This window comes from Stenotrophomonas mexicanensis (genome assembly GCF_032911605.1).
GTDB lineage: Bacteria > Pseudomonadota > Gammaproteobacteria > Xanthomonadales > Xanthomonadaceae > Stenotrophomonas > Stenotrophomonas maltophilia_A.
Genome location: NZ_JAWJTG010000004.1, coordinates 1 through 57,200, shown reverse-complemented (window position 1 = coordinate 57,200; position 57,200 = coordinate 1). Strand labels below are relative to the sequence as shown.

Genomic DNA, 57,200 nt, shown 5'->3' with positions numbered 1-57,200 from the left:
CAAGGGCCGCAAAGTCCTGAGCGCCTGATTGCCATGCCGCACATCGCGGCAGACGCAATCCCTTCGACAGTGAATACTGCAGACCCGCGCAAGCGATTCCCTCGCTCTGCGCGGGTTCGCACGCGTGCCGAATACTCAACGGTCTTCAACGGCGCCCGCCGTGTGTCCGATCCGCTGATGACCCTGCACTGGCTGCCGGCTGACCGGCCGGCCAGGCTGGGTCTGGCGGTTTCCCGCAAGGTTGATCCGAACGCCGTCGGGCGTAACCGGATCAAGCGCGTCCTGCGCGACATCCTGCGTCAGACACGTACCGATATCCAGCCAGGCGACTTTGTCGTCGTGGCTCGTAGTGCTGCGCGTTCCGCCAGCAACGACGAGATCCGCCAGGCCTTCCTGCGCCTGCTGCGTCGCCTGCGTGCATTGCCCACGCCGGGCGTGGACGGCACAATGCCGCCGCCTGATGGCATCGCAACTCCTTCTTTGACCGAGCCGGCATCGCGTCCCGGCCCCGCCGAGCCTGTCCGCTGATGAACCAGACCCGCGTATTCCTCATTTTTGCCTGGCTGATGGTGGCCGTGCTGCTGTGGATGGAGTGGAGCCGTGAAAAGGCTGCTCCGACCCCGGCACCGACGACCACGTCGGCCCCGGCCGCCGCACAGAGCGTTCCGGGCGCAACCCCGGGCGCCATCCCCAGCGCCCAGGTGCCGGGTGCCCCCGGCCAGGCCGCCGTGCAGGCCCAGGCCAGCGCCACCCCGGCCAGCCAGCGCGTGACCGTCACCACCGACGTGCTGCGCCTGGTGCTCGACGGCGGTCGCGTGCTCGATGCCGAGCTGCTGCAGTTCCCGCAGACCAAGGACGAAGGCAGCCCACCGGTCCGCCTGCTGACCGAAGATCCCGCGCACCCGTACAGCGCGATCAGTGGCTGGGCCAGCGAAGACAAGAACACCCCGGTCCCCGGCGCCGACGGCTTCAAGCTGGTCGGTGACACCAAGGACTTCGTGCTGGCCAAGGGCCAGAACGAGCTGCAGATCCCGTTCGTGTGGACCGCCGACAACGGCGTGACCATCAAGCGCACGCTGACCGTCTCGCGCAACGAGTATGCCGTGCGCTTCAAGGATGAAGTCAGCAACGCCGGCGCCGCGCCGTGGAACGGCTACGTCTACCGCACCCTGGACCGCACCCCGACCATCCTGTCGCGGAGCATGACCAACCCGGATTCCTTCAGCTTCAACGGTGCCACCTGGTACGACAACGACAAGAAGTACCAGCGTCGTGCGTTCAAGGACTACCTGGAAGACGGCACGCTGAACCAGAACATCACCGGCGGCTGGCTGGCGATGCTGCAGCACCACTTCTTCACCGCCTGGATCCCGCAGAAGGACCAGACCGCACACTACGTGCTGTCGCAGGTGGCCGGTCGTGACCTGATCGAAGCGCGTGGCCCGGCCTTCACCGTGGCCCCGGGCCAGTCCACCAGCACCGAAGCCCGCCTGTGGGTCGGCCCGAAGCTGGTCAACCTGATTGCCAAGGAAGACGTGCCGGGCCTGGACCGCGTGGTCGACTACAGCCGCTTCTCGATGATGGCGGTGATCGGCCAGGGCCTGTTCTGGGTGCTGAACCAGGTGCACAAGCTGGTCGGCAACTGGGGCTGGGCGATTGTCGGCCTGGTGGTGCTGCTGAAGCTGGTGCTGTACCCGCTGTCGGCGACCCAGTACAAGAGCGGCGCCAAGATGCGTCGTTTCCAGCCGCGCATCGCGCAGCTGAAGGAACGCTATGGCGATGACCGCCAGAAGTTCCAGACCGCGATGATGGAGCTGTACAAGAAGGAAAAGATCAATCCGATGGGCGGCTGCCTGCCGATCCTCATCCAGATGCCGATCTTCTTCGCCCTGTACTGGGTGCTGGTGGAATCGGTCGAACTGCGCCAGGCGCCCTGGTTCGGCTGGATCCAGGACCTGACAGCACGCGACCCGTACTTCATCCTGCCGGTGATCAACGTGGCGGTGATGTGGTTCACCCAGAAGCTGACCCCGGCACCGGGCATGGACCCGATGCAGCAGAAGATGATGCAGTTCATGCCGCTGGTGTTCGGCGTCATGATGGCCTTCATGCCGTCCGGCCTGGTTCTGTACTGGGTGGTCAACGGCGGCCTGGGCCTGCTGCAGCAGTGGTGGATGACCAAGCGCCACGGCGGCGAGCCGGTCCCGGCCACCACCGCCCCGGTCCCGGTCAAAAAGAAGTAATCCGACCGGCAGGTCGCCGGCTTCGTAGAGTCGACCTTGGTCGACTGCCATTGAGCCCCGACCGACCCGCAGAAGCCCGCCGCAAGGCGGGCTTTTCGCATGCGGCGTTAGAATCGCCGGCACACCGTTCCTCCATCCATCGAGTCCGCCATGCCGCGTGCGTCGTCGTTCCGCCTGTTCCTGCCCTCGCTGTTGTTGACCTTGGTCGTTGCCGGCTGTGGCGACAAGGACGCGAAGGCACCGGTAACCGGCGTGACCCAGCCCAGCGCGCAGGCCGCGGCCGCCGCCGATCCGGCCGCCGCGCCGTTGCTGGCTGCGCTGCAGAAGCAGCTCGACGGTTATCGGCGGATCATCGTGCTGCTGGCCGACGAGGAACAGCAGTCGGCTGCCGACCGCGGCACCTCCACGCGTGTGGGCCAGCAGCTGTTCCACGATGGCCTGGAACAGCGCACGGCCATCGCCGCGCAGTTCGACACGCTGCTGCGCGGCTCCAGTCCGCAGCGCTTCGCCACCCTCGGCACGGTGCTGGATTACATCGAATCCGCACCGGAACTGTTCGACGCCGACCGCCTGGCCTTCCGCGAAGTGTTGCGTGATCTGCATGAGCGGGTCGGCACCGATTCCTCGCTGCCGGCGGTGAAGCTGCACCAGCGCATCGGCGAGGACCTGGAGGCACTCGACGAGATCGAGCGCAACTACAACCAGGAACTGACCCGCATCTTCAGCCGCTTCGAACGCACCCGTGCGATCGAGCTGAAGCGCGAGAAGTGGGACGATTACATCGCCCACCTGCACAAGGACTACAGCCGCGAAGCGATCCTGCGCGACTACGGGGTGATCGAGCCGTACCCGATGTCCATGAAGGACAGCGACCGCGAAATCTTCGGCCGCGACCTGCCGACCAAGACCGTGGTGCTGACCTTCGACGATGGCCCGCACAAGGCCTACACCGATGAAGTGGTGGCCATCCTCAAGCGCTACGACGTGCCGGGCGTGTTCTTCGAAGTGGGCCGAAACCTGGGCAAGGTCGAGGCCGATGGCAAGGTCAGCCTGGGCCCGATGGCGAAGATCAGCCGTAACCTGATGGAGGAGGGCTATGCGGTCGGCAACCACAGCCTGACCCACGCCCAGCTGTCGCGCACCACCGGCGACGCGCTGCGCCAGCAGGTGCTGGATACCGACACGCTGCTGAAGGACGTCGACAGCAAGCGCGCGCCGCTGTTCCGCTTCCCGTATGGCGCGCGCAATGCTGAAGGCCTGCAGCTGCTCAACGAAGCCGGCCTGAAGTCGATCATGTGGAACATCGACTCGATGGACTGGGCCGACCCGGTACCGGAGTCGATCGTGCAGCGCGTGCTCGACCAGGTGAACAAGGAACAGCGCGGCATCATCCTGTTCCACGACATCCACGATCGTGCGGTGAAGGCGCTGCCGCAGATCCTCGACCGGCTGATCGCCGATGGCTACCAGTTCGCCGGCTGGAATGGCCGCGACTTCACCGTCGCCCGTGCGCGAAAGGGCGACGCCGGTGCCGCCACCGTCACCACCGGCTACGAGAAGTCGTGGGCGATCGTGGTCGGCATCGACAACTACGCCAAGTGGCCGAAGCTGGAATACGCCAGCCATGATGCTCAGGCAGTGGCCGATACCTTGACCGGGCAGTTCGGCTTCCCGTCCTCGCAGGTGATCGTGCTGAAGAACGAGCAGGCCACCCGCAACAACATCCTGGCCGCTTTCCACGACCGCCTGGCCGACGACCGCACCGGTAGGAACGATCGCGTGTTCGTGTTCTTCGCCGGTCATGGCGCGACCCGCCAGCTCGCCTCCGGGCGCGACCTCGGCTACATCATTCCGGTCGATTCGGATCCGAAGGAATTTGCCACCGACGCGATCGCGATGACCGACATCCAGAACATCGCCGAGAGCATGCAGGCCAAGCATGTGATGTTCGTGATGGATGCCTGCTACAGCGGCCTGGGCCTGACCCGTGGCGGCCCCTCGTCGTCGTCGTTCCTGCGCGAGAACGCCCGCCGCAGCGCGCGGCAGATGCTGACCGCCGGTGGTGCCGACCAGCAGGTGGCCGATGCCGGCCCCAACGGCCATTCGGTGTTTACCTGGGTGCTGCTGCAGGCGTTGGCCGGCAAGGGCGACCTCAACGGCGATGGCCTGATCACCGGTACCGAACTGGCCGCCTACGTGGCGCCGGCGGTCTCGGCGGTCTCGCACCAGACCCCGGCCTTCGGCAGTCTGCCCGGCTCGCAGGGCGGCGAGTTCGTGTTCCAGGTGCCGGACAGCCAGGAATTCCTCAACGCCGATACGCGCCAGCTGACCGCCGATGCGATCGCGCTGAACAACAAGGTCGATGCCGCCAGCGAGGCCAAGGGCAGCCAGGCACCGGTAACCGTGGCCGACCTGCAGGGTGGCAAGGCCAAGCTGGTGGTGCCCACCGCCGGCCCTGCGTCCGACCGCCAGCGCGCGCAGCAGGCCAATGACCGTGGCCTGCAGCTGTACCGCGAGAAGCAGTACGACGAAGCGGTAGCCCAGTTCACCGAGGCGCTGAAGCTGCGCCCGGACTTCGCCCAGGCCGCCAACAACCTCGGCTTCGTCTACTACCGCCAGCAGCGCTATGCCGAAGCGGCGCGCTGGCTGGAGAACACACTGAAGATCGACCCCTCGCGCGCCGTGGCCTATCTCAACCTGGGCGACGCTTACTTCAACGCGGGCGACAAGGCCAAGGCCAAACAGGCCTACACCACCTACCTGGCGCTGCAGACGCAGGGCAGCGGCGCGGCCCAGGCGCGTGCGCAGCTGGAGAAACTCTGAGCCATGAACGACGCGATCCGCACCGACACCATCGTGGCCATCGCCAGTGCGCCCGGCGCGGGTGGTGTTGGCCTGCTGCGCCTGTCCGGCCCGCGTGCCGCAGCGATTGCCAATGCGCTGGGTGCACCTGCACTGCGTCCGCGCCACGCGCACTACGCGCGCCTGCGTGATGCCGACGGCGAGGTCATCGACGATGGCATCGTGCTGTGGTTCCCGGCACCGAACAGCTTCACCGGCGAAGAGGTGGTGGAACTGCAGGGCCATGGCAGCCCGGTGCTGCTGCAGCAACTGGTCGCGCGCTGCATCGCGCTCGGTGCGCGCCAGGCGCGCCCGGGTGAGTTCAGCGAACGGGCGTTCCTCAACGGCAAGCTCGACCTGGCCCAGGCCGAGGCCATCGCCGACCTGATCGCCGCGGGCGACAATCGTGCCGCGCGCGCTGCACGCCGTTCGCTGGATGGTGTGTTCTCGCGCCGCATCGACGCCGTGGTCGAACAGCTGGTGCTGCTGCGCATCCATGTGGAAGCGGCCATCGACTTCGCCGACGAACCGCTGGATACCCTCGGTGGCGCGCAGGTGCGGCGTGGGCTGGAACAGGCGCGCAGCGACCTGGCCCTGCTGCGGCGGGATGCCGAGCGCGGCCGTCGCCTGCGCGATGGCCTGCATGCGGTGCTGATCGGGCCGCCGAATGCCGGCAAGAGTTCATTGCTCAATGCGCTGGCCGGCAGCGAACGCGCCATCGTCACCGACATCGCCGGCACCACCCGCGACACCCTGCGCGAGACCATCCGCCTGGACGGCCTGGAGCTGACCCTGGTCGACACCGCGGGCCTGCGCGACGGTGGCGACGCCATCGAACGCGAAGGCATGCGCCGCGCGCATGTGGAAATCGAGCGTACGGACCTGGCGCTGATCGTGCTGGATGCGCGCGATCCAGCGGCCGGCGAAGCGGCGCTGGGCGATGCCGTGGCGGCGGTGCCGCACAAGGTCTACATCCACAACAAGTCGGATCTGCTGACGGCGCTGCCGACGCTGGACGATCCGGATCGGGTGTTCGTTTCGGCGGCCACCGGCGCCGGACTCGAAGATCTGCACGCGCGCCTGCGCTCGATTGCGTCGGCCGGGGCAGGCGAGCAGGTGGATGGCGAGTTCTCCGCGCGCACCCGCCACGTCGATGCGATCGAGCGCGCGCAGGAACATGCGCAGCGCGCCGATGGTGAGCTGGCGCATGAGCACCTGGAACTGGCTGCCGAGGAACTGCGGCTGGCGCATGACGCGCTGGGCGAGATCACCGGGCAGATGAGTGCCGATGACCTGCTGGGAAGGATCTTCTCCAGCTTCTGCATCGGCAAGTAAGGTCGGGGCCAGATCCCCGAAGGGATCTCTGACCCCGTCATCGATCAATCGCTCGGCTCATGCTCTGGCAGGCGCCAACCTTCGCTCTGGTAGGTGCCAACCTTGGTTGGCACAGGGCGTCCGGGGTCATGGACGCCGGCTGGCAGAGCGCCGACCAAGGTCGGCGACTACCGGATCCATGGGTTCCCCCACCTGTCACATTGCCGCCGCATACTGACGCCCATCACATACCGCTTGGGGAAGTCGCAGTGAAGTCGTGGGGTTGTGCGTTGCTGTTGTCGCTGGCCGTGGCACCATCGGTGGCCATGAGTGCTGAATCCTCCACCCCGGCCGCGCACAAGGTGTCGGTCTATGGCCACCGCGGGGCAAGCGCACTGCTGCCCGAGCACACCCTGGCGGCCTATGCGCAGGCCATCGCCGATGGCGCCGACTACATCGAACCGGACCTGGTGATGACCAAGGACGGGGTGATGGTGGCCCGCCACGAGAACGAGATCAGTGGCACCACCGATGTCGCCTCGCATCCGGAATTCGCCAGCCGCCGCACCAGCAAGGTCATCGACGGGCAGAAGGTCGATGGCTGGTTCACCGAAGACTTCACCCTGGCCGAGCTGAAGACGCTGTACGCGCGTGAGCGCCTGCCGGAACTGCGCAGCACCGCCTACGATGGCCAGTTCCGCATCGCCAGCCTCGACGAGATCCTTGCGTTCCTGGTGCAGCAGGCCGGCCGCGCCAACCGCGGCATCGGCCTGGTGCCGGAGATCAAGCATCCGACCTACTTCCAGTCGATCGGCCTGCCGATGGAAGACAAGCTGCTGGCCGCGCTGCGCGGCAATGCCTATACCAACGTGGGCCCGGTCACCATCCAGTCGTTCGAGACCGCCAACCTGCGCTACCTGCGCGGCAAGATTGGGCGGGGCAGCAACATCCGCCTGCTGCAGCTGCTGTGGAAAGGCGATACGCAGCCGGCCGACATCGCCAAGGCCGGTGGCAAGCTGACCTACGCGCAGATGATGACGCCGGCCGGACTGAAGGACATTGCCAGCTACGCCGACAGCATCGGCCCGGAGCTGCGCTCGATCATTCCGCTGGACGCCAAGGGTGCACTGGGGACACCGACCACGCTGGTACAGGACGCACATGCAGTGGGCCTGATGGTGATTCCGTATACCTTCCGCCCGGAGAATCATTTCCAGGCCAGCAACCTGCGCAAGGGCGCCGACAACGCGCGCAACGCGGAAGGCTCGATCACCGAGATGCGTGCCTATCTGGCCACCGGCATCGATGCCTTCTTCACCGATGACCCGGCGCTGGGCCGGCAGGCGGTGGATGGGATGGGCGCGGCGGGGAACGCGGCGGACTGACCCGTCAATGACGCCGGGCATGGCCCGGCGCTACCGGATGTGACGGAATGCTCTGGTAGTTGCCAACCTTGGTTGGCATGCAGCAGGAGCGCCGACCAAGGTCGGCCACTATCGGTTCATGAGGTTGCCGGCCAGCGGCCGGCACTACCATCGCTCAGCCGCGCGGCTCGTCCGGCCGGCGGAACGGGATCACCACGTAGTCCTGGCCCTCGCGCGGCTGCCACAGCACCGGCACGCGCTGCGGTGACGGCGGCTCCAGCTCGTCGTCGGCCAGCGGTTCGACGTCTTCTTCTTCGTCTTCCCAGCTGTAGCGCGGGCGCGGCGGCAGCGGGTCGGCGTTGCGGAACAGCAGCGCAGCGATGATGCCGGCGAAGGCGCCGCCCATGTGCGACTGCCAGGACACACCATCGGCGTGCGGCAGGATGGTCATCAGCATGCCGCCGTAGAACAGCATACCGATCAGGCCGGTGGCGATGGCCGCGCGGTCGCGGCGCAGCAGGCCCAGGCTGGCCAGCAGGAACATCAGGCCGTGGGTCACGCCGCTGGCGCCCAGGTGCACGCTGCCCGGATTGCCCAGCATCCACGCACCGATGCCCGAGCCCAGCCACAGCAGGGGCAGGGCGCGCACGGTGGCTTTCGGGTAGACGCTGCCGGCCAGCGTGCCGAGGATCAGGATCGCGATGCTGTTGGCGGCGATGTGCTCGACCGAGGCATGCAGCATCGGGCCGCCGATCAGGCCAAGCAGGCCCTTGGCTTCCAGCGGTGCGACCGCCCACGGTCGCCAGTCGAACGTGCCCTGCAGGGCGAACACGGCCACCAGCACCAGCACGGCGGCCAGGCTGACATTGAACGCCCGCAGGATGCGCGAGCGGTCATTGCGGGGGGCCGGCACGTCGCCAGCGGGCAGGGGCGCGTTGTTGTTCATACCTCAGCAATGGCGGTGGTTGGCGCGAAACCAAGGCCACCGCTGCGGGAGAGTGGAAACGGCCGGCGGGACAATCCCACCGGCCGCGCCATCCAGCGGGTCAGGCTCAGGCCTGGCCTTCGCCTTCCTTCGGCGGGTACTTCAGGCTCAACACCACGGTAGCGGCGATGATCACCGCCACCACGCCCAGCGAGATCGGGGTCGGGATCTTGAACAGGTCGATGATCATCATCTTGATGCCGATGAAGCCCAGCACCAGCGCCAGGCCGTACGGCAGCAGGTGGAAGCGGTCGGCCATGCCGGCCAGCAGGAAGAACATCGCACGCAGGCCCAGCACAGCGAACACGTTGGAGGTGAGCACGATGAACGGGTCGGTGGTGATCGCGAAGATCGCCGGGATGCTGTCCACGGCGAAGATCACGTCGGTGACCGCGATCAGGATCAGCACCGCGAACAGCGGGGTGAACCAGCGCACGCCGTCGCGCTTCACGCTCATCGCGTTGCCGGCGTAATCCGGCAGCAGGCGCAGGTGCTTGCGCATCCAGCGCAGGGCCGGGTTGGCTTCCAGATCGGGCTCCTGCCCGGCGGCGAACCACATCTTCCAGCCGGTGAACAGCAGGAAGGCGCCGAACACGTAGAGCAGCCAATGGAACTGGGTGATCAGCACGCTGCCGGCGAAGATCATGATCGTACGCAGCACGATCGCGCCCAGGATGCCGATGATCAGCACCTTCTGGCGCTGCTCCTCCGGCACCGCGAAGTAGCTCATGATCATCAGGAAGACAAAGATGTTGTCGACCGCCAGCGCCTTCTCGACCAGGTAGCCGGTCAGGAATTCGAGGCCGACCTTGTTGGCCACGACCTGGCCCGCGGTCTCATTCAGGTAGTACCAGAGGCCCGCATTGAACAGCAGGGCCAGCGCGACCCAGCCGATGGACCACCACAGGGCCTCCTTGAAGGTGACCTTGTGCGGCCCACCATGGCGCATCAACACGAGGTCGACCAGCAGGGCGATGACCACCACCGCTGCGAAGCCGCCCCACAACCACACGTTACCGATCGTCTGCATTGGGAATGTCCGTTGGAAAGATGAATGCCAGGCCGGACGGCGAGGATCTGCAACGGAGGATCGGGAGGGGGATCCAGGGACAGAGCTTCGCCAGTACGGCGAAGGTCTCGCTCGCAGTTCCAGTCGGCTGGAACTGCCGTTGCACCGGAGCCTGCGGGCTCGAAATGACGGCGACAACGTCTGGGAGCTACTCCCCTTCTGGCGCCGATTCTGCGGCCTGGCCGGGCTGCCGTCAAATGCCGGGTGGCCGGGGCCCCCGCTCTGGTAGGTGCCAACCTTGGTTGGCACGCCTTGCCCGGGCCGTTCAGCAACGCCCGTCGCGCCAGCTCGACTCTACGAAAGCGCCCCCCGGCTACAATAGGTGGATGAATACCCCCCTTCCGATTGTCCGCCTCAAGAACGCGTGGCGTTCCAGCCACCCGTGGATCTTCCAGAAACTGGTCGAGAAGCCGACCGTCCGGCCCAAGCCCGGTTCCATCGTCGACGTGGTCGGCATCGACGGCGAGTTCATTGGTCGCGGGTTCTACAACGGGCACTCGCGCATTGCCGTGCGCATCCTCGAAACCGATCAGAACGTGCCGGTGGATGCCGGCTGGTTCTCGCGCAAGATCGCCCAGGCCGTGTCGCTGCGCCGTGAGGTGCTGAAGCTCGATGCGGTGTCCGACGCCTGGCGCGTGGTGCACAGCGAAGGCGACGGCCTGTCCGGTCTGGTGGTGGACCGGTACAACGATCTGGTGGTGGTCGAGTTCTTCGCCGCCGGCATGTTCCGCCACCGCGAATGGATCTACGAAGCGCTGCGCGAGCAGTTCCCGGGTTGCCGCTTCCACAGCTTCGCCGACGAGCACGTGCAGAAGCAGGAGAGCTTCGACTTCCACGGCAACACCACCACCGAAGCCTCGGTGATCACCGAGTACGGCATCAAGTTCCGCGCCGATCCGGCCGGTGCCCACAAGACCGGTTTCTTCGCCGACCAGCGTGAGAACCGCGAGTGGCTGAGCCAGCAGGTGGAAGGCAAGAGCGTGCTGGACCTGTGCTGCAACACCGGCGGTTTTGCGGTGTATGCGGCGGCGCGTGGTGCTTCGGAAGTGGTCGGCATCGACATCGATGAAGACGTCATCCAGATCGCCAAGGGCAATTCGCGCCTGAACAACGTGCGCCCGAAGTTCGTCCAGTCCGACATTTTTCCGTGGCTGCGCGATGCCGCCAACCGCGGCGAGCAGTACGACGTGGTGATCCTGGACCCGGCGAAGATGACCCGCGACCGCGACCAGGTCATCACCGCACTGAAGAAGTACCTGGACATGAACAAGCTGGCGCTGGGCGTGGTGAAGCCCGGTGGCCTGTTCGCCACGTTCTCCTGCACCGGCCTGGTGGCCGAGGACCAGTTCCTCGACATGCTGCGTCGTGCGGCGTACTTCTCCGGCCGTACCATCCAGATCCTGAAGGTGGCCGGCGCCGGCCCGGACCATCCGTTCATGGCCCACGTGCAGGAATCGCGTTACCTGAAGGCCGTGTTCTGCCGCGTGGTGGACTGATTTCCAGATGTAGAGTCGAGCGATGCTCGACTCGCGGTGCCTGATCAGTCGAGCACAGTTCGACTCTACAAATCCGCGGTCCGCAGCGCTATGGTCGGGCTCTTCCCATTGCCGGTGAGAGCCCATGCCATCGTTGCGCCACCTGTCCGTCGTGCTTGCCCTGGCGCTGTGCGCGCCGCTGTCGGCTCATGCCATCGAGTTCAGCGCACAGGAGCTGGCGCGCGCCAAGGCCCTGCAGCAGCGCCTGGTCACCCTCGACAGCCACCTGGATACGCCGGCCAATTTCGGCCGAACCGGCTTCGACATCGAGCAGCGTCACGACCGCAACGCGCTTTCGCAGGTCGACTACCCGCGCATGGTCGAAGGTGCGCTGGACGGCGGTTTCTGGGCGATCTACACCGATCAGGGCGACCGCAGCCCCGCCGCGCACCTCGCCGAGCGTGACCATGGCCTGCAGCGGCTGCTGGAGATCCGCGAAATGCTGGCGGCCAACCCCGAGCGCTTCGCGCTGGCATTGACCGCCGATGACGCGGCGCGGATCAAGGCCGCCGGCAAGCGCGTGGTCTACATCAGCATGGAAAACGCCAGCCCACTGGTGGAAGACCCGAGCCTGCTGTCGTTCTACCACCGCGCCGGCCTGCGCCTGCTCAGCACCGTGCACTTCGCCAACAACGAGTTCGCCGATTCGGCCACCGATCCCAAGGGTGCGGAGTGGCAAGGCCTGAGCCCGGCGGGCAAGGATCTGGTGCGGCAGGCAGTGAAGCTGGGCATCGTGATCGACCAGTCGCATGCGTCCGACGCGGTGTTCGACGACCTGCTGGCGATGATGCCGGTGCCGTTCGTGCTCTCGCACAGCTCGGCCAAGGCGGTCTACGACCATCCGCGCAATCTGGATGACGCGCGCCTGCGCAAGCTGGCCAAGGCCGGCGGTGTGATCCAGGTGAACGCCTATGGTGGCTACCTGATCGACACCGCAAAGACGCCCGAGCGCAAGCAGGCCGAGGAAGCGCTGAGCAAGCAGCTGGGTGGCTGGGAAGGCATGGGCATCGAACAGGGCGTTGCCCTGCTGAAGGCCGAGCAGGCGCTGGACCACGAGCACCCGGTGCGCCATGCCAGCCTCGACGACTTCTTCGCCCACTTCGAGCACATCCTCAAGGTGGTCGGCCCCGAGCACGTGGGCATCGGCCTGGACTGGGATGGCGGCGGTGGCCTGAGTGACCTGCCCGATGTCAGCCAGCTGCCAAAGATCACCGCGTGGCTGCTGCGCAAGGGCTATACCGAGAAGCAGATTGCCGGCATCTGGGGCGGCAACCTGCTGCGGGTGATGCGCCAGGCGCAGGACTACGCTGCAAAGCAGGGCGGTTGACCGCCCTGGGGTAGTGCCGGCCGCTGGCCGGCACTGGCCGTATCAACAGGATGCGAGGTGCCGGCCAGCGGCCGGCACTACCGGTGATCCGGTTATTTCGCGATCAGCGCGTGGCGGCGGCTGTACAGGAAGTACAGCACCAGGCCGGCCAGGTTCCACAGCAGGAAGTACAGCTGGGTGCTGTGCGGCAGGCTGAGGAACAGGTAGATGCAGCCCAGCGCGGCCAGCGGACCGACCACGAAGGCCAGCGGGGTACGGAAGGTACGTTCGCGGTTCGGCTCGCGCAGGCGCAGCACCACCAGGCAGATGCCCACGGCGGTGAACGCGGCCAGGGTGCCGGCATTGGCCAGGGCGGCGATCTCATCCAGGCGGGCCACGCCGGCCAGCGCCGACACCACTACCGCGGTGAACAGCGTGGTCGCCACCGGCGTGCCGGTACGTGCGTTGACCTTGGACAGGCCACGCGGCAGCAGGCCATCGCGGCTCATCACGAAGAAGATGCGGCTCTGGCCGTACAGGAAGGCCAGCAGCACCGTCGGCAGCGCGATGATCGCGATCACGCCGATCACCATCGCCGCGGTCGGATGGCCCAGCTGGCGCATGATCAGGGCCAGCGGCTCGGCGCTGTGGCCGAACACCGCGTAGCTCATCGCACCGACCGCGGCCAGCGCCACCAGCACGTAGACGATGGTGCAGCCGATCATCGAACCGATGATGCCGATCGACAGGTCGCGGCCGGGGTTCTTGGTTTCCTCGGCGGCGGTGGAGATCGCATCGAAGCCGTAGAAGGCGAAGAAGATGATCGCTGCCGCCGCCATTACACCGTGTTCGACGCCATCAGGGCCCATCGACTTGGCGAAGCCATACGGCATGAACGGCTGCAGGTTGGCGCTGTCGAAGGCGGGCAGGGCCACGGCCACGAAGATGGCCAGCGCGATCAGCTTGAACACCACCAGGATGGCATTGAGGGTGGCGCTTTCCTTGGTGCCGGCCATCAGCATGCCGGCCACCAGCCAGGTGATGACGATCGCCGGCAGGTTGATCATGCCGCCTTCCACGTGCGGGCCGGCTGCGAGCCACGCTGGCAGGTGCACGTTCCAGCCGAACTGGGTGTGGACCCATTCGAGGAAGCCGACGAAGTAGCCGGACCAGCCCACCGCCACCGTACTCACCACCAGCGAGTACTCCAGGATCAGGCTCCAGCCCACCACCCAGGCAAACACTTCGCCCAGCGCGCTGTAGCTGTAGGTGTAGGCACTGCCGGCGGCCGGCATCATCGTCGACAGCTCGGCGTAGGACAGTGCCGCACAGGCACAGACCGCACCGGCGATGGCGAAGGAGATCAGCACGGCCGGGCCGGCCAGGTTGGCACCGACGCCGATCAGCGTGTAGATGCCGGTACCGACGATGGCACCGATGCCCAGCGCGATCAGGTGCGGCCAGCTGAGCGTCGGGATCAGGCGCCTGCCGGCTTCATGGACGGTGACGGAATCTAGGGACTTGCGCCGGAACAGGGACATGCAGGCCTCGGAAGGGGTGACTAAGAACGACAAGTTCCCGAGTGTGACCGAACGCAGCGCAGCATTACCACTGACGGGGGTCATGCGAGGGTCAGATGCGTCACCGGCGCGGCTGTACTCCGAGCATTCTGCCGGAATCGGCACAAATGCTGGCAGGATTCGAAATGATTCGATTCCTCAAGGCGAGCCGGGAGGCGCTTGAAGCGTGAGAGCAGGGGCCAGATCGATGCTGACCCGCTGCGAATCAACCACTGGCGCCGCACCTTGGGTTCTCAACTGGGCCACCAGTACTTCGAAGCCCTGGGCGCGGCCGAACGCGTGCTCGTCCAGGGTCAACGGCAGCAGCTGCAGGAAGTCGAATCGTCCCGATGGCAGTTGCTGGGGTCCCGGGAAATGCAACGACGGAACGAAGACGGCCGCCTGCAGCATGCTCCCTGCGTGATCCACCGGCCCCCCCAGCTTCAGCCGGTCCCATGGCGCCAACGGATTGCCGGGCATGCGTGAGTGGCACAGCAGCAGGTGGTACGCGGTGAACCAGCGCAAGGTGGTCAGTGCCCAGGTCGCTTCTTCCTGCGTCTCAAGCATCAGTTCGATGCCCAACCCCGAATCGCCATCTTCGTGCCGCCCTTCCCAGGGGTTGGACAGGCCGGAGCTGACATAGATCCAGTGCCTTCGATCACCGTGCGGAGGGCAGGCATTGACGCCGACATGCAGCCAGCGCGGGTCGATCTGGTCCTGCTTGAAGATGTTGCGCAGCAGATCCATGTCGATCGGATAGATCCCCGGCCCGGTATCGCCGAACAACCGCCGGTACAGCGTCTCCTCCCGATATTCCCAGCTGCGCTCCAGCAGGGTGTCGTCGTCCATGGTGCTCACTCGGCCACCTTGCCGGGCCAGCGGCAGCCGTCTTCCTGCCAGGCCTCGACGTCATCGTGGAAGGTGGTGCGACGTCCGTCGCGGCTACGCTCGTAGCTCAGGTCCAGCACCAGCGCGCCCTGCGTGCTCAGCAGGTAGCGGCCGTTGAGGCGCCCGTTGATGCGCTCTTCCCAGACGCTGTCGAACTGGTAGGGGCGGTCTTCGGCCAGCACCGTGGTCTCCATTGAAACCCGGCGCAGCAGCAGGCGTTCGCGCTGCCCGGCATAGCGAACGTCGGCCTGGCCGTCATCCAGCCAACGCCATTCCAGATGGATGCCGTCATTGCGGCCGCCGCTCAGGCAGCGATGATCCTGCGCGGTGGCCGCCGGGGCGCTCGTGTTGGCCAGAAGCAGCAGGGCGCCCATCGCCGTCGGCCAGGGTTTCATCCGTTCAGCCCCAACCGGATGCCGAACCCCACCAGGAACAGGCCTGCCACACGGCGCAGCGCATCGCTGATTCGCGGGTGCTGGATCAGGCGGCGGCGGGCCAGGTTGCCCACGCCGATCAACATCGAGCAGTAGGCGATGCTGACCACCAGGATGATGCCCGCCAGCGCAGCGAAGGTGGCGATGCCCTGGTGTGCCTTCGGATCGATGAACAACGGCAGGAAGGCCATGTAGAACAGGATCGCCTTCGGGTTGAGCAGGCTGACCAGGATCGCCTGCTGGAAGTAGCGCCCCGGCTGCATGCGGATCGGGCCGGCGTCGCCGCCCTCGTGCTTCGGCGTGCGCAGCAGGCTGATGCCGACCCACACCAGGTAGGCCGCACCCAGGTACTGCACCGCGTGGAACACCAGCGGGTTAGCCTTGAGCAGCGCCGCCACGCCCGCCAACGCCAGCCACATCAGGATCTGATCGCCGACCAGCAGGCCGGCCAGCGCGGTATAGCCACCACGCACGCCGCCACGGCCGGTGGCGGTCAGCAGCGTGAAGGTGCCGGGGCCGGGCAGGGCGAGAAACACCAGCACAGCGACCAGAAACGTCCACAGGTCCTGGATGCCCATCCACGGCATGGCGGCGTTCTCTTGTTACGGGGGGCCGCCATTGTCGGCCAGTGCCGCCGTTGGCGACAGGGGGCGGGTGAGGCCAGTGGGCATGCCAGACAGCAGCGGTTGCAGGTGCTGGCGCAGCTGCGCATGCAGTTGCCGTACCGCGGGCGAGAACTGCTTGCGGTGCGGACATACCAGCTGCAGCGGGATGCTGCTGCCAACACCATCGAGCAGCAGCTGCAGGCGCCCGGCCAGCACGTCCTCGCGCAGGTCCAGCCAGGACTTGTAAGTGATGCCTTCGCCGGCCACGGCCCAGCGTCGCACTACATCGGCGTCGTCGCAGACCAGCGGACCGCGCACCGGAATCACGCTGCGACGCCCGTCGACCTCGAATGACCAGCGATCGTAGGCGCGGCCGTTGAGTTGATAGACCAGGCAATCGTGCTCGCGCAGATCCTCCAGGCAGGTGGGCGTGCCGCGCCGCTGCAGGTAGCCGGGCGAGGCGGCCAGCACGCGTCGATTGCCTTCCAGCAGCGGCAGCGCGACGTAGCTGGCGTCGTCGAAGTGGCCGATGCGGATGGCCACGTCGACCGGGTCGCGGAATACATCGGCCACCTCGTCGGACAGGCGCAGGTGCAGGCGCAGCCGCGGGTGCGCGGCGCGGAAGGCGCTCAGCCAGGGCAGCAGCAGGTTGCGGCCGAGGTCCGAGGGCGCCGACAGCTGCAGGGTGCCGTGCAGCTCGGTGTCCTCGCCCTGCACGCGCGCCTGTCCCTCGCGCAGGGTGGCCAGTACCTCCTGCGCATACGGCAGGTACAGCGCACCCTCGCCGGTGAGGCGCAGGCTGCGGGTGGTGCGCACGAACAGGCGCAGGTCCAGCTCGCGTTCCAGCCGCGCCACCGCCGCGGCGACCTGCCCGGGCAGCAGGTCGGCCTCGCGCGCCGCCTGCGAGAAGCTGCCCAGTGCGGCAGTGCGGACGAACAGCTGCAGATCGTCGAAGCGGATCATCTTCATTGCCAGAGTGAAAGTGCTGCCCGATTCTGCGCCTTTCTGCGGGAGCGCGTGCGGCGCAACCTGTCGCCTCCTTCCCCACTGGACCGCTGCCATGCGCGCCATTGCCTACACCCAAGCCGGCCTGCCGATCGATGATGCCCAGGCCCTGATCGACATCGAACTGGAGCTGCCGCTGCCCGGCCCGCGTGACCTGCGCGTGGCGGTACGCGCGGTGGCGGTGAACCCGGTCGACACCAAGGTCCGTCGCGGCGTGGCCACCGATGGCCCGCGCGTGCTGGGCTGGGATGCGGTCGGCATCGTTGACGCGGTGGGCAGCGAGGTGACCCTGTTCCAGCCCGGCGATGCGGTCTACTACGCCGGCGTCATCGATCGCCCGGGCAGCAACGCCGAGTACCAGCTGGTGGACGAACGCAGCGTCGGCCGCAAGCCGGCCAGTCTGGATGACGCCGCCGCCGCCGCGCTGCCACTGACCGCGATCACCGCCTGGGAGCTGCTGTTCGACCGCCTGAGAATTCCCGAGGGCGGCGGCGAAGGCCAGACCCTGCTGGTGATCGGCGCTGCCGGCGGTGTCGGTTCGATCCTGGTGCAGCTGGCGCGGAAGCTGACGAAACTGACGGTGATCGGCACCGCCTCGCGTCCGGATACCCAGGACTGGGCGTACGCAATGGGCGCACACCATGTGATCGACCACAGCCTGCCGCTGGCCGAGGGCCTGGCGCGGCTCGGCATCAGCGAGGTGCAGCACGTGGCCAGCCTGACCCACTCCGACCAGCACTACGCGCAGATCGTGGAACTGCTGGCGCCGCAGGGCCAGCTGGGGCTGATCGATGATCCCGGCCAGGTCGACGTGATGGCGCTCAAGCGCAAGGCGTTGTCACTGCACTGGGAGTCGATGTTCACCCGGCCGCTGTACAAGACCGCCGACATGCAGCGCCAGCATGACCTGTTGAACCGGGTGGCCGAGCTGATCGACACAGGCGTGCTGCAGACCACCCTGGGCGAGCATTTCGGGCGCGTCGACGCGGCCAACCTGCGGCGTGCCCACGCGCTGCTGGAGAGCCACCGCGCCAAGGGCAAGATCGTGCTGGAAGGCTGGTAAGGCCCGGTCTTTCTGTAGAGCCGAGCCCACGCTCGGCTGTTGTTTGCGGATAACCTTCAGCCGAGCATGGGCTCGGCTCTACAGCGCTTCATCTGCGCATGGCGTGGATCTACCGTGTCGACCCAGGTCGACACCTACCAACAGCGGTGGGAGCCACTCCTCACGCCACACCGTTGTCGACGTACTCGGCGAAACCGGGCTGCTGCCGCAGGCGTTCGAACCAGGCATCTACGTGTGCCAGTACCGGCTTGCTGCCCGGCGTGCTGCGCCAGCGTTGGGTCGACAGCCCGAGCACGATGTCGGCCAGAGTGAAGGTATTGCCCGTCACGTAGCCGTTGGTAGTGGCCAGCTGTGCATCAAGGACGCCCATCAGCCGGTTCCACTGCGCCAGGCTGGCCTCGGCACGGGCGTCATCCGGATAGTCCGGATGCTGGCGCACGCGCGCCATGAACACATGGCGCCATGCGCTGTTGAGGTCGCTGGCCTGCCAGTCCATCCACTGCTCCACCCGGGCCCGGGCCTTTGCTGCATGTGGCAGCAGATCCTCGCGACCGGCGCGTGCGGCCAGGTAGCGGCAGATGCTGTTGGATTCCCACAGCACGAAGTCGCCATCACGCAGCACCGGCACCTGCCGGTTGGGGTTCAGCGTGGCCAGCAGGTCCGGCGAGGGGGCCGGTTCGTGGTGCAGGGGCAGATCCAGCCCCGCGCACAGCCACAGCACTTTACGCACATTGATGGAGGTGGGCTTTCCGTAGAGGACGACCATGGTCCTGACGCAGCAGTTGAGACTCGGCCAGCCTACACTTGCCCCATGCAAACCGAATATCTGCTCATTGGCGGCCTTCTATTGGCCGTGCTCATCCTGCAGCTGGTCGCCCTGCTGCGCCGCCCGCCGCATGACCGCCTGGAACAGGCGGTGCGCGAGGAGGCGCGGGCCGGGCGCAGCGAGCTGCGCGAACAGATCGATGGCTTCGCCCGCGCGCTGACCGATCTGTCCACCCGCACCGACCAGCGCCTCGACCTGCTGCGCGAAGCGCTGGGCGAAGATGCCCGCAAGGCGCGCGCCGAAGCGGCCGAGAGCCAGCAGCGCGGCGCGGCGTTGATGGGACAGCGGCTGCAGGAGCTGCGCGGCCAGCTGGAGACCTTCGGCCAGCAGCAGGAAGCCCGCATCCATGCGTTTGGCCAGCAGCTGCAGGAGCTCACCGGGCGTACCGATACTCAGCTCGGCGCGCTGCGGCAGACCCTGGTGGACGATGCACGCAAGGGCCGCGAGGAGGGCGCGCAGTCGCAGCAGCGCCTGACTGAAAGCCTTGGCCTGCGCCTGCAGGAACTGACCCAGCGCAACGAGCAGCGCATCGCCGAGATGCGCACGACGCTGGAAGAGCAGCTGCGCGCGCTGCAGAGCGACAATGCGCAGAAGCTGGAACAGATGCGCGTGACGGTGGATGAGAAGTTGCAGTCCACCCTGGAAACACGCCTTGGCCAGTCCTTCAAACTGGTCTCGGAGCGCCTGGAGCAGGTGCAGCGCGGCCTCGGCGAGATGCAGCAGCTGGCCACCGGCGTGGGTGACCTCAAGCGCGTGCTGACCAACGTCAAGACGCGCGGCAGCTGGGGTGAAGTACAGCTGGAGAACATCCTCGAGCAGACCCTGATCCAGGAGCAGTACGCGCGCGGGGTGAAGGTACGCCCGGATAGTGGCGAAATGGTCGACATCGCCGTGCGCCTGCCGGGTCGCAGCAGCGATGACACGCCGGTGTGGCTGCCGATCGACTCCAAGTTCCCACGCGAAGACTACGAGCGCCTGCTGGACGCACAGGAGCAGGGTGATGCCGAACTGGTACGCGTGCAGGGTGCGCAGCTGGAGCGTGCGGTGAAGGTGCAGGCCAAGTCGATCTGCGAGAAGTACATCGTGCCGCCGCACACCACCGACTTCGCGGTGATGTTCCTGCCTACCGAAGGCCTGTATGCCGAGGTGATCCGGCGCCCCGGCCTGGTCGATCTGCTGCAGCGCGACCACCGCGTGGTGGTCGCCGGGCCGACCACGATCACCGCACTGCTAAACAGCCTGCAGATGGGCTTCCGCACGCTGGCCATCGAGAAGCGGTCCAGCGAGGTGTGGAGCCTGCTGGGTGCGGTGAAGACCGAGTTCGGCAAGTTCGGTGATGTACTGGACAACGTGAAGGCCAAGCTGGACCAGGCCAGCAAGCAGATCGACCAGACCGGGGTGCGCACCCGCGCGATCGCCCGCAAGCTGAGGGATGTCGAGTCGCTGCCGGTTGAGCAGAGCCGCCAGTTGCTGCCGGACGCGCTGCCAGCAGAGGAAGGCAGTGACGGCGACGAGGCCTGAGCCACGCTGACACGCCGCCTGCATCGCCGATGCGTATGCTGGCGGCCTGTCCGCCTCGATCAGGTATCGTCATGCGCCTGCGCCGCTTCACCAGCCTTGCCCTGACCGCGCTGCTTGCCGCCTGCAGCAGCGCACCACCGGCTGCCGATACGACCGCGGCACCTGCCGCAGCCATCAGCCCTGAAGCGGCCGAGGCGTATCGCGAAGCGCGCGACGTCGACTGCCAGGCCGCCGGTGGCAGCCTGCAGCGGCTGGGCCGGCTGCAGCGCGAGCAGTGCGTGATTCCCTATGCCGATGCCGGCAAGGCCTGCAGCCGCAAAAGCGACTGCACGGGCCAGTGCCTGGCCGGTCCCGAGGTGGCCGCTGGCAGCGCCGCTACCGGTACCTGCCAGCGCGATGTGCGCCAGAACTTCGGCTGCCGCCAGCGCATTGATGACGGCAAGGCGCAGGGCACGATCTGCGTGGACTGATCGTAGTGCCGGCCGCTGGCCGGCAACCGCATGAACCCTTGCGAACGGTCGCACGATTGCCGGCCAGCGGCCGGCACTACCGCCATCGCGCGGCGCTATGCTGGTGGGCCATTCCCCGCTGTTGCCGGAGCCCCCGCGTGAGCACCCCGATCCAGGACATTTCCCTCACCACCATCGACGGCCAGCCGTCCTCGCTTGCCGACTACCAGGGCAAGGTACTGCTGCTGGTCAACGTCGCCTCCAAGTGCGGCCTGACCCCGCAGTACGAAGGCCTGCAGGCGCTGTATGCGGAAAAGCACGCGCAGGGTCTGGAAGTACTGGGCTTCCCCGCCAACAACTTCCTCGGCCAGGAGCCGGGCAGCGAGGCGGAGATCCAGCAGTTCTGCCAGCTCACCTACGACGTCAGCTTCCCGATGTTCTCCAAGATCAGCGTGGCCGGTGACGATACCCATCCGCTGTACCAGCAGCTGACCGCCGCCCAGCCGCAGTCGATCGGCGAAGGCCCGCTGCGTGAGCGCCTGGCCAGCAAGGAGATCCCGATCCACGCAGCACCGGCGGTGCTGTGGAACTTCGAGAAGTTCCTGGTTGGCCGCGACGGCAAGGTCATCGCGCGTTTCGCCCCGGACGTGGCTGCCGATGACGCGCGCCTGCGCGAGGCCATCGAGGCAGCGCTGGCAGCCTGAGGAAAGCGTGCCAACCAAGGTTGGCACCTACCGGAAAAGAAAAACCCCGCCGAGGCGGGGTTTTTCATGCGCTGCAGACCGGACTCAGTGCGTCCACTGCGGCATCGGCATCGCATCGACCGGGATCGGCGAATTGGCATCGTCGTGGCCACGGTCGCGCTTGCTGCGCAGATCGTTCTCGATCTGGTAGTTGCGGCGCTGCATCCACGCATCGCGTACCAGCGAGTACTCGTCCACGGCGGTGTCACGCAGGTCGTCGATTGCCAGCAGCTGCGCGCGGGTATCGACCAGCTGCATGCCCTGCAGGCCGATGCGGATCTTGTCCTCTTCGATGCGGCGGATCGGTGACAGCGGAATGTCACCGGCCAGGCCGAACACATCGCGCACGGTGCGAGGGCCGAAGAACGGCAGTTCCACGTAACGCGAACGACGCCAGCCCCAGGCACCCAGGGTCTGCCCGAAGTCCTCATTGCGACGCGGCACCATCGCCTTGCTGGCCGGATCGAACAGGCCGCCGATACCCAGCGTGCTGTTCATCAGGAAGCGGCCGAGGCTGTCCCACGCATCGGCACCGCGGCCCTGCAGCAGCTGGTTGGTGATGGTCACCGGTGCGCGCAGGTTGCTGAAGAAGTTGCTGACGCCGGTGCGGGCGAAGCGCGGCACCACGTGGGTGTAGGCCGTGGCCAGCGGGCGGGCGATGCCACGGTCAACCGCGTTGTTGAACGTGTGCACCTTGCGGTTGAACGGTTCCCACGGATCGTAGGCTGCCGCGCTGCCAGTGTTGCCGGCACCGCCGTAGAGGGCATCGAAGTCGTCGTCACCACCGGGGGCGGTCGCCGCCGCGGCCCTGGCCGCATCGGTGTCGGCGCTGCGGGCCGGTGCGGATGGCGGCGTGGCCGACGCAGGTGCGGCAACCACGGCTGTTGCCGGTGCGGCATCGACCGTAGCGGTATCGGCGGTGGCGGCAGAGGCCTCGGCGATGGTGCTGGCCGGGACCACGGTGCTGGCTGCGGGCGCATCGCTGCGTGCGGGCTTGCCGGCGCAGGCGGTCAGGGCGGTGGCCAGGACGATCAGGGGGAAAGTGCGTACGACGTTCATGTCAGCTCGCAGCAGAAGTAGCGTTGAAATCCAGGTCGGGCGACAGCCGGTAGGCTGCGCTCAGCTCGTTGTAGCCGGCCGGCGCGCCGGAGACTGCCAGCGGGTGACCGCTCTTGCGCGCACGTGCGGCCAGCTCGGCCAGCAGCGCCAGGCCGGCGCTGTCCACGCGTTCGACCTCACCCAGCTCCAGCCGTGACAGCTTTGCCGGCAGGGCCTGCAGCTGCGGCCACAGTGCGATCACCGCGGCACGGTCGAGCACCCCGCGCAGGCGCAGGGTGTCGCCTTCCAGCAGCGCCAGTGCGTTACTTGCCATTGCCCGCGGGCCCGGCCTGCATGCTGCCGCTGTGCAGTTCGTTGGCCACCTGCTTGATGCCCTTCTGGCGCAGCGGGGTGTCGAACTGGTTGCGGAAGGTCTGCACGTAGGAAATGCCTTCGATGTTGACGTCGAAGATCTTCCACTGGCCGTTCACGTTGCGCATCCAGTACTCGACCGGGGTCGGTTCGTTGCCGGCGCGCACCAGTTCGGTGCTCACGCGCACGCCACGATTGCCCGGCAGCGGGCTTTCACCCTTCAGGCGGAAGCTCGGCTTGCCCTGGATGTTGAGCAGGGTGGAGCCGTAGCGCTGCATCAGGCTGTCGGCCATGGCATCGGCGAACAGCTTGATGTCGGCGTCGGAGGCGCCGCGGGCGTGCGGGCCCAGCACCAGGCGCGCGGCGTAGTCGCGGTCGAAGGTGCGGGTCAGCTCGCTGTCGATGTAGCTGCGCAGGCTGGCCGGGTTGCTGGTGAACTCGCTCTTGCGCTGCTGCAGCGTGGACAGGATGCGGCTGCTGGCATCGATCACCACCTTGCCGGCCTGGCTCTGCGTTGCGGCAGCGGCAGGCGCAGCGGCCTGGGCCTGGGCCAGGAACGGGGTGGCCGCCAGCAGCGCCGAGGCGAGCAGGGCCGGGATCAGTTTCATCTTCATGGTTGCGGTTCCGTTGCAGGCGCCTGCGCGCCATCGTTGGGCTTCTGAGCAGCGCCGCCACCGGCACCGCCACTGAACATGTACTTGCCGACCAGCTGGATCAGGTCCACCGCCGGCTGGGTGAAGACGATCTCGTCACCGGCCTTCAGCACGTCCGGATCACCGCCCGGCTGCAGACCGATATAGCTCTCGCCGAGCAAACCGCTGGTGAAGATGCCGGCCGAGGTGTCCGCCGGCAGGTCCTTGACCTTGCTGTCCATGCGCAGGGTGACGATCGATTCGAACTTCACCGGGTCCAGGTCGATCGAAGCGACCTGGCCGACAGTGACCCCGCCGATCTTCACCGGCGCCTGCTTGCGCAGCTGGCCGACCTGGGAGAAGCGTGCCTTCAGGTCGTAGCCTTCGCTGCCCCAGCTCCAGCGCTGGTTGGTCGAGGCCACGGCCAGCACCATCAGCGAGGCCAGGGCCAGCAGCAGGAAGGCGCCGACGGAAAATTCGAGTCTGGGACCGCGGATGGCCATGTGGATTACCTGATCGAGTCGTTGTGGCCGCGCGCGCCTGCGCACCGCCGGTGGAGGGGTTAGGTGAACAACATTGCCGACAGCACGAAGTTGAACATCAGCACCAGCAGTGAAGCGTTGACCACCGCACGGGTGGTCGCCACCGAAGTGCCTTCAATGGTCGGCTCGGCGTGGAAACCCACATAGGCGGCAACCAGCGCGGCAGTGCCGCCGAAGATCGCCGACTTCAGCATTGCCACGCCGAAGTCGTCCCAGAAGTCCACGCTGTTGCGCAGCGCCGACCAGAACACGCCGTTGTCCAGGCCCAGCACGTGCACCGCTTCGAAGTAGCTGGCACTGATTGCAAGCGAACAGAAGATGCCGGTCAGCAGCGGCACGGTCAGCACCGCCGCCCAGAAGCGCGGCGCCACCGCCTTGGCCACCGGGTCGATCGCCATCAGCTCCAGCGCCTTGATCTGGTCGGTGGCACGCATCAGGCCCAGTTCGGCGGCGATCGAGCTGCCAGCGCGGCCAATGAACAGCAGCGCGGTCAGCACCGGTGCCAGTTCGCGGTACAGCGACAGGCCGAGCAGGGTCGACAGTGCGTCGGCCGCACCGAAGGTGGTCAGCGTGCGGTAGCCCTGCAGGGTCAGCACCAGGCCGACGAAGGCACCGCCGACGGCGATGATCGGCAGCGAGCGCGCACCGATCTTGTAGATCTCGCGGGTCAACTCGGCCAGGAAATCACGGGTCGGCAGCGAACCGCGCAGCACGGTCAGCGAGAACAGGCCGGCACGACCCAGCGAGCGGGTGGCTTGAACGAACGGCATCAGGCGACCCTCGCGCGTGGCGCGGCATCGAACGGGATGGGGCCATCGGGCTGGCCGTGCAGGAACTGCCGCAGCAGCGGGTCCTGGCTGGACTGCAGTGCCTCGGGCGTGCCCTGGAACACGATGCCGCCATTGGCGATCGCGATCACCTGGTCGCAGATCGGCAGGGTCTCGTGCACGTGGTGGCTGACGATGATGCTGGTCAGGCCCAGGCTGTGGTTGAGGCGCTGGATCAGGCTCATGATCACCCCCGAGGCGATCGGGTCCAGCCCGGTCAGCGGCTCGTCGTAGATCATCAGTGGTGGGTCCAGTGCCAGCGCGCGGGCCAGCGCCACGCGGCGCGCCATGCCGCCGGACAGCTCACGCGGCCAGGCATCGGCGGCGGCCAGCAGGCCCACCGCATGCAGTTTCATCTGCACCAGCCGGCGCAGTACCGCAGTGGGCAGGCGGGTGTGGGTGCGCAGCGGCAGCGCCACGTTCTCGGCCACGGTGAGGTCGGTCAGCAGGCCATTGCCCTGCAGCAGCACGCCCACGCTCTTGCGCATTTCCAGCAGCGCGCCGCTGTCATGCGGAATCGGCTTGCCGAACAGGGTGACCTCGCCGGCGACCGGGCGCAGTTCGCCGGTCAGCGCCGCCAGCAGGGTCGACTTGCCGCTGCCGGACGGACCCAGAACGGCGGTGATGCTGCCCTTGGGCACCTGCAGCGACACGTCGCGCAGGATCGTGCGTCCGCTCCGGTCGATGCGGACGTTGGATAACTGCACCAGACTGGAGGTGGAAGCCGACATGGGCACCATTAACGTTTTTTAGACATCGAAGGATCGGGCCCGTCGGCTGAACATAAGCAGACTGGACGGTGCAGTATTGTTGCACGACAAGCCTCGGCGGAGGCCGGGACAATCGGCCGGCGTCCCGGAACAATCCGTACCGCTGGCGGCCCAACCATTGAATACTGCCTGCTGTCCTGCACACTGTGCATGATGAGTGACCCAGGCAGCGATTTCCGCCTCTACCATTCCAACTCCCTGGACGTGCTGGCCGCGCTGCTGGCGCGCAATGTGCGGGCGCCCGTTCCTGGCCAGCCGCTGCTGGCACCGGAAGTGGTGCTGATCCCGCAGGTAGCGATGCGGCGTTGGCTGCAAGCGACACTGGCCGCCGAGTTCGGTGTGGCTGCGAACCTCGAATTCCTCACCCCGGGTGAGTTCGTGGCGCGCGCGCTGAAGGCCAACATCAGCGGCGAGCAGGACGACCTGGACGCGGCCGGCCTGCATTGGAAGCTGTACCAGGCCCTGCGCGACCCGGCGTTGCTGGCGCAGCCACCGATGCGCGCGCTGCAGTCCTATCTTGCCGGCGATGACGCATTGAAGCCGTGGGCGCTGGCTGGCGAGCTGGCCTCGGTGTTCGAGAAGTACCAGGCGTGGCGCCGCGACTGGCTGCTGCGTTGGGCGGACGGTGCCGATCCGTCCGATCCGCAGGCGATCCTGTGGCGCACCATCACCCACGGCCACGACTACCGCGCGCGCCGCATCCAGGAATACCTGGACCGTTTCGAAGGGGCCGGCCAACCCTTGCCGAAGGGCTTGCCACCGCGCATGTCTGCGTTCGCGACGCTCAACATCTCGCCCGATGTGCTGCGGGTGATGGCCACCCAGGCACGTGTTGGCGAGCTGCATTTCTATATGCCCACCCCGGTGCAGTCGTACTGGGGCGATCTGCAGACCCTGGCCGAGCGCCTGCGCAGCGGCGCGCCCGATCCCTTCGGCGAAGCAGCCGGCGAAAACCGCCTGCTGGAAGCCTGGGGCGCGGCCGGGCGCGACTTCATGGCGGTGCTGGGCAGTTACGAGGTGGTGCATCCGGCCGGCGAAATCGCCGCCTATTCCGATCCGGAGGACGACACCCGGCCGACCCTGGACGAAGGCGGCCTGTCCGACAGCCTGCTGCATCGCCTGCAGCGTGACCTGTTCCACCGCCGCGCACTGCCCTCGGGTGAGCTGCGTGACGGGCTTCGCAGCGACGACCCCAGCCTGCAGGTACACGCCTGCCATACCCGCCTGCGCGAGTTGCAGGTGCTGCACGACCAGCTGCGCAGCCTGCTGCAGGACCCGCGCTTCGACCCGCCGCTGCAGGCGCGCGAGATCGCGGTGCTGGCGCCGGACATCGATCCCTACGTGCCGTACCTGGAAGCGGTGTTCGGCGGCCGTGGTGGCGAGGAGGAGCACATCCCCTATGCGCTGGCCGACAGCAGCCCGCTGGCCGGTGAACCGCTGGCTGATGTGTTCGTGCACCTGCTGGGCCTGCCGGTCTCGCGCTTTGGCCTGAATGAAGTGCTGGACCTGCTGGCCAGCGCGCCGCTGGCCGAAGCGGCCGGGCTGGAAGCGGTGGACTTCGACCGCCTGCATGGCTGGCTGCAGCAGGCCGGTGCACGCTGGGGCCTGGATGCGAAGCACCGCCACCAGCACCAGGCGCCGGCGGACGACGCCTACACCTGGCAGTTCGCGCTGGATCGCCTGGTGCTCGGCCATGCCACCGGCAGCGAGGCCGACCTGGCCGGTGTCGCACCGTGGATCGAACTGGAAGGCGGCGCGCTGGACGCGCTGGACCGGCTGCTGCGCCTGCTGCGCGTGCTGGCCATCTACCAGCGTCGCCTCGGCGAGCTGCTGACCCCGGCGCAATGGCGACAGCGCCTGCTGTCGTTGCTGGATGCACTGCTGCCCTCCGCGCCGAGTTCACCCAACAGCCAGCGCGCGCTGGAGCGCCTGCGCAAGCTGCTCAACCAGTTCGCCGAGGATGCTGCCAAGGCCGGCTTCGCGGAAGGTGTGCCGCCGGAGGTGGTGCGTGCGCACTTCGCCGGCGCGCTGGGCGAGGCCGATACGCGCGCACCGCTGCTGACCGGTGGCATCAGTTTCGGCCGCATGGTGCCGATGCGCCTGCTGCCGTTCCGGGTGATCTGCGTGCTGGGCCTCAATGATGGCGATTTCCCGCGCCGTGACCCGGCGGCCGGTCTCAACCAGCTCACCGCCGAACTGGACACGCCGCGCCGCCGACCGGGCGACCGCTCCACCCGCGAAGACGACCGTTTCCTGTTCCTGCAGCTGTTCGCCGCCGCGCAGGAGGTGTTCTACCTCAGCTACCTCGGTGCCGATCCGCGCGATGGCAGCGTGCGCGAGCCGTCGGTGCTGGTCAGTGAACTGATCGATGCCGCCGCTGCGTATCACCTCGATCCGTCTGCGACGGTCCGCGACTTCACCGTGCGCCATGCCTTGCAGCCGTTCTCGCCCGCCGCGTTCGGTGACGGCGACCCACGCCGCTTCAGCTATCGCCGCCAGTGGCATCCGGCGGCCGGTCGCCTCACCGGCCAGCGCGGTGGACTGCAGCCCTGGTTCGACGCACCGCTGCCGCCGCCGCTCGATGACGCAGTGGAGGACGAGGTCGCGCTCGATACCCTGCGCCGTTTCCTGTGCGACCCGGCCGGACAGTTCCTCGCACAGTCGCTGGGCCTGCGCCTGGCCGACGATGTCGAGGAGGTCGATGACCTGGAACCGCTGGTGCTGTCATCGCGCGGCCCGGAAAAGCGCAGCGTGCAGGCGGCGGTGGTGCGTGCCACGCTCAGCGGCGATACCGAGCCGTTGTACCCGCGGCTGCGCGCGCGCGGCCTGCTGCCGTCCGGCCCATTGGGCGAGCGCCAGTTCGAGGGGGAGCAGTTGAAGACGCGCCCGTATGCCAGTGCGTTGCTGGGCTGGATGCAAGGCGAACCGCTGGAAAGCCGTCGCTACGAAGTGGACATCGACGGCGTGCGCCTGCATGGCCGCGTGGCCGATCGGCATCCCGAGGGCTTGGTGCGCCTGCGCGCCGGTACCCTCAATGGCAATGCAGTGATCCGCCAGGGCCTGGACTGGCTGCTGGCCAACGCCGCCGGCGATGCGTTGCCGCTGGTGCAGTTCCACGATGGCGGTGACGCCGGTCCCGGCCCGCATGTGCTGCCAGCACTGAGCGCCCCCGCTGCACGCGCCGCGCTGCGTGCGCTGCTGCAATTGCGCCAGCGCGGCCTGCGTGAGCCGCTGCGCTTTGCCCCGTACACCGGCTGGGTGCTGTACAACGCGCCGGCAGAAAAACAGCGCAGCGAAGGCTGGAAGCAGTGGCATGGCAGCGACCGCAGCTGGGGTGAATCCAGCAGCGACGCCTGGCAGCTGCTGCTGCGCGGTGCCGACCCGTTTGCCACCGATGCCAGCTATGCCGAGCTGCTGCGCAACAGCCAGGTGGTCTTCAGCGCGGTGCGCGAAGGCCGCACTCTCGGTACCGAAGCACGCCAGGAGGGCAACGCATGAACACCGCCATCGCAGACAAGGAAACCCAGCGTATGGCGGGCGATCCCTACCTGGCCCTGCCGCTGGACGGCATCCGCCTGATTGAAGCCAGCGCAGGCACCGGCAAGACCTTCACCCTGGCCACGTTGTTCACCCGCTTGGTGGTGGAGCAGGGCCTGCGTATCGGCCAGATCCTGGCAGTGACCTTCACCGATGCCGCCACCCAGGAACTGCGCAAGCGCATCCGCGAGCGCCTGGCGCTGGCCGCGCGCCTGGTCGATCTGGAACCGGCCGAGGGCGAAGCGCCAGACCTGCGGTTGACCCGCGAGGTACTGCAGCGCCATCTACAGGGCGGAACCGAGAGCGCGGTCGCACTGAAACGCCGCCTGCAGGTGGCTGCCGACGAGATCGATCTGGCGTCCATCTTCACCATCCACGGCTTCTGCACCCGCGTGCTGCGCGAGCATGCACTGGAAAGCGGCCATACCTTTGATCCGCCGGAACTGCTGGCCAGCGATCGTGAACTGCTGGAGGAGCTGGCCGCTGATCTGTGGCGCGTGCATGCCAATGACCCGGCCACATTGGAGCCGCTGACCTGGCTGTGGTCCAACCCGGACGCGCTGGCCGCCGATCTGCGCGCGCTGCTGGGCACGCCGCCCCTGCACCCGTTGCCACAGCCGGTGACGCTGGCTGATCCACACCCGGCGCTGCAGAGCGCGGCCGAGGCACTGTCCGCAAGCGTGCGCGAGCATGGCGAGCAGTTCTTCATCGACCTCTGCGATGCGGTCGACAACAAGTGGATCAACGGCGTGTCCTACAAGCTGGGCTGGCTGCATCCGCTGGGCCGGCAGATGATGGCCTGGGCCGAGCGCGGCGACCCGCGCGAGCTGCTGGTCAGCGAGCGCCTGCCGGCGCTGCTGCCGGCGGTGCTGGCCGACAAGACCAACAAAAAGTTCCCCGACCGCACGCCATCGTCGCCATTGCAGGCGCCGTTGGCGCGCTATGTCGCGCTGCTGGCCGAACGCGATGCCTGGTTGCGTGGTACCGCGTTGAACTTCCTGCACGCGCTTCGCGCCGAAGCCATGCAACGCCTGCAGGCGCTGAAGCGCACGCGCCGGGTACAGACCTACGACGATCTGATCGATGGCGTAGCGCTCGCCCTGGAAGGCCCGCAACGGCTGACACTGGTGAAACAACTGCGTGCGCAGTACCGCATCGCGCTGGTCGATGAATTCCAGGACACCGACGATCGCCAGTGGGGCATCTTCCACACCGTGTTCGGCGATTCGCCGGAGGTGCGTGAACTCGGCCTGCCACCGGCGCTGTTCCTGATCGGCGACCCCAAGCAGGCGATCTACGGCTTCCGCGGCGGTGATATCCACACCTACCTGAAGGCCAAGCAGGTGGCGCAGCAGGCGCCGGTGCTGGACCAGAACTTCCGCTCGCGCCCGGCGGTGCTGCGCGCGCTGCAGGCGCTGTACGACAACGGTGGCGAAGACGCCTTCCTCGAACGCGACATCCAGTTCGAGCCGGTGCGCCCCGGTAGCGTGCGCATCGACGAGGACTACCAGCGTGATGGCCATGCCGCCACGGCACTCACCCTGCGCGTGCTGCGCAGTGGCGGTGACAAGGCGATGAGTGCGGACGCCTCGCGTGATGCCGCGACCCAGGCCTGCGTGGCTGCGATTCACCAGATCCTGGTCGAGGCGCGTGCAGGCAATGCCGTGTTGCGTGGGCGCCCGGTTCAACCCGGTGATATCGCGGTGCTGGTGCGCTCGCATCGCGAGGCCACGCTGGTGCAGCGCGCGCTGGCAGCGGTCGGCATTCCCGCCGTGGCGGCCGGCAAGCAGAGCCTGTTTTCCACCCCTGAAGCGCGTGATCTTCGTGCGCTGCTGCTGGCGCTGCTGCAACCGGCTGACGAAGGCCGCCTGCGTGCGGTGCTGGCCACCGTGCTGCTTGGCCAGCGGGCAAGTGCGATCGCCGCGATGGAGCGCGAGGGCGACCTGCAACGCGAGTTCCAGGCACAGCTGCTGAACTGGCGTGAGCGCTGGCAGCGCGGCGGACCGTTCGCAGTGATCGCCGACGTCTGTGCCGCACAGGGCGAACGCTTGCTGGCGCTGATCGATGGCGAGCGCCGCCTGACCAACTACCTGCAGCTGGGCGAACTGCTGCAGGAAGCCTCGGCGCAGGCGCTCGGCATGCACGGCCTGCTGGACTGGCTGCAGGGCCAGATGGCCAGCGCCGACCAGGATGACGAGCAGCAGCTGCTGCGCCTGGAATCGGATGCGCGCCGCGTACAGATCATCACCCTTCACAAGAGCAAGGGCCTGGAGTATCCGCTGGTGTTCCTGCCCTTCGTCGGCATCGACGGCGGCGCACCGAACACCGCCTCGCACTGCACGGTGCACGTCGGTGGCCAGCGCCAGCTGCATTGGAAACTGGACAAGGACGAGGCCTGGGAAGCGGCCAGCAACCAACGTGAGCGCGAGCAGCGGGCCGAGGATGCGCGCCTGCTGTATGTGGGACTGACCCGTGCCGAGCATGCGCTGTGGATCGCCGTGGGTGATCTGGCCGGGCTCGGCAGGACGCGGCTGGCGCCGCTGCTGGGTGACCTGCAGGCGCTGCGCGCGCATGCCGACGTGCACATCGATGACAGTGAGGCACCGGCCGCGCTGCCGCAGCTGGCGGCTGAAGTGGAGGGTGACCTTCCGGCGGTGCGTGCCCTGACCCGGCGCGTACCGCACGACTGGTGGGTGTACAGCTTCACCCAGCTGGCCCACGCAGATGCTGGTGTTGGCAACGATATCGAAGCGGCGGCCACCGAGTTGCCGGCACCGGCGGCCGACGAACCGGCCGGCCCGGAACTGCCGCTGGAACCGGCGCTGCCCGAACCCACCGTGGCCGCCGAAGACAGCACACCGGTCGACCCGCGCTTCATGGGCAGTCGCTTCGGCAACGTGCTGCACGAAGCGATGGAGAACGTCGACTTCGCCGCATGGGGTGACTGGCAGCCAGGTCTGCAAGCCCCTGAGGGCCAGGCCGAGGTGCTGCGCAAGGCGCTGCACGACGAAGGCTATGCCGATGTCGACCTGGACGATGGCGTGGCGGTGCTGGTGCCGCTGGTGGGCCACACGCTCACCGTGCCGCTGCCCGAAGGCGGTGCGCTGCACAGCCTGGGTGAAGGCGAGCGTCGCGCGGAAATCGACTTCCATTTCGCCATCGAGCCGACCACGGTGCCGGCGCTGCTGCAGGTGCTGCATGCGCACGGTGTTTCCAGCACGCGACGCGGCTTCGGCCAGCGCCGCCGGTTGGAAGGGCTGATGACCGGCATGATCGACCTGACCTATGTGCGCGACGGGCGCTGGTACGTGCTCGACTACAAGTCCAACCGCCTGCCCGGTTACAGCCGGGACCTGCTGGCCATTGCCATGCGCCACAGCGAGTACGACCTGCAGGCGCTGATCTACACCGTGGCCCTGCATCGCTGGCTGCGTTTCCGCCTGGGTGCGGCCTACGACTACGAGCGCGACATGGGTGGCATCCGCTACCTGTTCTGTCGCGGCCTGGATGCCGCCGGCAACGGTGTGCATGTGGACCGCTTCCCGTTGGCGCTGGTGGATGCGCTGGATGCATTGTTCGCCGGTGGCGAGCAGGCCCAGGCCGAACTGGCCGCGCGTGCGCGTGGAGCCAGCGCATGAGCCTGCTGAAGGAACTGCACCAGAAGGGCCAGCTGCGCACCCTCGACCATGCACTGGCGACCAGCCTGCAGCGGCTGCGTGACGACACCCCGGAAAGCGTGGCGCTGGCGGCCGCGTTGGCCTCGCTGGCGGTGTCGCAGGGCCACGCTGCGTTCGATCCGGCACAACCGCAGCGGTTGCTGGAAGGCGTGCCCGAGTGGCCTGCCGCGCAGGACTGGCTGGCGCAGCTGCGCGCATCGCCGTGGGTGGCGACGCCGGAGCAGGCCGATGCCATCGCCGAGGATGCACCGCTGGTGCTGGAAAACGGGCTGCTCTACCTGCGCCGCTATCGCGAGTACGAGCGCCAGCTGGCGGCCGGCCTGCAGCGCATTGGTCGGCATCCGCTGCCGGCACCGGACATGGCCGCGCTGGCACCGCTGTTCGCGCAGCTGTTCCCGCAAGCATCGGGCAGCGAGGATCACCAGGCACGCGCCGCCGGCGTGACACTGCGCCATCCGCTGGCGCTGGTCACCGGCGGCCCCGGCACCGGCAAGACCACCACCATCGCGCGCCTGTTGCTGCTGCTGGCGGCGCAGGCCCGGCACGCCGGCCAGCCGCTGCCTGAGGTGGCATTGGCCGCGCCTACCGGTCGCGCCGCCGAGCGCATGGCCGAGAGCCTGCGCGTGGCTGTGCAACGCCTGCAGGAACAAGGGCTGGACCCGGCGCTGTGCGCGGCGCTGCCCAGTACCGGCACCACTCTGCATCGCCTGCTCGGCGTGATTCCCGATTCACCGCGCTTCCGCCACCACGCCGACAATCCGCTGCCGGTGGATGTGGTCGTGGTCGACGAAGCCTCGATGATCGATCTACCGATGATGGCCAAGCTGGTCGACGCGATCGCCAGCGGCACCCGGCTGATCCTGCTCGGCGATCCCGATCAGTTGCCCTCGGTCGAGGCCGGCGACGTGCTCAGTGCGATCCTGCGTGCCAGCGGTGACGGCATCGGCACCCGCGCCGATGACGCCCAAGCGCTGCACGGCCTGCTGGCGCCGGCCACCTTGCAGCCACAGGCCGCACCACGCGCCTTCGCCGGCCGCCGCGTGCAGCTGCAGCGCGGTTACCGGCAGAGCGATGCACTGGACCTGGCACCGCTGGCGCATGCCGTGCGCGAAGGCGACAGCAGCACCGCGCTGCAGCTGCTGCGCAGTGGTGAACTGGCCGGCGTGCATTTCCACGAAGGCGAAGCCGATCCGCTGCGTGGCCAGCGCGAGCACCTGCTGGGCCACTGGCGCGCGCTGGCCGACGCCGCCGATCCGGTACTTGCCCTGCAGCAGGCCGGACGCCTGCGCGTGCTGACCGCACTGCGCGAAGGCCCGCAGGGCGCGCGCGGGCTCAACAGCCGCATCGAACAGCTGCTGGCCGGCAACACCCCCGGCTACTTCCAGGGTCGCCTGCTGCTGGTCACCGAGAACAGCTACCGTCATCGCCTGTTCAACGGCGATATCGGTATCTGCCTGCGCGATGGCAGCGGCGCGATGGTGGCCTGGTTCCCCGGAGACAGCGTCGACCAGCCACGCGCCTTCCACCCGGCCGCACTGCCCGCGCACGAAAGCGCCTTCGCGATGACCGTGCACAAGGCACAGGGTTCGGAGTTCGATGAAGTGTGGTTGCAGCTGCCGCGCCAGGACAGCCGCGTACTGTCGCGCGAACTGGTCTACACCGGCCTGACCCGTGCCCGCCAGGTGCTGCATGTGGCCGGCAGCGCGGACGTGCTGCAGGCGGCGTTGAAGCGCCATGCCAGCCGGTTGGGTGGCCTGGCCTGGCGGCTGGGTGTGGAAGAAGTGGCCGAAGCACCGGCGCACATCGAACAGCTCACCGTGCAGGGCACGTTGTTCTGAAACGGGCGCGATGCGCCCCCTGTAGAGTCGAGCCATGCTCGACTGCGCTGCAATAATGCAGTGCCGAGCCATGCTCGGCTGATGGGCCATGGAGTCGAGCATGGCTCGACTCTACAAAAGCGCGTTCTGATCGCTTCGGCGTTCATCCACGCATGGCGTGGATCTACGCGATCAGTACCAGGCCATCCGGAAACACGATGGCTGCTTCATCAGCACTCACGTCGAAGAAGCCCACGCCGTGCTTCTCGGCCAGGTCCTGCACGCGGCCGTGCGCGCGCTCGGCCACCGAATAGGCGAACGCGCCGTAGATCACCTGACTACCGATGCTGTACTCGGTCACCTCAGCACGATCATCGTCGTCATTGCTCAACGGCCCGTTCATTGGCGGAAATTCCTGTGCCATCTCCGCGAACCACGCCTGCAGCGCCGGGCTGCTCACCGCCGGGTCGTCGTACTCGTGGCGCTCGTTCCACTGCGTCTGCTTCTCGAACCAAGCGATGAAGGCCGCCGCTTCACGCGGGGCGGCGCTGGCCTCGAACACCATCATGTCGTAACTCATTGAACCGTCCTGTTGCAGCGCCAGGGTCGGATCCCTCTCCGCAGGAGAGGGCTCTGACCCCTGCGCGGAGTCTGTGGACGCACAGGGTAGCGCGCTACGGCTGCGTCGCTGTGCGCATCGCCAACCCCGGCGCCAATGCCTTCGCCTCCGGGAACAGCGCGAAGCGCAGGCCGATCAGGCCCATCAGGGCTTCATCGCGGGCCTTGCAGGCGGCCACACTGCCGACCCGGCCCAGCGAGGTATCCAGCCGCTCCCGCAGCGCCTCGGCCGCCACAATCGGTTTGTGCGCGGCGATCTGACGGCGGTAATGCACGGCGATTTCTTCCAGGATGTGCTCGACCGCTTCGCGGCTGCGTTCGGGCAGTTCCAGCCGTGCGCGACGCAGCTGCAGGATGTTCAGGCCGATGCGCGCTTCGTTGAGCATGTCCACCGAGGCGATGTCGCTGCCCTCTGGCGTCGCCGCCAGGCGCGGCGCGAGCAGGCCCAGCAGGTCGAGCATGCGTGCGGCGAAGCGCTGGCGGTCCTGCTGGCCACGGCCTTCGGCGGCTTCGGCCAGCGTGGTCCAGCCCTGCCGCACCAGGCGGCGCGCGGTCCACTCGGCACCTACCGAACGGAACAGGCGGGTCATCACCACCGCAAAGCCAATGCCGATGAACATCGCAATCGACGAGTTGAGGAAGGTCTGGATGTTGGCGCTGTAGGTGTTCTGCAGGCTCAGCAGTGCGGCCAGGTTCACCGTCAACGGCAACGCGAACAGCGCGCTCTTGGGGTGGTGCAGCATCAAGCCCAGCGGCAGGAACGCCACCGCCAGCACCAATGCCAGCAGGCCGAAGTCGTGCACCGCCGGGAACACACCGAACAGGTACACACCGGCCACCACCGAGGCGACCATCGCCCACACCAGGAACGACACCATGCTCGGTGCCGGGTCGTCCTGTGCAGCGAAGAATGCAGCGGTCACCGCGGCCATCATCGCGCCGTTGCCACCACCTTCCCAACCCAGCGCGATCCACAGCACGCAATAGCTCATCAGCGCCACGCCGGCACTGAGCGCGGAGAACAGCGCCATGCCGTAGTCGACGTGCTTGTCGGCGGCCACGCGTTCGGTGCGGATGCGGTAGTGCGCGCGGTCCAGCGGCGCGGTGCCGTGGTCGATCGCGTGCTGCAGCGTGCGGCAGTCCTGCCACAGGTCCACCAGTTCCTCCAGGCGCAGCAGCAGGCTGGCCAGCTGCAGATGCTGCAGGTCGCGGTCCACCTGCGGCTTCAGTGCGCTGATGCGCGCGCGCAGGCGGGCGTACTCGCTGGCGTTGGTCGGCCCGTCCAGCCAGTCGTGGATGTCATCGACCAGCGCCGGCAGGCCTTCGGGCAGGGCGTGGCCATCGCTGCGCAGCGCGCTCAGGCGGTCGGCAATCGAGGACAGCACCGGCAACAGCAGCAGCATGCGCTCGCGCAGGCGCTCCATCGACACCGCCGAACCGGCATGGCGCGGATCATCACGGCGCAGGAATTCGATCAGCGCCTCGAACTGCACCAGGTCGGCGGCCAGCCGGTTGCGTGGCGCATGCGCGCGGCCACGTTCAAGGATCTGCCGGCACCACTGCGCGGCGTCCTCCATCCAGTTGCCGATGCGCGCGCGCAGCATCGGGCGTACCGAGGCCGGGAACAGCAGCGAAGCAAAGAGCACTGCCACCACCGTACCGAGGATGATCTCCTCGCTGCGTGCCACCACCGTGTCGAAGATGGTTTCCGGCGAGGTCACTGCCGGGAAGCCGATGAAGGCGGTGGTGTAGCCGGCCAGCAGGAATGCGTAACCGCGCGGGCCACGGTTGAGCAGGGCCATGAACAGGCACCCGGCCAGCCAGATCGACATCGCCGCGCTCAGCACCAGCGGCGTTTCCACCAGCGCCGGCAGCACCAACAGGGTGGCCAGGCCCGCCACCAGCGTGCCGACGATGCGGTACACGCCCTTGGCCCGGGTGGGGCCGAGCAGTGGTTGGCTGACGATGTACACCGTGCCCATCGCCCAGTACGGGCGCGACAGGTTGCCGGCCATGGCGATGTACAGCGCGGCTACCGCGGCCAGGTAGGTCTTGATCGAGAACAGCCAGGCCTGGCGGTCGGTCAGCGCGTTCATGGCTTACTTCGCTGCGGTCGGGGCGTTGTGCGCGGCGGCGCTGGCCTGCCAGCCACCACCCAGCACCAGGAACAGGTGGATCTGGTCGCGCGAGACCTGCGCTTCGGCGGCGGCCAGGGTGGCGTCGCTGGTGGCCAGGCTGCGGTCGGCATCCAGACTGGACAGGTACGGCGTGCGGCCGCCCTGGTACAGCCGGCGGTTCTGCTCGGCGGCCAGCGCGGCCTGCTCCTGCGCGATGCGCAGCGACTGCAACCGGCGCAGGTCCTGCGCATAGCGATCCAGCGCGGTCTGGGTCTCGCGCAGCGCCTGCAGCACGGTATGGTCGAACTCGGCCAGGGCTGCATCGGCACCCGCCTCGGCGGCGTGGATGCGCGCATGCGTGCCCGAGGACGGCAGCGTCCACGAGATCAACGGGCCGATCGACCACTGCTGGGTCATCGGCGTGCCGAAGTCTTCCAGCAGGCCGGCGGCACCGAGCGAGGCACCCAGGCGGATGTCCGGGTACAGTTCGGCAGTGGCGACACCAATCCGCGCCGTGGCCGAGGCCAGCTTGCGCTCGGCCTGGCGCACGTCCGGGCGACGCTGCAGCAGCGCACGGCCATCACCGACCGGCAGCGGCTGCGCTAGGCTGGGGGCATGTGCACAGTCGATCACGCCGGCCGGCAGCTGACCCGGGGTCTGCCCGAGCAGGGCGGCCAGCGAATAGGCGGCGGCCGAGCGCTGCGCATGCAGCGGTGGCAGTGCGGCTTCCAGCAGCGCCACCTGCGCATTGGCGCGGGCCAGTTCCGGCGGTGTGCCGCGGCCAGCCGCGATCAGGCGCTCAGTGACCGTGCGGCTGCGCTGCTGCAGCTGCAGCGAATGCTCGGCCACGTGCAGTTCGTGGTTGGCGTGGCAGATTTCCAGGTAGCTGTCGGCCACCTGCGCGACCACGCTGACCTGGGCCAGGTCGCGCGCCGCAGCGACCGACTGCTCGTCGGCACGCGCCGCTTCGGCGCCGCGCTTGAGCTTGCCGAACAGGTCGAACTGGTAGCTGACCGCGAACTTGCCATCGGCCAGGTTGATCACCGGCAGCTCGTGTTCCTGCAGGAACGATTCGGCCGACAGCTGCGCGCGGCTGACGCCGGCCTCGGCCTCGTACTCGAAGCCACCGGCGTCCAGCGCCTGTTCGTACACCGCCGCCGCACGACGCAGGTGCGCATCGGCGGCTTTCAGTTCAACGTTGTCGCGCAGCGCCTGGGTGATCAGGCCATCCAGCATCGGGTCGTTGTACAGCGACCACCAGCGGTCGGGCAGCGCCTGGTTGGCGGCGATCTGCCGGTTCTGGGTATCGATGAAGGCGGCATTGGCCTGCGGGCGCTTGAACGCCGAGCCCTCCGGCAATGCATAGTCCGGGCCGACGGTCCTGCACGCGGCCAGGCTGGCCAGCGCGACGATCAGGCCGAGACGGGGCAGGGCGGCGTTCACAGGCCCGCCTGTGTCGGCGCGGTGCCGGCCTTGTCGTTGTGCGGATGGCGGCCGGTGTCCACGGTCACCGTGGCGGTGCGGCCGGCGATCAGTTCCACGCCCTTGGGCACCTCGTCGATGGCGATGCGCACCGGGATGCGCTGGGCCAGGCGCACCCAGTCGAAGGCCGGGGTCACGTTCGGCAGCAGTGTGCTGCCATTGCTGCGGTAACGGTCCTCGATGCCGGCGGCGATGCTTTCGACATGGCCACGCAGCGGGGTCGATTCGCCCATCAGGCGGATGTCCACGGCTTGTCCCGGGGCCACGCCACGCAGACGGGTTTCCTCGAAGTAACCATCGATGCGGAACGAGCCGGTATCCAGCAGCGCCAGCACCGGCTTGCCGGCCACCACGTAGTCGCCCACGCGCATGGTGCGGTCGTTGACCCGGCCATCGGCCGGTGCGCGCACCTCGGTGCGCCCCAGGTTGAGCTCGGCCAGGTCGACCGCCGCCTGTGCGGTGGCCAGCGCGGCCTGTGCGGCCTGCAGCTTGGCGCGGCGTACTTCGGCGTCCTCGGCGGCGACCAGGTCCTGCAGGCTGCGGTCACGGCCGATCTCGCGGCGCAGCTGTGCCACCGAGGCCTGGCGCTCGCCCAGGCTGGCCTTGGCCTGTTCCAGCGCGATGCGGTAACGGGCACGGTCGACCACGAACAGCAGGTCGCCCTCCTTCACCGCCTGGTTGTCGGCCACCTGCACCGTTTCCACCAGCCCGGACACATCCGGTGCCACCTGCACCACGTCGGCGCCGACATGGGCATCGCGGGTCCACGGCTCATCCATGTAATAGACCCACAGCTGGCGCAGCACCAGCAGGGCGACGATCACGGCTGCGCTGGTGAGCAGCACCGGCAGGGTCTTCTTCACGATCTTGTTCACGATTGCATCCAACGCAGGAGGTGGAACAGCAGGCCCAGCACGATTCCGTACAGCGCCAGGTTGAACAGCGCCGGATGCCAGACATGGCGATAGGCGCCGGCACGCTGCAGCAGCGCGTGCAGGCCGCTGTTGACCAGATAGGCCAACAACATCAACCCGAGCAGGGTCGGGACGAACACTCCGTGGAGACTGAATTCACCGGGCATCGGTAGGGGCGGGGGCGAGGTGGGGGAGGGGAGGGACAACGAAACAACAGCAACGGGCAAAAGCCGCTGGCGTGTGCACGGCAGCGGCGGTATTCGGGGACAGCGGTCTTACGTGATGCGGTCGGCGGCCTCGGCCAGCAGGCGCCATGCCTTCAGCACGGCGTGCAGTTCATCCATGGAAAGCTCGCCGAACACGTCCTGGCGCAGGCCGATCAACTGGTCTTCCAGCTCGCTGACCAGCGCGTGACCCGCGTCGGTCAGCCACAGCAGGTTGGCGCGGCGGTCGCTGGCGTCGCTCTCGCGGCGGACCAGGTCGCTGGCGCACAGCTTGTCCAGCAGGCGGACCAGGGAAGGCCCCTCCATGCCCAGCTGCTGGGCCAGCGCCACCTGGCGGATGCCACCGCCGGAGCGGCCGATCATCAGCAGGGGCATGGTGCAGGCGGTGGAGATGCCGTAGCTGCCGAGCCGGCTGTCGGCCAGGCGCTGCCACTGCCGCCCTGCGTACAGCAGGCCGGAGCTGAGCTGCATCTGCAGCACGGTGCGCTCGTCGAGGGGTCGGTCCATAAGAGATAGATAGGATACTACTAATTTCATTCCTATCAATGGGTTTTTATGAATGGGCGGGTGTGTTGAGGAAAGCGTTGCGCCACGTTGCTACGGGTAGGGCAGCGGGGGCCGGGCGGGGCAGGACACGCTGCAAGTACCCCTCCGGGGCCCGGCCCAGCCGCTGGCGGCTGGGCGTTCGGTCGCTTGCGAAGCAGTGCTCCGCAAGCAAAGCGCCCTCACCCATGTAAGCTCGATCGGCGCATCCATGCGCCTCACGGCCCTGCCCCGTCCGGCCCTCCGCCACCCGTCCCACATCCCGCGAGCGCGGAGGGTTGGCTCTTTAAAGGCAAGGGCAGAAGCAGTGCGGACCAAGGTCCGCACCCACCAAAGCAGAAGACACCACAGCAGTCGCGCAGTCGCGCGCGGTGCTTCCGAAGCCATGAACCTCAGCTCTTGACCCCGCTTTCGGGCGGTCCGGCCGCGCCCGCAGGAAACCATCAAGGAGGGGGAGAGGGGGCTGCGCAGGACCGTTGGCGCCATGGATGGCGCCATCGAGCCCCCAAGGACGGGTGTACGGCGTGTCCTGCGCAGCCCCCTCTCCCCCTCCAGGCCGACAGCAACGACGCGCCAACAACGACCCCCCGATGAACCGTCCCAACAGGACGACCCACCCCCCGGTCGGGTACGATGCTCGCCCCCCGTTCGGGACGCTGTACGCAATGAGCAAGAACAACGAAAAGGCCGCCCCGCAGGGCGACGTGACCCAGGACCAGGCCGAGGATGCCGTGCGCACCCTGCTGCGCTGGGCCGGTGAGGACCCGTCCCGTGAAGGCCTGCTGGATACCCCCCGCCGTGTCGCCGAAGCCTATGGCGACTGGTTCAGCGGTTACCGCGACGACCCGCGCGCCTACATGGAGCGGACCTTCGAGGAAGTGGCCGGCTACGACGAACTGATCGTCCTGCGCGACATCGAGTACGAAAGCCACTGCGAACACCACATGGCGCCGATCATCGGCCGCGTGCACGTCGGCTACCTGCCGGCCGGCAAGGTGGTGGGCATCAGCAAGCTGGCCCGCGTCGTCGAAGCCTACGCCCGCCGTTTCCAGGTGCAGGAGAAGATGACCGCGCAGATCGCCCAGTGCATCCAGGATGTGCTGCAGCCGATCGGCGTCGGCGTGGTCGTCGAAGGCGCCCACGAATGCATGACCACCCGCGGCATCCACAAGCGCGGCGTCAGCATGGTTACCTCGAAGATGCTGGGCAGCTTCCGCGACGACGCGCGTACCCGCGCCGAGTTCCTGCGCTTCATCGAAGTGGGCGGCAAGCGCTGAGCCGCTTGCCTGCACCCCGCCGGCCGCTGCGGGCCGGCATGCCCACGGCTGCCCGCGCGGCAGCCGTGCGTGGCGGCTCGTCCCTGTCAGCCCAACAGACCTCTTTCGCTGCATGAAGCATCGCGAACGCATCTCCCGTTACCGCCATCTGCGCGAACAGCCCCAGTGGAAGCTGCTCGCCGCCGACCACGCCCCGGAAATCATCGGCCTGCTGCAGGGGCTGCTGATGGACGGCGAGCGCACGCTGTCGTCGTCGGTGCTCAACGAGCGCCTGCAACGTGCGCTGGACCAGCTCAACGGCGACGAACTGTCGCGCGACCTGCCGCGTACCGCGCAGGCTTACATCGCGCACTGGCTGGCCCAGGGTTGGCTGGAACGCCGCCTGCCCGAAGGCGCAGACCAGGAGCAGTACGAGCTGTCGACCGCGGCACTGCAGGCGATCCGCTTCGCCGATGGCCTCGAGCAGGCCCGAGTGGCCGCCACCGAAAGCCGGCTGGCGCTGGTCATCGAACAGCTCTCGCAGCTGGCCGCGCAGACTGAGTCCGATCCGGATGCGCGCCTGTCGGCGTTGCGCGACGAGCGCGACCGCATCGACGCCGAGATCGCCCGCGTCGGTGCTGGCCGCGTGATCGCGCTGGATGGCAAGCGCGCGCTGGAGCGTGCGCGCCAGATCATCGGCCTGGCCGACGAGCTGACCGAGGACTTCCGCCGCGTGCGCGACGACTTCGAGCAGCTCAACCGTGATTTCCGCGAACGCATCATCGACGATGAGGGCGAGCGCGGCGATGTGCTGTCGCAGCTGTTCGAAGGCGTGGATGTGATCGGCGAGAGCGATGCCGGCCGCAGCTTCCAGGCGTTCTGGCGCCTGCTCAACGACGCCGAACAGAGCGCCCAGCTCGATGCTGCGCTGGAAGCGGTGCTGGCGCGTGGTTTCGCGCGCCGCCTGGACCGCAACGAGCGCAACTTCCTGCGTGGCTTCACCAGCACCATGCTCGAGCGCGGTGGCCAGGTGCACGATGTGCTGCAGAACTTCGCGCGCAGCCTGCGCGGCTTCGTGCAGAGCCGTGGCTACCTGGAACAGCGCCGCCTCAACCAGCTGCTGAAGCAGGCGCAGTCCGAAGCGCTGGCGCTGCGCGACGAGTTCCCCGCACAGCGCGGCATCGGCCGTGACCTGCAGCTGACCACCAGCCGCCTGCGCTCGTGGTCGCAGTGGAGGCTGCACGATCCACGCAGCGCCCAGGTCGATGGCAACGTCGAGTACAACGACGCGGCCGCGATCAGCCTGGAAAGCGTCGGCGATCTGGTCGCTTCGTCCGAAATCGACTTCCGCACCCTGCGCCGCGACCTGCACGACCTGCTCGATGCACAGCCGCGGCTCAGCATCGCCCAGGCGCTGTCGCAGCGTGAAGCGCCGCAGGGCCTGGGCAGCGTCATCGGCTACCTGTCGCTGGGCACGCGCTTCGGCAACGTGGTCGCCGGCGAGCAGGAGCTTGCCGAATGGCGTGGTGGCGACGGCCAGGTCCGTCGCGCCCGCATCCCGCTGGTTTGGTTCACCCAGGAGAGACGCCATGAGCTGGCATGAAGATCCCATCGACGCAGCGCAGGCCGACGTGGCGGAAGACGCCTACGAAGCCGAACCGGTGGCGGCCGTGGCGCAGCCCCGCCGTGGCAACGACGTCTATTACCTCGGCGACACCGGGCGCCTGCCGCTGGATGCGCGCCGCGCGCTGTGCCAGCTGCTGATCGGCCCCAGCATCGACCAGCTGCGTCACGCCAAGCTGTGGCCGGCGCTGATCCGCAGCGAGGCGGCCATCCGCTCGTCGCTGGCGGACCTGTTCCTGGAACTGGTGCTCGACCGTGACAGCGGCGTAGCGTTCACCCGCCAGGCCGATACCGAAGACGTGGATGCGCCGGTACTGCTGCGCACCTCGCCGCTGACCTTCATCGATTCGGTGCTGCTGTTGTACCTGCGCCAGCAGCTGGCCGAGGCCGATGCGCGCGGCAACCGCGCGGTGGTCGCCGACGCCGAGATGGCCGAAGCGCTGGCCATCTACGAAAAGAACCTGTCCACCGACCGCGCCGGCTTCAACCGCCGTGTCGCTTCGGCGGTGCAGAAGATGAAGGACAACCACATCCTGACCCGCCTCAGCGGCCAGGAAGACCGCCACGAAGTCTCGCCGGCGCTGAAGCTGCTGTTCTCCGCCGAAGACGTGTCCCAGCTTTCGGCGGTCTACCGCCAGCTGCGCGAAACCCCGGCCGCCGAGGCCTGAGAGACCCGACCATCGCATGGCTATCTCCAAGCACACCCCCGCCCTGTTCAACGAAGGCCTGCCGGACCCGCGCCTGCAGCAGTTCCGCATGCGCCGCCTGCAGGTGCACAACTGGGGCACCTTCAACGGCCTGACCGAAGTGCCGATCGCCGAGCGCGGTTTCCTGTTCGTCGGCCGTTCCGGCTCGGGCAAGTCGACCCTGCTCGATGCCATGTCCGCGCTGCTGACGCCGCCGGCCATCGTCGACTTCAACGCCGCCGCGCGTGAAGCCGAGCGCAGTGGCCGCGACCGCAACCTGGTGTCCTATGTGCGTGGCGCCTGGGCCGACCAGCAGGACAGCGGCACCGGCGAAATCGCCACCCAGTACCTGCGCAAGGGCGCGACCTGGACCGCACTGGTGCTGGAATACCGCGCCGGCGATGGCCGCGTGGTCAGCCTGGTGCGCCTGCTGTGGATCTCCGGCAACGGCACCTCGGCCGGTGACGTACGCAAGCACTACATGATCGCCGAGCGTCCGTTCGACATCGCCAAGGATCTCGGCGGCTTCGACCTGGACCTGCGCAAGCTCAAGCAGAAGCTGTCCGACCTGCACCACTTCGACACCTTCTCCGGCTACGCCGAGCGCTTCCGCGACCTGCTCGGTATCGACAACGAAATGGCGCTGCGTCTGCTGCACAAGACGCAGTCGGCGAAGAACCTGGGCGACCTCAACGTCTTCCTGCGCGACTTCATGCTCGACACGCCGAAGACCTTCGACGCCGCCGAGCGCCTGGTCAGCGACTTCGCCGAGCTCGATGGCGCGCACCAGGCCGTGGTCACCGCGCGCCGCCAGGTGGAAACCCTGCTGCCGGCACGCGCCTACTACAACGACCTGAAGGAAATGCACCGCCAGCGCGGCGACGACGAAGCGCTGAAGCTCGGCGTCGACAGCTTCCGCGAAAGCCGCCGCCAGGCGCTGATCGAAGCGCGCCTGCGCGAGATGGACGTGCGTGACCGTGGCCTGCTCGGCGAAGAGGCCCAGCGCCGCGCCGCGCTCGACAACCACACCGAGCGCCTGGCCGAACTGGAACTGCAGCGCCGCCAGCAAGGCGGTGAGCGCATCGAGGAACTGGAGCGCGAGCAGGGCCGTGCCGAAGCCGAGCGCGACCGCCGCAAGGCCAAGCGTGACCAGGCCCAAGAGGCGGCACAGCAGCTGCAGGCCGAACTGCCCGACGATGCCCATGGTTTCGCCGAGCTGGTCGAGCGCGCGCAGAGCGAACTGCAGGACCGCCAGCGTGCCTCGGCGGCACTGGACGATGCGATCAGCGATCGCCTCGGCGGCAAGCGCGATGACGAGCGCCGCTTCGGTGAAGTGCGCAGCGAACTCGAAGCGATGCAGCGCACGCCGTCCAACATTCCGGCGCCGATGCAGAAGCTGCGCGCGCGCCTGGCCGAGGAAACCGGCATCGCCGAAGCGGCGCTGCCCTTCGTCGGCGAGCTGATCCAGGTCCGCTCGGAAGAGCAGGGCTGGCAGGGCGCCATCGAGCGCGTGCTGGGCGGCTTCGCGCTGTCGCTGCTGGTCGATGACAAGCACTACAACGACGTCGCCGAGTGGGTGAACCGTACCCACCTGGGCATGCGCTTCACCTACTACCGCGTGCGCCGCAACGATGATGCGTTCGCGCGCGAGCCGTCGGCGAAGTCGCTGCTGCACAAGCTGGAACTGCGCGAGCATGTGTTCGAAAGCTGGCTGCGGCGCGAGCTCGGCAAGCGCTTCGACTACGAATGCGTGGATGCCAAGCAGCTGCGCAACGTCGACCGCGGCATCACCCGCGAAGGCCAGGTCAAGCATCCGGGCGACCGTTTCGAGAAGGACGACCGCAGTGCGGTGGGCGACCGCCGCCGCTGGATCCTCGGCTTCAACAACCACGACAAGGTGGGCGCCTTCGAGCGCGAAGCACAGGAACTGGCCAAGCGCATCGCCAGCTGCGAGACCGACATCGCACGCCTGCGCGGCCAGCGCGACCGCGACAATGAGCGCCGCCTGGCCTGCCACGAGCTGGTCAGCATCAGCTGGAACGAGATCGACATCGCTGCCCCGCAGCAGCGCCTGAGCGATATCGAAGCGACTCTGCGCGACCTGCGTGAAGGCAACGCCGACCTCGCCAAGCTGGCCAAGCAGATCGACGCCGTGCGCGCCGACATCGAACAATCCCGCCGCACCTATGAAGACGTCCGTGTCGAGCGTGGCCAGCTGGTCAAGGAACGTGATCGCCTCGACCGCGCCCGCCAGCAGAGCCGTGCGCTGGTGCTGCCGAGCCTGGCCCAGGAGCAGGAAGCCGGCCTCGCCGAGCGCCTGCAGGAGCAGGGCCCGCTCAGCCTGGAAACGCTGGAAGCGCACATGCGCCAGGTCAGCAACGCGCTGAACGAGCAGCTGTCGTCCTCGCAGCAGGACCTCAACCGCATCGAGAACCAGCTGATCGGCTGCTTCCGTCGCTTCATCCAGCAGTGGCCGGAGGAATCGGGCGACTTCACCGTCTCGGTGGCCTCGGCCGAGGACTTCCTCGCCCGCCTCGAACGCCTGGAGCGCGACGGCCTGCCGCAGCACGAAGAGCGCTTCTTCGACCTGCTGCAGAACCAGAGCAAGAACAACCTGCTGGCCCTGCAGCGCCACAGTGCAGAGGCCCGCAAGTCGATCGGCCAGCGCCTGGACGAGGTGAACGCCAGCCTGGAACAGGTGCCGTTCAACCGTGGCACGCTGCTGACCATTGAACTGAGCGACCGCCGCCTGCCGGAAGTCGGTGAGTTCCACCTGCAGCTGCGCGAGGTGCTGTCGCAGCAGCAGACCGAGCAGCGCGAGCTGGCCGAATCGCAGTTCACCGTGCTGCGCCAGCTGGTCAACCGCCTGGGTTCACAGGAAGGCGAAGACAAGCGCTGGCGCGAACTGGTGCTGGACGTGCGCATGCACGTGGAGTTCATCGGCGTCGAGCTGGATGCGGAAACGCGCCAGCAGGTCGAGATCTACCGCAGCGGTGCCGGCAAGTCCGGTGGCCAGCGCCAGAAACTGGCCACCACCTGCCTGGCGGCGGCACTGCGCTACCAGCTCGGCGGCGCTGACAGCCAGCTGCCCAGCTACGCCGCGGTCGTGCTTGACGAAGCCTTCGACAAGGCCGACAACGAGTTCACCGCACTGGCGATGAACATCTTCGACAACTTCGGCTTCCAGATGGTGGTGGCCACCCCGCTGAAGTCGGTGATGACGCTGGAGCCGTTCATCGGTGGCGCCTGCTTCGTCGAAATCAGCGGCCGCCACGACTCCGGCGTGCTGCTGATCGAGTACGACGAAGAAGGCAAGCGCCTGAAGCTGCCCGAGCGCAGCCGCCAGCAGGCCAACGAACCGGAAGAAGCGGAGGCCTGACCCGGCCGATTGAATGGGAATGCCGGCCAGCGGCCGGCACTACCCATGGGCGGGGTTCATGACCCGGTAGTGCCGGCCGCTGGCCGGCAACCGCACTCACGCTCCGCGGAACGTATCCCACGCCATCCGCGCGATCAGCACCACCACCAGCCCCACGAACAGCTTGCGGATGAACGGCGTGCCGCCCTTTAGAGCCAACCGCGTGCCCACCACCGAACCGATGATGTTGGCCGCCGCCATCGGCAGCGCGAACAGCCACAGGATGTTGCCGGTCGGCACGAAGAACGAGATCGCCGCCACATTGGTCGCCAGGTTCACCACCTTCGATGCCGCTGACGCGCGCAGGAAATCCAGGCCGAAGAAGCGCACGAACAGGAAGATCAGGAAGCTGCCGGTGCCCGGCCCGAAGAAGCCATCGTAGAAGCCGATCGCTGCACCGATCGCCAGCGCGATCACCAGCTCGCGGCGGCCGATTTCCTGCGGCCGGTGCAGCGCGCCGAAGTCCTTTTTCCACAACGTGTAGGCCAGCATCGCGATCAGCAGCACCAGCACCAGTGGGCGCACCGCGTCCTTGGGCAGCAGGCTCACCGCGGTGGCCCCGGCGAAGGAGAAGATGAAGGCGGTGCCGGCCGCGAACAGCACCGGCTTCCACGGGAAGCGCACGTTGCGCGCATAGCGCCAGGCAGCCGCACCGGTGCCGAACATCGAACTGAACTTGTTGGTACCGAACAGCATCGCCGGCGTCTGCTGCGGCAGCACCGTGAACAGGCCGGGCAGCTGAACCAGGCCACCGCCACCCACGGCGGCATCCACAAGACCGGCGATGAAGGCGATCACCACCAGCCACCACAACTCAGGGGGAACCAGTTCCAGCACGGCGATCAATCAAGGTGGGGGCGCGACAGCATACGCCTGTCCTGCTTCAGCTGGCCCGTGCCGCGCGTGGATCAATCCGCGCAACCCGGCGACAATGCCGGCATGAGCCGAAAACCCGCCGATCCCTGTCCCTGTGGCCTTCCCGCCGACTATGCCGCCTGCTGCGGCCGTTTCCACGCCGGTGAAGCCGCGCCCGATGCCGAGCGCCTGATGCGTTCGCGTTACAGCGCCTACGTGCGCGGTCTGGCTGACTACCTGCGCCAGAGCTGGCACCCGGACACGCGTCCGGCCGAACTGTCACTGGATGAAGCACCCGGCCAGCGTACCCATTGGCTGGGCCTGACCGTACACGAGCACACCGTCACCGGGGCTGACAGCGCCGATGTCCGCTTCACCGCGCGCTATCGCGTCGGCGGCGGCAGTGCGGTCAAGATGGCCGAACACAGCCGCTTCCAGCGCATCGACGGCCGCTGGTACTACCTCGACGCGGTCTGAGCCCTACGCGCTGCGCGCAGCCAGCACGCGCTGGCCGCCGTGCGCGCGCACCTGGTTGCGGCCGCCGTCCTTGGCCACATACAGGGCCTGGTCGGCGGCCTTGACCACTGCCATCGGGCGCGGATCCACATGGCTGTCGGCCAGGCCGATGCTCACTGTCACCTGTACCACCTGGCCGCTGCCACCGCGTCCGCGCTGCTGGCGGCCGGCTTCGTCATCGCGGCTGCGGGTGCTGCGGTCGCGCAGCTGCATGCGGGTCTCCTCGATGCTCTGCCGCAGCGCCTCCACGGCATCCATGCAGGCCGCCGCAGGGCGGTCCAGGAACACCACCGCGAACTCCTCACCGCCATAGCGGAATGCACGGCCACCGTCGCCCACCCGCGCCAGCCGCGAGGCCACCAGGCGCAGTACATCGTCTCCGGTGTCGTGGCCATGGGTGTCGTTGAATGATTTGAAGTGGTCCACGTCCACCATCGCGATGCTGTAGGTGCCGCGTGCCCGCTGCAGGGTCTCGTTGAATGCCCGTCGCCCCGGCAGGCCGGTCAACTCATCGCGGAAAGCCATGTGGAAGGACTCCTGCAGCATCGCGCCCAGCATCAGCAGCAGGGCGGCGCTGCTCAGCGCCGGCAGCAGCACCGGCTGCAGGAAGATCCGCGGCAGCATCCACCACAGGCACAGCAGGGCCAGCAGCATCGCCGTGTGCAGTGGCCGAGGATGCCGCCACGCCTGCCAGCCCAACGCTGCGGTCGCCAGCAGGAACAGCAGCGCCGGCAGCTGCGCCAGCGCGTTCCAGTCGGCGGGAATCCAGGCCCAGTGACGGTTCGACAGCAGATCGTGCATGCCGCGCGGCTGCTGTGTGGCTAGCAGCAGGAAGATCATCACCGCGGTGCCGATGGCAATACCGCGCAGCAGCAGGTCCTGGCGCCGCCGTCCGCGCTCCGGCCACAACGCAAGGCCGGCAGACAACAGCGGCAACCAGGCCGAGATGGCGTGGAAGCGCAGCGGTGTCAGCGTGGTGACATGGCCATTGCGCAGGTAGCCAGCGACGTCCTGGTGCAGCAGCGCGAACATCACCGCCACAACCATCAGCAGGCACAACGTGCGCACCTGGTGGTAGAGCAGGGCCAGGCCGGCACCGAGGCAGGCCAGCAGCCAGGGCAGGATGCGCTGCGCCGGGCTGGCCACGTCTGCGGTATCCAATGCGGTCCACACCACCACGGCAACCAGCACGGCAGGCAGCACGAACAGGTAATGCGCAGGCTGGCGGAGCGGATGCAGGGGCAAGCAGGAATTCCAGCGCGGTGACGACGCGGCCGCAGCACTGCCGTTAGCGGCGTGCGTGCCTGCATCTTGAATGCGGCAGGCTCATCCATGTGAACGAAGTGACGCCGAACCATGACGTCGCACTCACCGTCCAGCGCCGATGCTGCCCACATGGACAGCGTACCCGCCGCCGTCGCTGCCCCGCAGCACGATCTCGCCCGCCAGTTCGCCCATGTACGGACGCGCAGCCTGCAGCTGGCCGCGCCGCTCAGTGCCGAGGACGCCATGCTGCAGAGCATGGCTGACGCCAGCCCGAGCAAATGGCACCTGGCCCACACCACCTGGTTCTTCGAACGCTTCGTGCTGGCGGGTTTCGCCACCGCGCCAGCGCATGACCCGGGCTGGGACTACCTGTTCAACAGCTACTACAAGAGCATCGGCCCGGCGCATGCGCGGCCACAGCGCGGGTTGCTGTCGCGGCCCTCGTTGCAGCAGGTGCGCGACTACCGCCAGCAGGTCGATGCGCAGGTGCAATCGCGGTTGGCGGCGGGCGATCTCGATGAACAGGCACTGCAGCATCTGCAGCTGGGCCTGCAGCACGAGCAGCAGCATCAGGAACTGCTGCTCACCGACATCAAGCATGCGTTCTGGTGCAACCCGCTGCAGCCCACCTACCGCGAGGACCTGCAGCCTGCCACCAGCGCTGCCAGTGCGCAGGGCTGGATCGAATCACCCGAGCGCATCGTCACCGTCGGCGCCGCGGCATGGCCGCAGCAGGCCGCGTTCGCCTACGACAACGAATCGCCAGCGCACCGCGTGCTGCTCCCCGCGCACGCATTGGCCGAGCGTCCCGTGAGCAATGCTGAGTACCGGGCCTTCATCGACGCCGGTGGCTATCGCGAACCGCGCTGGTGGCTCAGCGAAGGCTGGGCGCTGCGCGAAGCCGAGGGCTGGCAGCACCCGCTGTACTGGGATGACGCCCTGCAGCGCGAGTACACCCTGGGCGGTTGGCGCGAACTGGATCCGCACGCGCCGGTCTGCCACCTCAGCTACTACGAGGCCGATGCCTGCGCCCGCTGGTCCGACGCGCGCCTGCCCAGCGAGTACGAATGGGAAGCCGCCGCTGCGTCGCAGCCGCTGCGCGGCCATTTCGCTGACGACGACCGGCTGCATCCGCAGGCATCGCAGGGCAGTGGAATGCGGCAGCTGTTCGGCGATGTCTGGGAGTGGACCCACAGCGCGTATGGCGCCTATCCGGGCTTCCGTCCCTTCGCCGGCAACCTCGGTGAGTACAACGGCAAGTTCATGTGCGGGCAGTGGGTGCTGCGTGGCGGCAGCTGCGCGACACCCCGCGGCCATGTGCGCGCCAGCTACCGCAACTTCTTCATGCCGCCGGCGCGCTGGCAGTTCTCCGGGCTGCGCCTGGCCAGGGACCTCACATGAGCACCGTGCATGACGCGCTGCAGGCATTGACCGATCTCACCCCCGGGCGGCAGCAGATCCTCTCCGACGTAGTGGCCGGACTCTCACGTACGCCGCGCCAGCTGCCGTCCAAGTACTTCTACGATGCGCGTGGCTCGCGCCTGTTCGAGCAGATCACGCAGACCCCCGAGTACTACCCCACGCGCACCGAGCTGGCCCTGCTGAAGCGTGTGCTGCCGGACATCGCCCGCAGCGTTGGCCCGCGTCTGCACGTGGTGGAGCTGGGCAGTGGCAGCGGACGCAAGACCGCGCTGCTGCTGGCCGCACTTCACGACCCGGTGGCCTATACGCCGATTGAAATCTCGCGGGCCGCGCTGCTGTCCAGCATCGATCATCTGGCGCCGGCGTTGCCGGAGGTGGAGATGCTGCCGGTCTGTGCCGACTTCACCCGCCCCGTCGCCGTTCCCATGCCCGAGCGCGAACCCGCGCGACGGCTGCTGTTCTTCCCCGGTTCCACGCTGGGCAACTTTGAAGGCGAAGACTCGGTCGCACTGCTGCGGGCGATGCGCCAGACGATGGGCCGCGACGGCCTGGCCCTGGTCGGCATCGATCTGCACAAGGACCCGGCGCTGATCGAAGCGGCCTACAACGACACGCAGGGTGTCACCGCCGCGTTCACTCTCAACCTGCTGGCCCGGCTCAATCGCGAGATCGGCAGCGACTTCGACCTCGACGGCTTCCACCACCGTGCCTGCTACAGCACCGCGCGGCTGCGCATCGAAACCGATCTGGTCAGCCGCTGGGCGCAGGATGTGCATCTGGACGGCCGCACCTTCCACTTCGCCGCCGACGAACCGATCCGTGTGGAGTACAGCCACAAGTACACCGACGACAGCTTCGAGGCGCTGCTGCAGCAGGCGGGCCTGCAGGTCACGCAGCGCTGGAATGCCGACAGTCCCGCCTACGGCCTGCGCCTGCTGCGTGCCATCTAGGGCGGCCGGCCAGCCGGTACCCCTTCAGGTTCTGCAGCACCGCTACCCCTAAGATGGCCGTGCAACGGCAACACGGAGGACGCCATGCCCATTCTGACCACCCTCGGCCTGGCGGCCGCTCTCGCCTCGCCCCCCGCGCTGCCTGCAGCACCGGATGCCAGCGTCGATCCGGCCTTCAGCCGCTGCCTTTCGGGCCTGCAGGCCACGGCCGCCAGCCAGGGCATCAGCGCCGAGCGCTTCAACGGAATCACCGCCGGCCTCACCCCGGACCCCAGCGTGCTCGGCCTGCTCGACGCGCAGCCGGAATTCACCACGCCGATCTGGGACTACCTGGCCGCGCTGGTCGATCGCCAGCGCGTGGCTGATGGTCGCGCCATGCTGCAGCAGCATCGCGACCTGCTCGATCGAGTGTCGGCGCAGTACGGCGTCGATCCGGCCACCATCGTCGCGGTCTGGGGCGTGGAGAGCGACTACGGCCGCGTGTTCGGCAAGCGCCCCCTGCTGCAATCACTGGCCACGCTGTCCTGCGCCGGCCGTCGCCAACCATTCTTCCGCGGGGAATTGCTGGCACTGCTCAAGCTGATCGACCGCGGCGACCTGCAGGCACAGGGGCTCACCGGTTCCTGGGCCGGTGCCTTCGGGCATACGCAGTTCATGCCCAGCACCTACGCACGCATCGCCGTGGACGGTGATGGCGATGGCCGCCGCGATCTGGTCGGCAGCATTCCCGATGCGCTGGCCTCCACTGCCAACTACCTCAAGCGTGCCGGCTGGCGCAGTGGCGAGCCGTGGGGCATGGAAGTTCTCGTTCCCGCTGGCTTCAACGCCAGCCAGGCCGGACGTACCCAGCGTCGCGCCCTGGCCGACTGGCGTGCGCAGGGCCTGACCGCGCTGGATGGCAGTGCGCTGGCTCCGGCCAACCTGCCGGCGGATGCGCGCGCCGCCCTGCTGCTGCCGGCCGGCAACAAGGGCCCGGCGTTGCTGGTGTTCCGCAACTACGACGCGATCTACAGCTACAACGCCGCCGAAAGCTATGCGCTGGCGATCGCCACGCTGGCTGACCAGCTGCGTGGCGGCAACGGGCTGGCCACCGCCTGGCCGACGGATGATCCCGGCATCGGCCGCGATGAACGCCGTCAGCTGCAGACCCTGCTGCTGGCGCGTGGCCACGACATCGGTACCGCCGACGGCATGATCGGTACCGCCACCCGTCGCGCGATCCAGTCCGAGCAGCAGCGCCTGGGCTGGGCCAATGCCGATGGGCGTGCCGGCCAACGCATCCTGCGCGCGCTGCAGGAAGAGGCGGCCGCCATCGCACCCGCTGCGCAGAAGGCCTTGCCCCAGGCACGCTGACCGCGACATCATCGCCGCGGTCTTCAAGGAGCGTCATCGCATGCAGTCGGATCCGGACATCAGCAGCGGCCTGTATCACGGGCTGGAGGCCTGGCACGTGCGCACCCCCAGCGCGACGGCGGTCATCAGCGTGTTCGGCGGACAGCTGCTGTCGTTCATTCCCGATGGGCAGCCCGATGTACTGTGGCTTTCGCCCACGCGCGCCGAGCTGCCCACGCCCATCCGCGGTGGCGTCCCGGTGTGCTGGCCGTGGTTCGGGCGCCAGGGCCAGAACAATGATGTGCCCGCGCATGGCCTGGTGCGCACTGCGCGTTGGGAGCTTCTGCAGGCCAGCCAGGGCGATGACGGTGAGGTCGAGCTGCAGTTGGCACCTGCACCCTGCGCCGATCCCGGCCTGCGGCTGCAGATGCAGTTGCGCATCGGCCGCCAGCTGCGTCAGCAGCTCGTCACCGAAAACACCGGAACCTCGCCGGTGACCTTCACCCAGGCCCTGCACAGCTATTTCCGGGTGGGCGATGCCAACCAGGTCGAGGTCGAGGGCCTTGACGGCCTGCAGTACCTGGACAAGTACGAGGACTATGCGCAGCTGCGCCTGCAACAGGGACCGTGGTCATTGCGCGATCCGCGTGACCCCGGTCGCAGCGATCGCATCTATACCGGTGCCGACGGCCATTACGTGCTGCGTGATCCCGTACTGCAGCGGCGGATCGAGATCCGCAGCGAAGGCAGCCAGACGCTGGTGGCCTGGAATCCCGGTGCGGAGGCGGCAGCGAAAATGGCCGATGTCGGCGATGGTTGGCACGATTACGTTTGCCTGGAAGTGGCCAACGCAGGCCCGGAGCAGATTACGCTTGCGCCGGGTGAGCGCCATCAGCTGGTGCAGACCCTGGCCAGTACCGCGCTGTAGGCGCTGGCAGCGGTTTCAGTTTGTCGATGCAGTAGCAAGGACGGAAAACATGCAGGAAGCACAATGGTGGTACGCCAATGGCAGGCAGAGCAGTGGGCCGGTGGATCTGGCCGGTCTTCGCCAGCTGCAGCGGGAAGGGACGGTCACGGCGCGAACGCTGCTCTGGTGCGAGGGCATGCCCTCGTGGCGGCCGTTGGCGGAGCTGGATCAGGCCTCAACGCAGGTCGAGGTGGCTCCGGTCCTGGATATCGACGCAGCGCCTGCGGCCGAGGGCATTGCGCCGAGCGTCGGCGATCCGTCCGACCCCTATCGTGCGCCGGTCGCTGCACCGGATGTGGCTGCGGCTGCAGGGCTGGAGGGCGAGATGGCCTTGTACGCCAGCGTGGTCGGTGGCAACTTCCCGATCTATCGCCAGCGCTGGCGGCTGGATCAGGGCGGCATCGCCACGGGCAGTGGCACCTGGCACTGGCCGGCCTTCCTGCTCGGCCTGATCTGGATGATGTACCGCAGGATGTACCGCCTGGCGGCGATGTGGGCTGGTCTGCTGCTGCTGATCAGTGTGGTGGAGACCTTGCTGGATGTACCGGATGGCCTGTCATTGGTCATCACCTTCGCGCTCAGCATCACCACCGGCATCTTTGGCAACAGCTGGTACCTGGCACACTGCCAGCGCCTGATCGCCCAGGCCCGTGCCGTCACCGGCGGCGATGACGCACGGCTGCGCAGCGAGCTGACCGCGCGCGGCGGCACCAGCGTGGTCGCCACACTGATCGCCATCGTCATCGCGGTGGTGCTGAGCACCGTCGGCGCCGCATTGGCGGGGTAGGGCAGGTCAGCGTCCCTGGCGGGGCCGCAGTACTACCAGGCACAGCGCACCGGCCACCAGGCCCCAGAACGCCGAGCCGATGCCGGCCAGTGAGACGCCCGAGGCGGTGACCAGGAAGGTGACCAGTGCCGCCTCGCGGTCCCGCTCTACTGCCAGCGCACTGGCCAGGCTGTTGGCGATGGTGCCGAACAGCGCAATACCGGCCACGCAGGCCACCAGCTCTTTCGGGAACGCCGCGAACAGTGCGGCCACGGTGGCGCCGAACAGCCCGACGACAATGTAGAAGGCGCCGGCCGCCATCGCTGCGGTATAGCGTCGTGCCGGGTCCTCATGCGCATCGCGGCCCATGCAGATCGCTGCGGTGATTGCCGCCAGGTTCAGTGCGTATGCACCGAACGGTGCCAGCAGCGTATTGACCACACCGATCCAGCCGATCAGCGGCGACACCGGGGCGTCGTAGCCGGATGCGCGCATCACCGCCACGCCCGGAATGTTCTGCGAGGCCATGGTGACCACGAACAGGGGCAGGGCGATGCCAGCCACTGCAGTCCAGGACAGGGATGGGGTCACCCATTGCGGTACCGCCAGTTGCAGCTGCACCTGCTGTGCGTGCAGCAGGCCACGGCTGGCCGCCACCGCGATGCCGACCAGCAGAGTGGCGATGACCGCATAGCGCGGGAACAGGCGGCGTCCGCCCAGCCAGGTGGCGAACATGGCCAGCGCCAGTACCAGTTGGGTGTTCATGGCCACGAACACGTCCAGGCCGAAGCGCAGCAGCACCCCGGCCAGCATGCCGGCGGCCAGCGCCATCGGCACCCGCTGCATCAACCGGGCGAAGATGCCGGAGAAGCCTGCCAGCATGCCAAGCACCGCAGCGAGCAGGAATGCACCGGTGGCTTCAGCGAGCGAGGCACCGCCTGCACCGACCACCAGCATCGCCGCGCCCGGGGTTGACCACGCGGTCACCACCGGCACGCGATAGCGCAGCGACAGCCCGATGCAGGTGACACCCATGCCCAGTCCCAGTGCCCACATCCATGAGGCGATCTGTGCCTGGTTGGCACCGACGGCTTGTGCAGCCTGGAACACGATGACGGCCGAACTGGCGAAGCCGACCAGCACAGTAATGAAGCCGGCAACGAGGGCCGGTACTGAAAGGTCGCGCCACCACGCTTGCCGCACCTGCATGTTCATTGCCGTCTCTCCACTGTGCATCCGTGCATTGATAGCCCTTGTGGGGGGGGGGGGGGGGGGGGGGGGGG

Annotated in this window: 48 protein-coding genes (1 of these 48 running past the window's edge); 25 read left to right on the top strand and 23 right to left on the bottom strand. The window is 67.8% G+C overall.

Annotated features, from left to right (window positions below; translation table 11 throughout):
• From rpmH to R1L06_RS03500, 6 genes are all read left to right on the top strand, one after another.
• Window positions 1-28: the final stretch of a 50S ribosomal protein L34 gene (gene rpmH, locus R1L06_RS03525; RefSeq protein ID WP_005411729.1), read on the top strand. 113 nt of this gene lie to the left of the window's left edge; the window shows 28 of its 141 coding nt (coding positions 114-141); its start codon lies off the left edge, out of view; its stop codon occupies window positions 26-28.
• A 5-nt stretch (window positions 29-33) separates the two neighbouring features.
• Window positions 34-528, top strand: coding sequence for a ribonuclease P protein component (gene rnpA, locus R1L06_RS03520; protein WP_021203275.1), 495 nt, complete (start codon window positions 34-36; stop codon window positions 526-528).
• A complete protein-coding gene (gene yidC / locus R1L06_RS03515; RefSeq protein ID WP_317216927.1) occupies window positions 528-2,243 on the top strand; it encodes a membrane protein insertase YidC in 1,716 nt (571 codons plus the stop codon). The genes rnpA and yidC overlap by 1 nt, the downstream gene beginning before the upstream one ends.
• Before the next feature lie 150 nt (window positions 2,244-2,393).
• Complete coding sequence (locus R1L06_RS03510; protein WP_317216926.1) at window positions 2,394-5,066, top strand: polysaccharide deacetylase family protein; 2,673 nt, start codon at window positions 2,394-2,396, stop codon at window positions 5,064-5,066.
• A gap of 3 nt (window positions 5,067-5,069) precedes the next feature.
• Window positions 5,070-6,419, top strand: coding sequence for a tRNA uridine-5-carboxymethylaminomethyl(34) synthesis GTPase MnmE (mnmE, locus tag R1L06_RS03505; RefSeq protein ID WP_049399027.1), 1,350 nt, complete (start codon window positions 5,070-5,072; stop codon window positions 6,417-6,419).
• Window positions 6,420-6,667: 248 nt separating this feature from the next.
• The gene (locus tag R1L06_RS03500; RefSeq protein WP_317216925.1) at window positions 6,668-7,783 is read left to right on the top strand and encodes a glycerophosphodiester phosphodiesterase; all 1,116 of its coding nucleotides are present in this window, start codon (window positions 6,668-6,670) and stop codon (window positions 7,781-7,783) included.
• A 154-nt stretch (window positions 7,784-7,937) separates the two neighbouring features.
• Here R1L06_RS03500 and R1L06_RS03495 read toward each other — a convergent pair whose 3' ends face one another.
• Window positions 7,938-8,708: a rhomboid family intramembrane serine protease gene (locus R1L06_RS03495; RefSeq protein ID WP_049400340.1), complete on the bottom strand. Its 771-nt coding sequence runs from the start codon at window positions 8,706-8,708 to the stop codon at window positions 7,938-7,940.
• Window positions 8,709-8,814: 106 nt separating this feature from the next.
• Window positions 8,815-9,777 (bottom strand): TerC family protein, encoded by a 963-nt coding sequence (locus R1L06_RS03490; protein WP_032128501.1) that lies wholly within the window; start codon window positions 9,775-9,777, stop codon window positions 8,815-8,817.
• 365 nt (window positions 9,778-10,142) lie between these two features.
• Here R1L06_RS03490 and R1L06_RS03485 point away from each other — a divergent pair, with 365 nt between their 5' ends.
• Together R1L06_RS03485 and R1L06_RS03480 are read left to right on the top strand one after the other, a co-directional pair.
• Window positions 10,143-11,312 carry a class I SAM-dependent rRNA methyltransferase gene (locus tag R1L06_RS03485; RefSeq protein ID WP_135275636.1) on the top strand — a complete coding sequence of 390 codons (1,170 nt, stop codon included), beginning with the start codon at window positions 10,143-10,145 and terminating at the stop codon, window positions 11,310-11,312.
• 124 nt (window positions 11,313-11,436) lie between these two features.
• Window positions 11,437-12,678 carry a dipeptidase gene (locus R1L06_RS03480; protein WP_317216924.1) on the top strand — a complete coding sequence of 414 codons (1,242 nt, stop codon included), beginning with the start codon at window positions 11,437-11,439 and terminating at the stop codon, window positions 12,676-12,678.
• A gap of 92 nt (window positions 12,679-12,770) precedes the next feature.
• On the opposite strand, the gene R1L06_RS03475 is transcribed toward R1L06_RS03480, so the two are convergent.
• The 5 genes from R1L06_RS03475 to R1L06_RS03455 form a co-directional block, all read right to left on the bottom strand.
• Window positions 12,771-14,198 carry an amino acid permease gene (locus R1L06_RS03475; RefSeq protein WP_032128498.1) on the bottom strand — a complete coding sequence of 476 codons (1,428 nt, stop codon included), beginning with the start codon at window positions 14,196-14,198 and terminating at the stop codon, window positions 12,771-12,773.
• 177 nt (window positions 14,199-14,375) lie between these two features.
• Window positions 14,376-15,065, bottom strand: coding sequence for a suppressor of fused domain protein (locus R1L06_RS03470; RefSeq protein WP_317216950.1), 690 nt, complete (start codon window positions 15,063-15,065; stop codon window positions 14,376-14,378).
• A 5-nt stretch (window positions 15,066-15,070) separates the two neighbouring features.
• Complete coding sequence (locus R1L06_RS03465; protein WP_154353576.1) at window positions 15,071-15,499, bottom strand: hypothetical protein; 429 nt, start codon at window positions 15,497-15,499, stop codon at window positions 15,071-15,073.
• Window positions 15,496-16,125 (bottom strand): leucine efflux protein LeuE, encoded by a 630-nt coding sequence (leuE, locus tag R1L06_RS03460; RefSeq protein WP_005411716.1) that lies wholly within the window; start codon window positions 16,123-16,125, stop codon window positions 15,496-15,498. The genes R1L06_RS03465 and leuE overlap by 4 nt, the downstream gene beginning before the upstream one ends.
• 15 nt (window positions 16,126-16,140) lie before the next feature.
• Window positions 16,141-17,112, bottom strand: a complete 972-nt coding sequence (locus R1L06_RS03455; RefSeq protein WP_317216923.1) for a LysR family transcriptional regulator — start codon at window positions 17,110-17,112, stop codon at window positions 16,141-16,143.
• A gap of 91 nt (window positions 17,113-17,203) precedes the next feature.
• Here R1L06_RS03455 and R1L06_RS03450 point away from each other — a divergent pair, with 91 nt between their 5' ends.
• A complete protein-coding gene (locus R1L06_RS03450; protein ID WP_317216922.1) occupies window positions 17,204-18,211 on the top strand; it encodes a zinc-binding alcohol dehydrogenase family protein in 1,008 nt (335 codons plus the stop codon).
• 160 nt (window positions 18,212-18,371) lie between these two features.
• Here R1L06_RS03450 and R1L06_RS03445 read toward each other — a convergent pair whose 3' ends face one another.
• Complete coding sequence (locus R1L06_RS03445; RefSeq protein WP_317216921.1) at window positions 18,372-18,977, bottom strand: glutathione S-transferase family protein; 606 nt, start codon at window positions 18,975-18,977, stop codon at window positions 18,372-18,374.
• A 45-nt stretch (window positions 18,978-19,022) separates the two neighbouring features.
• Here R1L06_RS03445 and R1L06_RS03440 point away from each other — a divergent pair, with 45 nt between their 5' ends.
• From R1L06_RS03440 to R1L06_RS03430, 3 genes are all read left to right on the top strand, one after another.
• Window positions 19,023-20,558, top strand: a complete 1,536-nt coding sequence (locus R1L06_RS03440; RefSeq protein ID WP_317216920.1) for a DNA recombination protein RmuC — start codon at window positions 19,023-19,025, stop codon at window positions 20,556-20,558.
• 71 nt (window positions 20,559-20,629) lie between these two features.
• Window positions 20,630-21,028 carry a hypothetical protein gene (locus R1L06_RS03435; RefSeq protein ID WP_317216919.1) on the top strand — a complete coding sequence of 133 codons (399 nt, stop codon included), beginning with the start codon at window positions 20,630-20,632 and terminating at the stop codon, window positions 21,026-21,028.
• Between the two features lie 137 nt (window positions 21,029-21,165).
• A complete protein-coding gene (locus tag R1L06_RS03430) occupies window positions 21,166-21,711 on the top strand; it encodes a glutathione peroxidase (protein ID WP_010487473.1) in 546 nt (181 codons plus the stop codon).
• An 84-nt stretch (window positions 21,712-21,795) separates the two neighbouring features.
• Here the strand turns inward: R1L06_RS03430 and R1L06_RS03425 are convergent, their stop codons facing one another.
• From R1L06_RS03425 to R1L06_RS03400, 6 genes are read right to left on the bottom strand one after another with little or no spacing between them, the layout of a single operon-like run.
• Entirely contained in the window at window positions 21,796-22,809 is a 1,014-nt protein-coding gene (locus R1L06_RS03425) for an MlaA family lipoprotein (protein WP_317216918.1), read from the bottom strand.
• A 1-nt stretch (window position 22,810) separates the two neighbouring features.
• Window positions 22,811-23,122 carry an STAS domain-containing protein gene (locus R1L06_RS03420; RefSeq protein WP_032128488.1) on the bottom strand — a complete coding sequence of 104 codons (312 nt, stop codon included), beginning with the start codon at window positions 23,120-23,122 and terminating at the stop codon, window positions 22,811-22,813.
• Complete coding sequence (locus R1L06_RS03415; protein ID WP_010487479.1) at window positions 23,112-23,774, bottom strand: MlaC/ttg2D family ABC transporter substrate-binding protein; 663 nt, start codon at window positions 23,772-23,774, stop codon at window positions 23,112-23,114. Before R1L06_RS03415 ends, R1L06_RS03420 begins: the two co-directional genes overlap by 11 nt.
• Entirely contained in the window at window positions 23,771-24,295 is a 525-nt protein-coding gene (mlaD, locus tag R1L06_RS03410; RefSeq protein ID WP_010487482.1) for an outer membrane lipid asymmetry maintenance protein MlaD, read from the bottom strand. The genes R1L06_RS03415 and mlaD overlap by 4 nt, the downstream gene beginning before the upstream one ends.
• Window positions 24,296-24,354: 59 nt before the next feature.
• Window positions 24,355-25,104, bottom strand: coding sequence for an MlaE family lipid ABC transporter permease subunit (locus tag R1L06_RS03405; RefSeq protein WP_005414955.1), 750 nt, complete (start codon window positions 25,102-25,104; stop codon window positions 24,355-24,357).
• Window positions 25,104-25,892 (bottom strand): ABC transporter ATP-binding protein, encoded by a 789-nt coding sequence (locus tag R1L06_RS03400; protein ID WP_010487485.1) that lies wholly within the window; start codon window positions 25,890-25,892, stop codon window positions 25,104-25,106. Before R1L06_RS03400 ends, R1L06_RS03405 begins: the two co-directional genes overlap by 1 nt.
• A 189-nt stretch (window positions 25,893-26,081) precedes the next feature.
• On the opposite strand from R1L06_RS03400, the gene recC reads away from it, so the two are divergent.
• The 3 genes from recC to recD are packed head-to-tail and all read left to right on the top strand — an operon-like array spanning window position 26,082 to window position 34,983.
• Entirely contained in the window at window positions 26,082-29,429 is a 3,348-nt protein-coding gene (gene recC / locus R1L06_RS03395; RefSeq protein ID WP_317216917.1) for an exodeoxyribonuclease V subunit gamma, read from the top strand.
• Window positions 29,426-33,106, top strand: coding sequence for an exodeoxyribonuclease V subunit beta (gene recB / locus R1L06_RS03390; protein ID WP_317216916.1), 3,681 nt, complete (start codon window positions 29,426-29,428; stop codon window positions 33,104-33,106). Before recC ends, recB begins: the two co-directional genes overlap by 4 nt.
• On the top strand, window positions 33,103-34,983 hold the full coding sequence (gene recD / locus R1L06_RS03385) for an exodeoxyribonuclease V subunit alpha (RefSeq protein WP_317216915.1): 1,881 nt from the start codon (window positions 33,103-33,105) through the stop codon (window positions 34,981-34,983). The genes recB and recD overlap by 4 nt, the downstream gene beginning before the upstream one ends.
• A gap of 163 nt (window positions 34,984-35,146) precedes the next feature.
• On the opposite strand, the gene R1L06_RS03380 is transcribed toward recD, so the two are convergent.
• From R1L06_RS03380 to R1L06_RS03355, 6 genes are all read right to left on the bottom strand, one after another.
• A complete protein-coding gene (locus tag R1L06_RS03380) occupies window positions 35,147-35,542 on the bottom strand; it encodes a hypothetical protein (protein ID WP_049446855.1) in 396 nt (131 codons plus the stop codon).
• Window positions 35,543-35,636: 94 nt separating this feature from the next.
• Window positions 35,637-37,676, bottom strand: a complete 2,040-nt coding sequence (locus tag R1L06_RS03375) for an FUSC family protein (protein ID WP_317216914.1) — start codon at window positions 37,674-37,676, stop codon at window positions 35,637-35,639.
• 3 nt (window positions 37,677-37,679) lie between these two features.
• Window positions 37,680-39,140 carry an efflux transporter outer membrane subunit gene (locus R1L06_RS03370; RefSeq protein WP_317216913.1) on the bottom strand — a complete coding sequence of 487 codons (1,461 nt, stop codon included), beginning with the start codon at window positions 39,138-39,140 and terminating at the stop codon, window positions 37,680-37,682.
• The gene (locus R1L06_RS03365) at window positions 39,137-40,054 is read right to left on the bottom strand and encodes an efflux RND transporter periplasmic adaptor subunit (RefSeq protein ID WP_317216912.1); all 918 of its coding nucleotides are present in this window, start codon (window positions 40,052-40,054) and stop codon (window positions 39,137-39,139) included. The genes R1L06_RS03370 and R1L06_RS03365 overlap by 4 nt, the downstream gene beginning before the upstream one ends.
• Complete coding sequence (locus tag R1L06_RS03360) at window positions 40,051-40,260, bottom strand: DUF1656 domain-containing protein (RefSeq protein ID WP_010487502.1); 210 nt, start codon at window positions 40,258-40,260, stop codon at window positions 40,051-40,053. The genes R1L06_RS03365 and R1L06_RS03360 overlap by 4 nt, the downstream gene beginning before the upstream one ends.
• A gap of 108 nt (window positions 40,261-40,368) precedes the next feature.
• On the bottom strand, window positions 40,369-40,824 hold the full coding sequence (locus R1L06_RS03355) for a MarR family winged helix-turn-helix transcriptional regulator (RefSeq protein ID WP_012481667.1): 456 nt from the start codon (window positions 40,822-40,824) through the stop codon (window positions 40,369-40,371).
• 701 nt (window positions 40,825-41,525) lie between these two features.
• Between R1L06_RS03355 and folE the strand changes: the two genes are divergently transcribed.
• From folE to R1L06_RS03335, 4 genes are all read left to right on the top strand, one after another.
• A complete protein-coding gene (gene folE, locus R1L06_RS03350; protein WP_004141296.1) occupies window positions 41,526-42,137 on the top strand; it encodes a GTP cyclohydrolase I FolE in 612 nt (203 codons plus the stop codon).
• A gap of 112 nt (window positions 42,138-42,249) precedes the next feature.
• A complete protein-coding gene (locus R1L06_RS03345; protein WP_317216911.1) occupies window positions 42,250-43,719 on the top strand; it encodes a DUF3375 domain-containing protein in 1,470 nt (489 codons plus the stop codon).
• Entirely contained in the window at window positions 43,706-44,407 is a 702-nt protein-coding gene (locus R1L06_RS03340; RefSeq protein WP_005411692.1) for a DUF4194 domain-containing protein, read from the top strand. Before R1L06_RS03345 ends, R1L06_RS03340 begins: the two co-directional genes overlap by 14 nt.
• Window positions 44,408-44,423: 16 nt before the next feature.
• A complete protein-coding gene (locus R1L06_RS03335) occupies window positions 44,424-47,804 on the top strand; it encodes an ATP-binding protein (protein WP_317216910.1) in 3,381 nt (1,126 codons plus the stop codon).
• A 96-nt stretch (window positions 47,805-47,900) separates the two neighbouring features.
• Here the strand turns inward: R1L06_RS03335 and R1L06_RS03330 are convergent, their stop codons facing one another.
• The gene (locus R1L06_RS03330; protein ID WP_014039007.1) at window positions 47,901-48,680 is read right to left on the bottom strand and encodes a sulfite exporter TauE/SafE family protein; all 780 of its coding nucleotides are present in this window, start codon (window positions 48,678-48,680) and stop codon (window positions 47,901-47,903) included.
• 102 nt (window positions 48,681-48,782) lie between these two features.
• Between R1L06_RS03330 and R1L06_RS03325 the strand changes: the two genes are divergently transcribed.
• Window positions 48,783-49,175, top strand: coding sequence for a YchJ family protein (locus tag R1L06_RS03325; RefSeq protein WP_317216909.1), 393 nt, complete (start codon window positions 48,783-48,785; stop codon window positions 49,173-49,175).
• Between the two features lie 3 nt (window positions 49,176-49,178).
• Here R1L06_RS03325 and R1L06_RS03320 read toward each other — a convergent pair whose 3' ends face one another.
• Window positions 49,179-50,459 (bottom strand): GGDEF domain-containing protein, encoded by a 1,281-nt coding sequence (locus R1L06_RS03320; protein WP_317216908.1) that lies wholly within the window; start codon window positions 50,457-50,459, stop codon window positions 49,179-49,181.
• 150 nt (window positions 50,460-50,609) lie between these two features.
• Between R1L06_RS03320 and egtB the strand changes: the two genes are divergently transcribed.
• The 5 genes from egtB to R1L06_RS03295 all read left to right on the top strand — a co-directional run bounded on the left by egtB (window position 50,610) and on the right by R1L06_RS03295 (window position 55,938).
• On the top strand, window positions 50,610-51,881 hold the full coding sequence (gene egtB, locus R1L06_RS03315; protein ID WP_317216949.1) for an ergothioneine biosynthesis protein EgtB: 1,272 nt from the start codon (window positions 50,610-50,612) through the stop codon (window positions 51,879-51,881).
• Complete coding sequence (gene egtD / locus R1L06_RS03310) at window positions 51,878-52,852, top strand: L-histidine N(alpha)-methyltransferase (protein ID WP_317216907.1); 975 nt, start codon at window positions 51,878-51,880, stop codon at window positions 52,850-52,852. The genes egtB and egtD overlap by 4 nt, the downstream gene beginning before the upstream one ends.
• Window positions 52,853-52,936: 84 nt before the next feature.
• The gene (locus R1L06_RS03305; RefSeq protein ID WP_317216906.1) at window positions 52,937-54,205 is read left to right on the top strand and encodes a lytic murein transglycosylase; all 1,269 of its coding nucleotides are present in this window, start codon (window positions 52,937-52,939) and stop codon (window positions 54,203-54,205) included.
• A 40-nt stretch (window positions 54,206-54,245) separates the two neighbouring features.
• Complete coding sequence (locus tag R1L06_RS03300; RefSeq protein WP_317216905.1) at window positions 54,246-55,112, top strand: D-hexose-6-phosphate mutarotase; 867 nt, start codon at window positions 54,246-54,248, stop codon at window positions 55,110-55,112.
• Window positions 55,113-55,161: 49 nt separating this feature from the next.
• Window positions 55,162-55,938, top strand: coding sequence for a DUF2628 domain-containing protein (locus R1L06_RS03295; RefSeq protein ID WP_317216904.1), 777 nt, complete (start codon window positions 55,162-55,164; stop codon window positions 55,936-55,938).
• A 6-nt stretch (window positions 55,939-55,944) separates the two neighbouring features.
• Here R1L06_RS03295 and R1L06_RS03290 read toward each other — a convergent pair whose 3' ends face one another.
• A complete protein-coding gene (locus R1L06_RS03290; RefSeq protein ID WP_049421023.1) occupies window positions 55,945-57,132 on the bottom strand; it encodes a benzoate/H(+) symporter BenE family transporter in 1,188 nt (395 codons plus the stop codon).
• Between the last annotated feature and the right edge of the window lie 68 nt (window positions 57,133-57,200).

What these genes read in the sequence shown, in the direction of transcription:
- R1L06_RS03355 (WP_012481667.1), bottom strand. Translation starts at nt 40,824, where the DNA reads ATGGACCGACCCCTCGACGAGCGCACCGTGCTGCAGATGCAGCTCAGC.
- R1L06_RS03325 (WP_317216909.1), top strand. Translation starts at nt 48,783, where the DNA reads ATGAGCCGAAAACCCGCCGATCCCTGTCCCTGTGGCCTTCCCGCCGAC.
- R1L06_RS03335 (WP_317216910.1), top strand. Translation starts at nt 44,424, where the DNA reads ATGGCTATCTCCAAGCACACCCCCGCCCTGTTCAACGAAGGCCTGCCG.
- R1L06_RS03495 (WP_049400340.1), bottom strand. Translation starts at nt 8,708, where the DNA reads ATGAACAACAACGCGCCCCTGCCCGCTGGCGACGTGCCGGCCCCCCGC.
- egtB (WP_317216949.1), top strand. Translation starts at nt 50,610, where the DNA reads ATGGACAGCGTACCCGCCGCCGTCGCTGCCCCGCAGCACGATCTCGCC.
- R1L06_RS03485 (WP_135275636.1), top strand. Translation starts at nt 10,143, where the DNA reads ATGAATACCCCCCTTCCGATTGTCCGCCTCAAGAACGCGTGGCGTTCC.
- egtD (WP_317216907.1), top strand. Translation starts at nt 51,878, where the DNA reads ATGAGCACCGTGCATGACGCGCTGCAGGCATTGACCGATCTCACCCCC.
- R1L06_RS03490 (WP_032128501.1), bottom strand. Translation starts at nt 9,777, where the DNA reads ATGCAGACGATCGGTAACGTGTGGTTGTGGGGCGGCTTCGCAGCGGTG.
- recC (WP_317216917.1), top strand. Translation starts at nt 26,082, where the DNA reads ATGATGAGTGACCCAGGCAGCGATTTCCGCCTCTACCATTCCAACTCC.
- R1L06_RS03425 (WP_317216918.1), bottom strand. Translation starts at nt 22,809, where the DNA reads ATGAACGTCGTACGCACTTTCCCCCTGATCGTCCTGGCCACCGCCCTG.
- recB (WP_317216916.1), top strand. Translation starts at nt 29,426, where the DNA reads ATGAACACCGCCATCGCAGACAAGGAAACCCAGCGTATGGCGGGCGAT.
- R1L06_RS03420 (WP_032128488.1), bottom strand. Translation starts at nt 23,122, where the DNA reads ATGGCAAGTAACGCACTGGCGCTGCTGGAAGGCGACACCCTGCGCCTG.
- R1L06_RS03470 (WP_317216950.1), bottom strand. Translation starts at nt 15,065, where the DNA reads ATGGACGACGACACCCTGCTGGAGCGCAGCTGGGAATATCGGGAGGAG.
- R1L06_RS03450 (WP_317216922.1), top strand. Translation starts at nt 17,204, where the DNA reads ATGCGCGCCATTGCCTACACCCAAGCCGGCCTGCCGATCGATGATGCC.
- R1L06_RS03405 (WP_005414955.1), bottom strand. Translation starts at nt 25,104, where the DNA reads ATGCCGTTCGTTCAAGCCACCCGCTCGCTGGGTCGTGCCGGCCTGTTC.
- mnmE (WP_049399027.1), top strand. Translation starts at nt 5,070, where the DNA reads ATGAACGACGCGATCCGCACCGACACCATCGTGGCCATCGCCAGTGCG.
- R1L06_RS03375 (WP_317216914.1), bottom strand. Translation starts at nt 37,676, where the DNA reads ATGAACGCGCTGACCGACCGCCAGGCCTGGCTGTTCTCGATCAAGACC.
- R1L06_RS03400 (WP_010487485.1), bottom strand. Translation starts at nt 25,892, where the DNA reads ATGTCGGCTTCCACCTCCAGTCTGGTGCAGTTATCCAACGTCCGCATC.
- R1L06_RS03440 (WP_317216920.1), top strand. Translation starts at nt 19,023, where the DNA reads ATGCAAACCGAATATCTGCTCATTGGCGGCCTTCTATTGGCCGTGCTC.
- R1L06_RS03415 (WP_010487479.1), bottom strand. Translation starts at nt 23,774, where the DNA reads ATGAAGATGAAACTGATCCCGGCCCTGCTCGCCTCGGCGCTGCTGGCG.
- rnpA (WP_021203275.1), top strand. Translation starts at nt 34, where the DNA reads ATGCCGCACATCGCGGCAGACGCAATCCCTTCGACAGTGAATACTGCA.
- recD (WP_317216915.1), top strand. Translation starts at nt 33,103, where the DNA reads ATGAGCCTGCTGAAGGAACTGCACCAGAAGGGCCAGCTGCGCACCCTC.
- R1L06_RS03510 (WP_317216926.1), top strand. Translation starts at nt 2,394, where the DNA reads ATGCCGCGTGCGTCGTCGTTCCGCCTGTTCCTGCCCTCGCTGTTGTTG.
- R1L06_RS03295 (WP_317216904.1), top strand. Translation starts at nt 55,162, where the DNA reads ATGCAGGAAGCACAATGGTGGTACGCCAATGGCAGGCAGAGCAGTGGG.
- R1L06_RS03475 (WP_032128498.1), bottom strand. Translation starts at nt 14,198, where the DNA reads ATGTCCCTGTTCCGGCGCAAGTCCCTAGATTCCGTCACCGTCCATGAA.
- R1L06_RS03465 (WP_154353576.1), bottom strand. Translation starts at nt 15,499, where the DNA reads ATGAAACCCTGGCCGACGGCGATGGGCGCCCTGCTGCTTCTGGCCAAC.
- R1L06_RS03480 (WP_317216924.1), top strand. Translation starts at nt 11,437, where the DNA reads ATGCCATCGTTGCGCCACCTGTCCGTCGTGCTTGCCCTGGCGCTGTGC.
- leuE (WP_005411716.1), bottom strand. Translation starts at nt 16,125, where the DNA reads ATGCCGTGGATGGGCATCCAGGACCTGTGGACGTTTCTGGTCGCTGTG.
- R1L06_RS03455 (WP_317216923.1), bottom strand. Translation starts at nt 17,112, where the DNA reads ATGAAGATGATCCGCTTCGACGATCTGCAGCTGTTCGTCCGCACTGCC.
- R1L06_RS03380 (WP_049446855.1), bottom strand. Translation starts at nt 35,542, where the DNA reads ATGAGTTACGACATGATGGTGTTCGAGGCCAGCGCCGCCCCGCGTGAA.
- mlaD (WP_010487482.1), bottom strand. Translation starts at nt 24,295, where the DNA reads ATGGCCATCCGCGGTCCCAGACTCGAATTTTCCGTCGGCGCCTTCCTG.
- R1L06_RS03305 (WP_317216906.1), top strand. Translation starts at nt 52,937, where the DNA reads ATGCCCATTCTGACCACCCTCGGCCTGGCGGCCGCTCTCGCCTCGCCC.
- R1L06_RS03300 (WP_317216905.1), top strand. Translation starts at nt 54,246, where the DNA reads ATGCAGTCGGATCCGGACATCAGCAGCGGCCTGTATCACGGGCTGGAG.
- R1L06_RS03345 (WP_317216911.1), top strand. Translation starts at nt 42,250, where the DNA reads ATGAAGCATCGCGAACGCATCTCCCGTTACCGCCATCTGCGCGAACAG.
- folE (WP_004141296.1), top strand. Translation starts at nt 41,526, where the DNA reads ATGAGCAAGAACAACGAAAAGGCCGCCCCGCAGGGCGACGTGACCCAG.
- R1L06_RS03445 (WP_317216921.1), bottom strand. Translation starts at nt 18,977, where the DNA reads ATGGTCGTCCTCTACGGAAAGCCCACCTCCATCAATGTGCGTAAAGTG.
- R1L06_RS03360 (WP_010487502.1), bottom strand. Translation starts at nt 40,260, where the DNA reads ATGCCCGGTGAATTCAGTCTCCACGGAGTGTTCGTCCCGACCCTGCTC.
- R1L06_RS03435 (WP_317216919.1), top strand. Translation starts at nt 20,630, where the DNA reads ATGCGCCTGCGCCGCTTCACCAGCCTTGCCCTGACCGCGCTGCTTGCC.
- R1L06_RS03290 (WP_049421023.1), bottom strand. Translation starts at nt 57,132, where the DNA reads ATGAACATGCAGGTGCGGCAAGCGTGGTGGCGCGACCTTTCAGTACCG.
- yidC (WP_317216927.1), top strand. Translation starts at nt 528, where the DNA reads ATGAACCAGACCCGCGTATTCCTCATTTTTGCCTGGCTGATGGTGGCC.
- R1L06_RS03340 (WP_005411692.1), top strand. Translation starts at nt 43,706, where the DNA reads ATGAGCTGGCATGAAGATCCCATCGACGCAGCGCAGGCCGACGTGGCG.